Annotated in this window: 58 protein-coding genes (2 of these 58 only partly in view); 47 read left to right on the forward strand and 11 right to left on the reverse strand. The window is 35.7% G+C overall.

What is annotated here, in order from left to right:
* The 3 genes in view from FFM71_RS00725 to FFM71_RS00735 are tightly spaced (at most 52 nt apart) and all read left to right on the forward strand, a layout consistent with a single transcriptional unit that may run on beyond the window.
* On the forward strand, nt 1–458 hold the 3' portion of the coding sequence (locus FFM71_RS00725) for an Lreu_0056 family protein (protein ID WP_223876446.1). The gene continues 517 nt to the left of window position 1, outside the view; the window shows 458 of its 975 coding nt (coding positions 518–975); its start codon lies off the left edge, out of view; it ends in the stop codon at nt 456–458.
* 52 nt (nt 459–510) lie between these two features.
* A complete protein-coding gene (locus tag FFM71_RS00730; protein WP_137610260.1) occupies nt 511–1074 on the forward strand; it encodes an SLAP domain-containing protein in 564 nt (187 codons plus the stop codon).
* Between the two features lie 26 nt (nt 1075–1100).
* The gene (locus tag FFM71_RS00735; RefSeq protein WP_137610261.1) at nt 1101–2273 is read left to right on the forward strand and encodes a CAP domain-containing protein; all 1173 of its coding nucleotides are present in this window, start codon (nt 1101–1103) and stop codon (nt 2271–2273) included.
* A gap of 47 nt (nt 2274–2320) precedes the next feature.
* Here FFM71_RS00735 and FFM71_RS00740 read toward each other — a convergent pair whose 3' ends face one another.
* Nucleotides 2321–2620 carry a hypothetical protein gene (locus tag FFM71_RS00740; protein WP_137610262.1) on the reverse strand — a complete coding sequence of 100 codons (300 nt, stop codon included), beginning with the start codon at nt 2618–2620 and terminating at the stop codon, nt 2321–2323.
* Nucleotides 2621–2781: 161 nt separating this feature from the next.
* Between FFM71_RS00740 and FFM71_RS00745 the strand changes: the two genes are divergently transcribed.
* The 4 genes from FFM71_RS00745 (at nt 2782) to FFM71_RS00760 (ending at nt 6738) form a co-directional block, all read left to right on the forward strand.
* Nucleotides 2782–3606 carry an SDR family NAD(P)-dependent oxidoreductase gene (locus FFM71_RS00745; RefSeq protein WP_137610263.1) on the forward strand — a complete coding sequence of 275 codons (825 nt, stop codon included), beginning with the start codon at nt 2782–2784 and terminating at the stop codon, nt 3604–3606.
* A gap of 128 nt (nt 3607–3734) precedes the next feature.
* Nucleotides 3735–4010: a HigA family addiction module antitoxin gene (locus FFM71_RS00750; protein ID WP_137610264.1), complete on the forward strand. Its 276-nt coding sequence runs from the start codon at nt 3735–3737 to the stop codon at nt 4008–4010.
* 372 nt (nt 4011–4382) lie between these two features.
* Nucleotides 4383–5267 (forward strand): proline iminopeptidase, encoded by an 885-nt coding sequence (gene pepI, locus FFM71_RS00755; protein WP_137610265.1) that lies wholly within the window; start codon nt 4383–4385, stop codon nt 5265–5267.
* Nucleotides 5268–5901: 634 nt separating this feature from the next.
* Nucleotides 5902–6738: an SDR family oxidoreductase gene (locus tag FFM71_RS00760; protein WP_137610266.1), complete on the forward strand. Its 837-nt coding sequence runs from the start codon at nt 5902–5904 to the stop codon at nt 6736–6738.
* A 90-nt stretch (nt 6739–6828) separates the two neighbouring features.
* On the opposite strand, the gene FFM71_RS00765 is transcribed toward FFM71_RS00760, so the two are convergent.
* Nucleotides 6829–7389, reverse strand: coding sequence for a TetR/AcrR family transcriptional regulator (locus FFM71_RS00765; protein ID WP_171000425.1), 561 nt, complete (start codon nt 7387–7389; stop codon nt 6829–6831).
* Nucleotides 7390–7533: 144 nt separating this feature from the next.
* On the opposite strand from FFM71_RS00765, the gene FFM71_RS00770 reads away from it, so the two are divergent.
* The gene (locus tag FFM71_RS00770) at nt 7534–8193 is read left to right on the forward strand and encodes an HXXEE domain-containing protein (RefSeq protein ID WP_137610268.1); all 660 of its coding nucleotides are present in this window, start codon (nt 7534–7536) and stop codon (nt 8191–8193) included.
* A 211-nt stretch (nt 8194–8404) separates the two neighbouring features.
* On the opposite strand, the gene FFM71_RS00775 is transcribed toward FFM71_RS00770, so the two are convergent.
* Nucleotides 8405–8689, reverse strand: a complete 285-nt coding sequence (locus tag FFM71_RS00775; RefSeq protein WP_137610269.1) for an iron-sulfur cluster repair di-iron protein, ric — start codon at nt 8687–8689, stop codon at nt 8405–8407.
* Between the two features lie 323 nt (nt 8690–9012).
* On the opposite strand from FFM71_RS00775, the gene FFM71_RS00780 reads away from it, so the two are divergent.
* The 16 genes from FFM71_RS00780 to FFM71_RS00855 all read left to right on the forward strand — a co-directional run bounded on the left by FFM71_RS00780 (nt 9013) and on the right by FFM71_RS00855 (nt 26030).
* Nucleotides 9013–9903 carry an SDR family NAD(P)-dependent oxidoreductase gene (locus FFM71_RS00780; RefSeq protein WP_137610270.1) on the forward strand — a complete coding sequence of 297 codons (891 nt, stop codon included), beginning with the start codon at nt 9013–9015 and terminating at the stop codon, nt 9901–9903.
* Nucleotides 9904–9915: 12 nt separating this feature from the next.
* Nucleotides 9916–10479, forward strand: coding sequence for a TetR/AcrR family transcriptional regulator (locus tag FFM71_RS00785; protein ID WP_137610271.1), 564 nt, complete (start codon nt 9916–9918; stop codon nt 10477–10479).
* Between the two features lie 231 nt (nt 10480–10710).
* Entirely contained in the window at nt 10711–11601 is an 891-nt protein-coding gene (locus tag FFM71_RS00790; protein ID WP_223876447.1) for a serine hydrolase, read from the forward strand.
* A gap of 173 nt (nt 11602–11774) precedes the next feature.
* Complete coding sequence (locus FFM71_RS00795) at nt 11775–12716, forward strand: NAD(P)H-binding protein (protein ID WP_137610272.1); 942 nt, start codon at nt 11775–11777, stop codon at nt 12714–12716.
* A gap of 200 nt (nt 12717–12916) precedes the next feature.
* Nucleotides 12917–14782, forward strand: coding sequence for a BglG family transcription antiterminator (locus tag FFM71_RS00800; RefSeq protein WP_137610273.1), 1866 nt, complete (start codon nt 12917–12919; stop codon nt 14780–14782).
* Between the two features lies 1 nt (nt 14783).
* Complete coding sequence (locus FFM71_RS00805) at nt 14784–15656, forward strand: ketose-bisphosphate aldolase (RefSeq protein WP_137610274.1); 873 nt, start codon at nt 14784–14786, stop codon at nt 15654–15656.
* 29 nt (nt 15657–15685) lie between these two features.
* The gene (locus FFM71_RS00810) at nt 15686–17614 is read left to right on the forward strand and encodes a PTS fructose transporter subunit IIABC (RefSeq protein ID WP_137610275.1); all 1929 of its coding nucleotides are present in this window, start codon (nt 15686–15688) and stop codon (nt 17612–17614) included.
* 221 nt (nt 17615–17835) lie between these two features.
* Nucleotides 17836–18750: a GntR family transcriptional regulator YhfZ gene (gene yhfZ, locus FFM71_RS00815; RefSeq protein WP_137610276.1), complete on the forward strand. Its 915-nt coding sequence runs from the start codon at nt 17836–17838 to the stop codon at nt 18748–18750.
* Between the two features lie 12 nt (nt 18751–18762).
* Nucleotides 18763–19122: a PRD domain-containing protein gene (locus FFM71_RS00820; protein ID WP_137610277.1), complete on the forward strand. Its 360-nt coding sequence runs from the start codon at nt 18763–18765 to the stop codon at nt 19120–19122.
* Complete coding sequence (locus FFM71_RS00825) at nt 19115–19480, forward strand: DUF2620 domain-containing protein (RefSeq protein ID WP_137610278.1); 366 nt, start codon at nt 19115–19117, stop codon at nt 19478–19480. The genes FFM71_RS00820 and FFM71_RS00825 overlap by 8 nt, the downstream gene beginning before the upstream one ends.
* A 73-nt stretch (nt 19481–19553) precedes the next feature.
* Nucleotides 19554–20846, forward strand: coding sequence for a YhfT family protein (locus tag FFM71_RS00830; RefSeq protein ID WP_137610279.1), 1293 nt, complete (start codon nt 19554–19556; stop codon nt 20844–20846).
* 23 nt (nt 20847–20869) lie between these two features.
* The gene (locus FFM71_RS00835; RefSeq protein ID WP_137610280.1) at nt 20870–21754 is read left to right on the forward strand and encodes a phosphotriesterase family protein; all 885 of its coding nucleotides are present in this window, start codon (nt 20870–20872) and stop codon (nt 21752–21754) included.
* Nucleotides 21747–22844: an aminotransferase class V-fold PLP-dependent enzyme gene (locus FFM71_RS00840; RefSeq protein ID WP_137610281.1), complete on the forward strand. Its 1098-nt coding sequence runs from the start codon at nt 21747–21749 to the stop codon at nt 22842–22844. Before FFM71_RS00835 ends, FFM71_RS00840 begins: the two co-directional genes overlap by 8 nt.
* A gap of 2 nt (nt 22845–22846) precedes the next feature.
* Nucleotides 22847–24013 (forward strand): YhfX family PLP-dependent enzyme, encoded by a 1167-nt coding sequence (locus FFM71_RS00845; protein WP_137610282.1) that lies wholly within the window; start codon nt 22847–22849, stop codon nt 24011–24013.
* A gap of 1 nt (nt 24014) precedes the next feature.
* The gene (locus FFM71_RS00850) at nt 24015–25244 is read left to right on the forward strand and encodes a phosphopentomutase (RefSeq protein ID WP_137610283.1); all 1230 of its coding nucleotides are present in this window, start codon (nt 24015–24017) and stop codon (nt 25242–25244) included.
* 246 nt (nt 25245–25490) lie between these two features.
* Nucleotides 25491–26030 carry a dihydrofolate reductase family protein gene (locus FFM71_RS00855; RefSeq protein ID WP_137610284.1) on the forward strand — a complete coding sequence of 180 codons (540 nt, stop codon included), beginning with the start codon at nt 25491–25493 and terminating at the stop codon, nt 26028–26030.
* A 57-nt stretch (nt 26031–26087) separates the two neighbouring features.
* Here the strand turns inward: FFM71_RS00855 and FFM71_RS00860 are convergent, their stop codons facing one another.
* From FFM71_RS00860 to FFM71_RS00870, 3 genes are read right to left on the reverse strand one after another with little or no spacing between them, the layout of a single operon-like run.
* Nucleotides 26088–26708 (reverse strand): hypothetical protein, encoded by a 621-nt coding sequence (locus FFM71_RS00860; protein WP_137610285.1) that lies wholly within the window; start codon nt 26706–26708, stop codon nt 26088–26090.
* A 12-nt stretch (nt 26709–26720) separates the two neighbouring features.
* Nucleotides 26721–27131 (reverse strand): nucleoside 2-deoxyribosyltransferase, encoded by a 411-nt coding sequence (locus tag FFM71_RS00865; protein WP_137610286.1) that lies wholly within the window; start codon nt 27129–27131, stop codon nt 26721–26723.
* Nucleotides 27128–28015 (reverse strand): LysR family transcriptional regulator, encoded by an 888-nt coding sequence (locus FFM71_RS00870; protein ID WP_137610287.1) that lies wholly within the window; start codon nt 28013–28015, stop codon nt 27128–27130. The genes FFM71_RS00865 and FFM71_RS00870 overlap by 4 nt, the downstream gene beginning before the upstream one ends.
* A 107-nt stretch (nt 28016–28122) precedes the next feature.
* Between FFM71_RS00870 and FFM71_RS00875 the strand changes: the two genes are divergently transcribed.
* From FFM71_RS00875 to FFM71_RS00885, 3 genes are read left to right on the forward strand one after another with little or no spacing between them, the layout of a single operon-like run.
* Nucleotides 28123–28659 (forward strand): DapH/DapD/GlmU-related protein, encoded by a 537-nt coding sequence (locus FFM71_RS00875; RefSeq protein ID WP_137610288.1) that lies wholly within the window; start codon nt 28123–28125, stop codon nt 28657–28659.
* A gap of 4 nt (nt 28660–28663) precedes the next feature.
* The gene (locus FFM71_RS00880) at nt 28664–29413 is read left to right on the forward strand and encodes an SDR family oxidoreductase (protein ID WP_137610289.1); all 750 of its coding nucleotides are present in this window, start codon (nt 28664–28666) and stop codon (nt 29411–29413) included.
* Between the two features lie 24 nt (nt 29414–29437).
* Nucleotides 29438–30304 carry an aldo/keto reductase gene (locus FFM71_RS00885; protein WP_137610290.1) on the forward strand — a complete coding sequence of 289 codons (867 nt, stop codon included), beginning with the start codon at nt 29438–29440 and terminating at the stop codon, nt 30302–30304.
* A 402-nt stretch (nt 30305–30706) separates the two neighbouring features.
* Here FFM71_RS00885 and FFM71_RS00890 read toward each other — a convergent pair whose 3' ends face one another.
* On the reverse strand, nt 30707–31021 hold the full coding sequence (locus FFM71_RS00890) for a Rossmann-fold NAD(P)-binding domain-containing protein (protein ID WP_137610291.1): 315 nt from the start codon (nt 31019–31021) through the stop codon (nt 30707–30709).
* A 164-nt stretch (nt 31022–31185) separates the two neighbouring features.
* Here FFM71_RS00890 and FFM71_RS00895 point away from each other — a divergent pair, with 164 nt between their 5' ends.
* Both FFM71_RS00895 and FFM71_RS00900 read left to right on the forward strand, forming a co-directional pair.
* On the forward strand, nt 31186–31932 hold the full coding sequence (locus FFM71_RS00895; RefSeq protein WP_137610292.1) for an alpha/beta hydrolase: 747 nt from the start codon (nt 31186–31188) through the stop codon (nt 31930–31932).
* 157 nt (nt 31933–32089) lie between these two features.
* Nucleotides 32090–32338 (forward strand): hypothetical protein, encoded by a 249-nt coding sequence (locus tag FFM71_RS00900; protein ID WP_137610293.1) that lies wholly within the window; start codon nt 32090–32092, stop codon nt 32336–32338.
* 113 nt (nt 32339–32451) lie between these two features.
* Here FFM71_RS00900 and FFM71_RS00905 read toward each other — a convergent pair whose 3' ends face one another.
* From FFM71_RS00905 to FFM71_RS00915, 3 genes are all read right to left on the reverse strand, one after another.
* On the reverse strand, nt 32452–33000 hold the full coding sequence (locus FFM71_RS00905; protein WP_137610294.1) for a plasmid pRiA4b ORF-3 family protein: 549 nt from the start codon (nt 32998–33000) through the stop codon (nt 32452–32454).
* A 20-nt stretch (nt 33001–33020) separates the two neighbouring features.
* Nucleotides 33021–33488 carry an IS1096 element passenger TnpR family protein gene (locus tag FFM71_RS00910; RefSeq protein ID WP_137610295.1) on the reverse strand — a complete coding sequence of 156 codons (468 nt, stop codon included), beginning with the start codon at nt 33486–33488 and terminating at the stop codon, nt 33021–33023.
* 132 nt (nt 33489–33620) lie between these two features.
* Nucleotides 33621–34079: a nitroreductase family protein gene (locus tag FFM71_RS00915; protein ID WP_137610296.1), complete on the reverse strand. Its 459-nt coding sequence runs from the start codon at nt 34077–34079 to the stop codon at nt 33621–33623.
* A gap of 994 nt (nt 34080–35073) precedes the next feature.
* Between FFM71_RS00915 and FFM71_RS00920 the strand changes: the two genes are divergently transcribed.
* The 12 genes from FFM71_RS00920 to FFM71_RS00975 all read left to right on the forward strand — a co-directional run bounded on the left by FFM71_RS00920 (nt 35074) and on the right by FFM71_RS00975 (nt 50105).
* On the forward strand, nt 35074–35307 hold the full coding sequence (locus FFM71_RS00920; RefSeq protein WP_137610297.1) for a cytochrome b5 domain-containing protein: 234 nt from the start codon (nt 35074–35076) through the stop codon (nt 35305–35307).
* Between the two features lie 424 nt (nt 35308–35731).
* The gene (locus FFM71_RS00925) at nt 35732–36769 is read left to right on the forward strand and encodes a zinc-dependent alcohol dehydrogenase family protein (RefSeq protein WP_137610298.1); all 1038 of its coding nucleotides are present in this window, start codon (nt 35732–35734) and stop codon (nt 36767–36769) included.
* Between the two features lie 12 nt (nt 36770–36781).
* Nucleotides 36782–37375: an NAD(P)H-binding protein gene (locus FFM71_RS00930; protein WP_137610299.1), complete on the forward strand. Its 594-nt coding sequence runs from the start codon at nt 36782–36784 to the stop codon at nt 37373–37375.
* Nucleotides 37376–37847: 472 nt separating this feature from the next.
* Complete coding sequence (locus FFM71_RS00935) at nt 37848–38726, forward strand: LysR family transcriptional regulator (RefSeq protein WP_137610300.1); 879 nt, start codon at nt 37848–37850, stop codon at nt 38724–38726.
* A 96-nt stretch (nt 38727–38822) separates the two neighbouring features.
* Nucleotides 38823–39194 carry a nuclear transport factor 2 family protein gene (locus FFM71_RS00940; RefSeq protein WP_137610301.1) on the forward strand — a complete coding sequence of 124 codons (372 nt, stop codon included), beginning with the start codon at nt 38823–38825 and terminating at the stop codon, nt 39192–39194.
* A gap of 19 nt (nt 39195–39213) precedes the next feature.
* Nucleotides 39214–39714, forward strand: coding sequence for a GNAT family N-acetyltransferase (locus FFM71_RS00945; RefSeq protein ID WP_137610302.1), 501 nt, complete (start codon nt 39214–39216; stop codon nt 39712–39714).
* A gap of 819 nt (nt 39715–40533) precedes the next feature.
* Entirely contained in the window at nt 40534–43062 is a 2529-nt protein-coding gene (locus FFM71_RS00950; RefSeq protein WP_137610303.1) for a M1 family metallopeptidase, read from the forward strand.
* Nucleotides 43063–43525: 463 nt separating this feature from the next.
* Complete coding sequence (locus tag FFM71_RS00955; RefSeq protein WP_137610304.1) at nt 43526–45739, forward strand: hypothetical protein; 2214 nt, start codon at nt 43526–43528, stop codon at nt 45737–45739.
* A gap of 873 nt (nt 45740–46612) precedes the next feature.
* A complete protein-coding gene (locus FFM71_RS00960) occupies nt 46613–47353 on the forward strand; it encodes a metal ABC transporter ATP-binding protein (RefSeq protein WP_137610305.1) in 741 nt (246 codons plus the stop codon).
* Nucleotides 47353–48204 (forward strand): metal ABC transporter permease, encoded by an 852-nt coding sequence (locus tag FFM71_RS00965; RefSeq protein ID WP_137610306.1) that lies wholly within the window; start codon nt 47353–47355, stop codon nt 48202–48204. The genes FFM71_RS00960 and FFM71_RS00965 overlap by 1 nt, the downstream gene beginning before the upstream one ends.
* Complete coding sequence (locus FFM71_RS00970) at nt 48201–49136, forward strand: metal ABC transporter solute-binding protein, Zn/Mn family (protein WP_137610307.1); 936 nt, start codon at nt 48201–48203, stop codon at nt 49134–49136. Before FFM71_RS00965 ends, FFM71_RS00970 begins: the two co-directional genes overlap by 4 nt.
* 171 nt (nt 49137–49307) lie before the next feature.
* Complete coding sequence (locus FFM71_RS00975; protein ID WP_137610308.1) at nt 49308–50105, forward strand: hypothetical protein; 798 nt, start codon at nt 49308–49310, stop codon at nt 50103–50105.
* 155 nt (nt 50106–50260) lie between these two features.
* Here the strand turns inward: FFM71_RS00975 and FFM71_RS00980 are convergent, their stop codons facing one another.
* The gene (locus tag FFM71_RS00980; RefSeq protein ID WP_137610309.1) at nt 50261–50959 is read right to left on the reverse strand and encodes a Bax inhibitor-1/YccA family protein; all 699 of its coding nucleotides are present in this window, start codon (nt 50957–50959) and stop codon (nt 50261–50263) included.
* A 70-nt stretch (nt 50960–51029) separates the two neighbouring features.
* Here FFM71_RS00980 and FFM71_RS00985 point away from each other — a divergent pair, with 70 nt between their 5' ends.
* From FFM71_RS00985 to FFM71_RS01010, 6 genes are all read left to right on the forward strand, one after another.
* Entirely contained in the window at nt 51030–51479 is a 450-nt protein-coding gene (locus FFM71_RS00985) for a hypothetical protein (RefSeq protein WP_137610310.1), read from the forward strand.
* A gap of 561 nt (nt 51480–52040) precedes the next feature.
* A complete protein-coding gene (locus tag FFM71_RS00990) occupies nt 52041–52493 on the forward strand; it encodes a LytTR family DNA-binding domain-containing protein (RefSeq protein ID WP_137610311.1) in 453 nt (150 codons plus the stop codon).
* A gap of 2 nt (nt 52494–52495) precedes the next feature.
* Nucleotides 52496–53245: a LiaF transmembrane domain-containing protein gene (locus FFM71_RS00995; RefSeq protein WP_137610312.1), complete on the forward strand. Its 750-nt coding sequence runs from the start codon at nt 52496–52498 to the stop codon at nt 53243–53245.
* A gap of 759 nt (nt 53246–54004) precedes the next feature.
* The gene (locus tag FFM71_RS01000) at nt 54005–55279 is read left to right on the forward strand and encodes a Fic family protein (RefSeq protein WP_137610313.1); all 1275 of its coding nucleotides are present in this window, start codon (nt 54005–54007) and stop codon (nt 55277–55279) included.
* A gap of 24 nt (nt 55280–55303) precedes the next feature.
* Nucleotides 55304–55678: a hypothetical protein gene (locus FFM71_RS01005; protein ID WP_137610314.1), complete on the forward strand. Its 375-nt coding sequence runs from the start codon at nt 55304–55306 to the stop codon at nt 55676–55678.
* Between the two features lie 190 nt (nt 55679–55868).
* On the forward strand, nt 55869–57671 hold the 5' portion of the coding sequence (locus FFM71_RS01010; protein ID WP_137610315.1) for a type I restriction endonuclease subunit R. It continues 1284 nt past the right edge of the window; only the first 1803 of its 3087 coding nucleotides appear in the window; it begins with the start codon at nt 55869–55871; its stop codon lies off the right edge, out of view.

The following is a 57671-nucleotide window of genomic DNA, read 5'->3' on the forward strand; positions in this document are numbered from 1 at the left end:
CTAATTTGACAGAAACGGAAAATACCAAGGTTAAATCTGGCTTTGCAGATATTGTAGCCGGCAAGAAAGTATCCGTTGATAACGATACACAATCAGAGTCTGACAATAAGGAATCAGCACAATTGACTACTGATCCTAAGATGATTGGAATCATGGTTTATCAATTAACTGGTTCTGATATTACTAATATCACTGATTTGTTGGGGGTTTATATTTCTGGAGGAAAGTATTGGATTGGAACGGGTACCTCTGTGTCGAATATAGGTTTCACGATTGATGGACAGACAGTTACTTATTACACCAAGAAATATAATGACGAGACCGAAAAAGATGATTTGATACCAAACAATATTAGATTGAGTGATTTGGAGAATAAATATTATTCAACTAATGATCAAAAACAGACAATTCAATCAGTAGCCGGTAAAATGCCTGCAATTCAGTCGGATCAGAATTAGGCTTTACAAATAAAATAATATTAAAAAATAATTTAAAAGGGGATTATTTATCATGAAATTCACAAAATCAGCAGTACTAGCAGCCGCATTATTAATGGCAACAACAGGAGCAGTAACAAGTTTATCAGGCAATACTACAAAAGTTGACGCCGCCACAGTTGCAACTGTTAACTCGGGCGTTACAGCACAACTTTACAATTCAAATGGTGCATGGGTTACTGACCGTGCTTTAGCTCAAAATACAAAATGGCGTGTTGGTACCATCAGCAAAATCGCCGGTGTCACAATGTATCAAGTTGCTACAAACGAATATTTGAGGGCTTCAGATTCAACACTTTCAGGCCAAACACAACAAGCACCTTCAACAAGTCTAGTAGCTACATTAGGTAATAATGGTGCCCCATTGTACTTCTCAGCTACAAAAGGTGACCCAGCTCACTATCAAATACTTGGAGCAAACAGTGCTTGGAGAGTTAGCCATGTTATTTCAAATGGTAAGGATACATTCTATGAAGTTGGTCTAGGAACTTATGTCAATGCTAAGGATGCTCAATTGAACATGACGCCTTCAAAGGTTGAAACAGTTGGCTTCAATCCATACCTAGGTTTGAGATAATTAATTAGACGAGGATAGTAATTATTATGAAATTTATGACTAAATCAACAGCTTTAGTGGCTGCTTTGGCAATGGCAACAACAGGAGTACTAGTTTCTTCAACCAAAGCCGAGGCTTCAACCGTTGCGACAGTCCATTCTGGTATAGTTGCACGTTTGTATACGCCACAAGGAACTAAAATTAGTAACCGGGCTTTGGCACCAAATTCTGCATGGCAAGTTGGTAAAATTGCGACAATTAACGGTGAAAAGATGTATCAAGTTTCAACTAATGAATATCTTCGTGCCGCAGATTCTTCACTTAATGGTCAACAACAACAATCATCAACAAGATTAGCTGGTAAAGCTATGACTATGTTGGCACTTTATCGCGATGACACTAACAGCATGGCTAATCGTTCATTGGCACCCAATTCAGAATGGGCAATTGGTAAGTACGTCGTCAATAAAAATGGTCAACAATTTGTGCAGGTTTCAACTCACGAATACGCCGATGCATCTAAATTGATGTACACACAACCTATGACTAACCCAACATATATCGCTGACTTTGGTACAAATACTAAATTCTCAGACTTTGCGGTCGTTGGTTCAGGTAATTTAGGTACTAATGGTGATAGTTCATCAACAGGTGATACAAGCACTGATAATAACCAAGGCTCAACATCAACAAGTACTTCTACGGACCCTGATATTGACCCTAGTTTAAATGCTAACGTTGCAGTTGGTACGAATGGATTAACATATGAACAAATTCATAAAAGATATCCTAAAGTAGCTGATGTCCGTTCTGCCGTCGTTGAAACAATTAATGCTGAACGTCAATCGCGTGGCTTAGCAATCTTGTCAGAAGATTCTGGCCTGGATTCGATTGCGGGTAGACGCGCAGAAGAAATTTCAACAAACTTTACACACTATGACGCTGCAGGAAATTCTATTTTTGTTAATTACCTACATAAGGAAATTCCAGGCATGTTAAGCCAAGGAGAGAATATTTTTGGATCACCTTGGAAAGATTTACGTGATCAAACGGCTAAAGGATATGCCAATCTTGTATTGGACAATTATCGTGGTGAAGGTATTTCAACAACATGGAATCACTATTCGGCCATAATTAATCCTAAGGCAACTAAGATTGGTGTTGGAATTTACGAATCATCTGACGGTAGTATCTATACAGCAGAAGATTTTGGTAAATAAGTTTTAAAAATAAACCCCAACCAATTTTTATGGTTGAGGTTTTTTGATTATCCATTCAGATCGGCGGTATCCAATCTAAAGAAAGGTGATACTAAGTGAATAGCGATGATGTATGTGTTATTGGATAAGACGTTGTAGCACTCCCAAACACGTTCGCTAGGTTCAGTGTTACGAAGATATTCTTTGATATCAGCTAGGTAAGGCTTAATTTCCTTTTCTTTGAGAATCACGTGTTGCTTCATATTCAATTCCCGCTTTTGAGCACCAGTTAAAACCAATCCAGCTTGAATTTCCAAGTCCTCGGTTAATTCTGCAATAATCTTTGTAAATCTAATATCTAATGTCATTAGATACTACCTCCATTTTTTTATTTGTTACGAGAACTCAAAAAAGACGCCCGTGGCGTCTAATGGTTTTTATAAATTAGCTAGAAGTTAAAATGTTTGACTTAGAGTGACCTCTAACTTGTAGAATGCTTAACAATAATTAGAAAACAGAGGAAATATTAATGACAAAAACATGGATGATTACAGGAACTTCAAGTGGATTTGGTAAGGAATTGGCCCAGGTTGTCGCTAAACAAGCAGACACTAACTTGGTAGCAACTGCGCGTAAAGAGGCTGACTTGGCATATTTAGACGCATTTGATGCAACACGTGTGGCTAAGGTGATTATGGATGTGACGAATGAAGAACAAGTTCAAGCAGGAGTTACAGCGGCCAAGGATAAATTCGGTGGTATTGACGTATTGGTCAATAACGCTGGTTTAGGATATTTTGGAACGATTGAGGAAAGCAATGAAGAAGACGTTCGCCAAATGTTTGAGGTTAATGTCTTTGGATTGGGAAATGTGACAAAGTCAGTTTTGCCAATTATGAGAGCACAAAAGCAAGGTGTAATTGTTAACATTTCATCCGCATTGGGTGTTACTTCGTTGCCAACATTAGGTTGGTACAGTGCAACTAAATTTGCGGTGGAAGGTTATTCCAATGCTTTGCGTCAAGAAGTTGCTCCATTGGGTATTCAAGTTATGAACGTTGAACCTAGTGGTGCTAGAACTAAGTGGAATGCTGGAAAGACTGCACCAGTCGAAATTTCAGATTATAGTAAATTTGCTGGAATGGTCAATGGCGCTTCAAATGGTGTTACACAAGCACCTGGAAGTCCAGAATTGATTGCTCAAACAATTTTTGATATGGCTACAGATAATAAAACTGTACCAGATCACTTGCCATTGGGAACTTTTGCGACTGATGGGATGAAACAAGAACTTACTAATATTTTGAAGGATGTTGATAAATATCACGATATTTCAGTCGGTATTGATAAGTAGCTGATAAATTGGATTTAAACGAGGATTAATTTTCTTGTTTGAATCCTTTTTTTGGGGGTTATGAGGTTGGATTAATTAACTTTTATCAGCTAGAATGAATTTAAAAATTGAGGGAGGTATCACTGTTTATGACCAAAGTAGTCGAAAATGAAAGAGTCATTGCTTTTCACCCGGGGATATATGTGGAAGATTACATGGACGAATTTAATATGAATCCATCTCAACTTGCAAAGGACATTGGAGTATCGACTCAAACAGTATTAAAAATGATAAATGGTGAAAAGAGTTTTGATAATGATCTTGCCGAAAAGTTGGCAGAATTTACCGGTATTTCAAAACAAACTTGGTTAAATTTACAATCAAACTATGATTCCAAAATATTAGAAATTCAAACTAAAGGTTGAAAGTATAGGTAAGTATGCCGTTTCTAGAGCTGAGAGTATTCATTTGCTGTGCAGAACGGCCCGAGCCAGAAAGTGAACTCGTTCCTCGGTCGAAGCCTCGCAAAACCCGCGAGTTTTCAACACGCCCGGTGGTGTAAATGAATACTCTCAACTCTGCCAACTAGTTTATTTTTTCATGGCAGGAACAAATAAAATGAAAACTTCTGCTTATTTAAATAAATTTGTTTGTGCCTGTAACAACAATGGTTATATTAGTTTTTCACCTTTCAACCTTTAGATTCAAAATAAAAAATGAAATGGATGCCTTAACTATTAAATTAGTTGGGGCATTTTTTGCTATGATAATCGTATAAGTGAAAAGAGGCAGTCAAATTGAAAATCCAAACAGGCTACATGCCATTTCGTGAATATCAAACTTATTACCGAATTACCGGTGATTTAACGTCAAATAAAACACCGTTATTACTTTTACATGGCGGTCCCGGTTCAACACATAATTATTTTGAAATCTTTGATCAATTAGCAGAGAAAACTGGTCGACCAATAGTCATGTACGATCAACTGGGATGTGGAAAGTCGAGTATTTCTGACGATAAAAATCTTTGGCAAGCTGATACTTGGGTGGACGAACTAACAGCTTTGAGAGAATACTTGTGTTTGAAAAAAGTTCATCTGTTAGGTCAGTCTTGGGGCGGGATGTTGGCGATAATTTACATGTGCGACCATAATCCTCAAGGTGTAAAAAGTTTGATTCTATCCAGTACCTTATCATCCTCAAAGTTATGGGCTCAAGAACAACATCGGATGATTAAATTCATGACTCCTGAGGATCAAAAAGCAATTGCTCAAGCAGAGTCAACGGCAAATTATACTACACCAGGATATTTAAAAGCTAATGAACATTTTATGCTGCAACATGCTTCAGGCCCTATCACAGAGCAATCTCCTGAATTTTTACGTCGTCCAAAAATCAGTGGAACGACAGCTTACGTTACCGCTTGGGGTCCAAATGAATATTTTCCGACTGGTAATTTGAAAGATTATAATTACACAGATAAATTAAAAAATATCAGTACGCCGACTTTGGTAACAAGTGGAACTGACGATTTATGTACGCCGCTAGTTGCCAAAACAATGGTTGATCAATTGCCTAATGTTGAGTGGAAATTGTTTGCTCACAGTCGTCATATGGCATTTATTGATGAAACAGCAGTTTACATGAATTGCTTAATGAAATGGCTAGTAAAAAACGATTGATAACTTATAGTCTAGTTGATTACTTAAATAAAATAGCTCTAGGTTAAACAACGGTTCTTAACTTTTCACCTTTCAGTTAGAATCTAAAGGTTGAAAGTATAGGCAAGTATGCCGTATGCCGTTTCCAGAGCTGAGAGTATTCAATTGCTGCGCGGAACGGCCCGAGCCTGGGAAGCGGTCTCGGACCTCGGTTGAAGCCTCGCAAAAACCGCGAGTCTTCAACACGTCCGGTGGTGTAATTGCTGAAGCAATAACGCCACTTTCGCTGCAAATGAATACTCTCGGCTCTTCCAACTAGTTTATCTTTTTTATGGAAGGAATAATAAGGCATAATAAAGTAAAAACTCCTAATCATTTAAATAAATTAATTCCAGAACTGTAACAACAAAGGTTATATTAATTTTTATTCTTTCAACCTTTCGGAACTAACTAATAATTGATTATAAAATAGGCATCTAATATAAAAGCAATTGAATATTTCCCAGCTCTGTAGAGGGCATATTTAACTAACACTACACGTGAATGATAAGTTTAACTTATTAATTATTGAAATAATTGGAATTGGTCGATTTACGAATAATTTGTAATATATACCTCGAAAGTTAAAGCAGTTACGTAATGGAGGATATATATTTTGAACAATGAAGTAGTTGTATTATTTGGTGCCGGTTCTATCGGTGAAGCAATCGTTAGAAGAGTAGCAGCTGGGCGAAAGTTATTATTGGCTGATTATAATGAGGATAAATTGGCGGCCTTACAACAGCACTTAAGTGAAGCTGGCTTTTCAGTTAAAACTATCAAGGCGGATCTTTCCTCAAGAGCTTCGATTAAGGAAGTGGTCGCCAAAGCACAATCACTTGGTAAAATCATGGGATTGGTTGATGCGGCTGGGGTTTCACCATCACAAGCTAGTGCTGAACAAGTTTTAAAAGTTGATTTATATGGTACGTCAGTTTTGCTGGAAGAATTTGGAAAAGTTATGGCATCGGGTGGAGCTGGTATCGTGATTTCCTCACAATCAGGCCACCGTTTGCCAGCGTTATCGGTTGAGGATAACAAAGCTTTGGCAATGACACCAACAGAGGAATTATTGAATTTGCCAATTTTACAGTCAGACATAATTACGGATTCTTTGGCAGCGTATCAATATGCTAAACGGGCCAATGTTTTACGAGTGGCAGCAGAATCAGTCAAATGGCAAGAACGTGGCGCTAGAATCAATGCCATCAGCCCAGGTATTATCATGACACCATTGGCTTTGGATGAATTAAATGGACCTCGTGGAGCTGGTTATAAAAAGATGTTTGATTCAATGGTAACAAAACGACCCGGAACGCCGGATGAAATTGCTGGTCTAGCTGAATTATTAATGGATCGCCGCAGTGCCTTTATTACTGGAAGTGACTTTTTGGTAGATGGTGGAATTACAGCACAATATTGGTATGGTGACGTGTCAGAGGTTAGAAATTAACTTTTACATAATATAAATTTAATGATATTAAAATCCTCATTAAGATAAAATTCTCTTCGGAGAATTCATCTTGATGGGGATTTTTTCGTATTATTTAAGCAATGAGGCAGGGAGTATAGTGCTCAAAATTTTGGTCATTTTTTCAGGGGATTGTCGTGGATTATTTGTTAGCCAATGTTGAAGAACCCCAAAAATGGCATTTGAATAAAATTGAACAGTATATTCTTTCGTAATATCGTCAGCATCCTTGGAAATTTGTAGGTGATTTAACATTTTTTTCTGGAAAAAATTGGCCATCTGCTTACGTATTTGAATTTGAATTGAGAGAGTTCCGCGTTCTGAAAGTAGTTCTCCCAGCAGTGCAGCATTCTTATCCAGATAAATGGTTAGTCTTTCGAAATAAGTTAGCATATTTAAATCACTGTGCTCAAGCAATTGATAAATTTGTTTCATGGTAGTTTGTTGATAGGCATTCACGATGTCTTCTTTAGTCTGATAATGGTGATAAAAGGTAGCTCGACTAATGTGTGCTTCGTGGCAGATATCAGAAATGGTGACGGTATCAAAAGGTTTGTTTTTTAAAATTATGGTTAAAGCGGTGAAAATTTTAGCCCGAGTTTTTTGAATACGAGCGTCTTCGTAATCATTCATAATAATTTCTCCAATTTTATTGTACAGAATAATTGATTCTGTTTTATAACTTTCAAGTCTTTTAAAAACAATATTTTTTGCTGTTATACTCGAATTGTTAAAAGATATTGTACACATTGTACAATAGAAAACGAGGAAACTAAAATGAAATTTTTACGTAATCATTGGTACGACATAGGCGCAATTATTGGAGTTTTTGCAATTATTTTGACCATTATTTGTTGGGGTGATATGGATACTTTACGTCGTCTGGCGGTTTTGAATTTTATTGTGATTTTGTGGCACGAGTTTGAAGAGTACCGCTTTCCTGGTGGGGAAGCTGCCATTACAAATTTGGCTATGCAACCGAATGACATAGGTCCAGTTGACCGTTATCCATTGAATCAAAACAATGCAATGTGGATCAATGTCTTTGCCGCATATGTACTATATTTATTTCCAGTTATTTGGCCACAGTTAATTTGGTTGAGCTTTATGCCTGTTGTTTTTGGCCTTTCTCAGATGATAGTTCACGTCTTTATGACACCAATTAAATTACACACATTATATTCACCGGGAGAATTTGCGGTTGTTCTAGGACATTTACCAGTCGGAATTTATTGGTTCTATTACACAATCAGCAAGGGACTTTTAAATTGGATGAACGTGCTGTTTGGAGTTATCTATTTAATTGGTTTTATAATTATTGGTATGAAAATTATTGGTTATGGCGTTATGAAAAGTCCTAATTCACCTTATCCGTTTCCTGAAAAGGAGTTTGAGCGTAGCGGTTATGCCGAACGAATCCGAAAAATGAATAAATAATTTGTTAAAAAAGTCACTCGATTTTATAGTCGAGTGACTTTTTGATTCTAAACTAAAGGTTGAAAGTTTAGGTAAGTATGCCGTTTCCAGAGATGAGAGTATTTTAATAGCGGAAACAATAAAACAAAGATTTCCGAGTAATTAAAGAAATTAGCTCTAGGCCTGTAATAGCAATCGCTAGATTAATTTTTCACCTTTCAACCTTCAAATTCTAAGCCTGATTGTGGATGGAGTCAGCGGTTTTTAACATATGATAGGTTGCCTCAAAAACAGGACAGACATCTTCTGGAATTGCATAATTCTTGGTTGTTTGGCGTAATTTGGTGAAGTTTCCGTCGAGATTGCGGTCGTTTCCAGCGTCTAAGCACAACTTAACGTATTGTTGTCTGACGTCGAATACCTCCGGATGATTTTGACCGTGGGCATTGGTAATTGCTCGAGTATAGAAATCCAATTTATCGTGGTGCTCGTCTAAATAGTCTTTAACGGTTGTCATGTGAAAGGCCTCTTTTCATTTAATAACTTCAGTGTATATGGCTATGAGGTTGTACGAATTGATTTAAATCAATTTTGGAAACTTTCAATTTGACTATAACTGACTAATCAGTTAGTATTGAAAAATAATATAAATGCGTGTTAGTTAAATATCTCAGCTCTGTAGACTAATTAATCTTTATTAGTTGAATGTAACAATATTCAATTGCTTTTATATCCAACTTATTTTAAATCCAAAAATATAATTGATTTGAATATTTGTAATAAATTATCAACTGGCACCGTACGTATAATACATAAATAACTTTTGAAGGAAAACACAATATGAAGAAATTAATTATGATTACTGGAGCCACAGATGGAATCGGTAAAATCACCGCAACTGAATTGGCTCAAAAGGGCCATCATATCATTATTCATGGTCGAAATGAGGAAAAAGCCAAGCGTGTAGTCAGTGAAATTAAACAAGAAACTGGTAACCAAAATGTTGATTATTTGATTGCTGATTTATTTTCTATGCAGGCCATTGTGGAAATGGTTAAGCGATTTGATCAGAAATATGATTATTTAGATGTTTTGATCAACAATGCTGGTGCAGTTTTAGATGATAAACGTTTTGTAACGGAAGATGGATTTGAGGGGACTTTGGCTTTAAACGTGATGGCACCATTATTATTGACACAACTATTACTTCCGAAATTGCGTCAGTCTCAGGATGGTAGGATTATTAATATGTCCTCAGGGACCCATCGTTTGGCCAAACCAAATATGAACGATTTGAATTTAGAAAAAGTTGCATCTGGACAAGCTCGCTATGGAATTGCTAAACTATTCGTGATTTGGAATACGCAGCGCTTAGCAATGATGTTGCAGAAAACTGACATTGATAACGTAACAGTCAACGTATCCCATCCTGGTGCTGTTGCCACCAACTTTGGTCAAAACAGTGATAACGGCTGGTTCAATGATTTTATTTATAAAGCTTCGCTAAAACTGGCCAAGTTATTAAAACTTGATCCCAAAAAGGGGGCGGTTACCAATGTTTATTTAGCAGATTCGCAAGACGTGAAGGGTATTACGGGTAAGTTTTTCAATAATAAAAAACAACAGATAAAACCTGCTACTAAACAGTGGACCGCTGAAAAAGAACAAATTGTTTGGGACTATTACATGTTGAAACTAAAGCCATGGCTAAATGAAGATTCATTAATTTAATGGAGATATACGATGAGAACAAAAGATGAAAAGAAAGTAAAAGCAATTCGCGATGCTGTAATTGAACTTAGTCAGGCGGATGGCTTTACTAATTTAACAACGGCCAATGTTGCGAAAAAAGCAGGAGTTAGTCCGGCGACTATTTATTGGTATTATAAAGATAAAACTGATTTACTAAGTCGCTTATATGAAGAAGTAAAAAAAGAATTGCACTCAGGCTTAACAGAGGAGATGGAAAAAGTAGGAACTGATTTAACCTCACAGTTAACAGCAATGTTGCATTTCACAATTACTCAGGCTCAAAAATTTCCTAAAGAATCACATTTTGTGACCGCTTTGTGGACTAATCAAGAATTATTAGATGTGCAAGCCCAAGAGTTTGGTAAGCAAGAGACGGATGCACTATTGATATTATATAAAAAAATTCAAACAGATTCTGATTTTATTGATGCTTCACAGGCGGTATTGTCGACTTTTTGTAGTGTACCATCGGTGTTACTACAAACTATGAATGATGTAAATGAGGAAGAAATTAATCAAACAGTAGAACTGGTTGTTAAAACTTTGAGAAAATAAATTAGACCTAATCAATCCAAATAGAGGATGATTAAGTCTTTTTTTTATAAATTTAATTGGATTATATGCAAAATTAAGAAATATGTAACATAATTGTATAAAACATTTATGATTGTAGCTCGTATAATTGAGTTACTAAAGTATCTTATTAATAATTATATGAAAGCGTTGGAATGAGGTGATCACATAAGAGCTAAAAGAAGAAAAATCAAAAAATATTTAAGAATAATTTTGGTAGTTGCAATATTGGCCGGTGGTCTAAGCTATTATTTCAATAATTCGTATGCTTCAGGTAGTAACGATAATGCCAAGACTAATCAAATAATTAAGAAGAAGCAACGAATCATCAAGCAAAATTTGACGAGTTATTTGAACAGTGTGACCAAAGATGGCACGGCTAGTGTTAGTTTTTACAATCTTGGAGCAACTGCTGGTAGTGATGCGGCTGACGCTAAGTATGCTGATGTTTACAAAAAGGGCAGCTTGCAAGTTGAATCCAATGCTCATACTGCTCAAACGGCTGCCAGTACGTATAAACTTTATATTGCAGCATATCTGATGAATCAAAAGTTAAATGGCAATTTCAGCTGGACTGATGATAACGAAGATGGGTTCACTAGAATGATCGTTAACAGTGAAAATGATTTCTCAGAAGATCAAATCGAAAATTACGGTGCTGATGCATTGAACCAGTTCGCAGCTAGTCAAGGCTGGTATTCAGGAGTTTTCCAATCTGGAGAAGGAACGCTGACAACAAGTTATAGTTTGCAACTTTTGTTGGAAAATCTTGAATCTGGAACAGGTGCTTTCAAGAATAAGTCTGACCGCAATAAAATTTTGGGATTAATGGGCAGGCAGGTTTATCGTGATGGAATTCCTGCGGGAACCGCTGCAGCCGATGCGGGGACAACAGTTCAGGATAAAGTTGGTTTTCTCGATGATGTCAATAATGACGCGGCAATTGTTACAATGCCAGATGGTCAGAAATATATTCTGGTAGTCTTAACTAGTGGACATAATCAGAGTGAATTCAGTGGGTTCCCTAGAATTGCCAAGATTGCTAAGAATGTTCAGAAGATTGTTTATGGAGCTGATGCTGGTACTAAGATTGTGAATTACTAATTATTGAGATTTAAGGATGAACTCTGAATTTAATTCAGGGTTCATTTTTAATTCGGTTGACAAAAGTATTAAAATTTAACTATCATGAAAACGTAAACATTCAAGGTAATCAATTGTTAACGAGTCAATTCAAGATACTTGAGTGCATTAAATAATATTTGGGGGTATTTTAAATGCAAAAAATAGTTGTTAATGGTGTTGATGGTAATTTCGGGAAATTAGTAGCTGAATATGTTCAGAAACTAATTCCTAAAGAAAAATTAATTTTCACAGCACCAAGTGAAAGTAAATTAAAAACTTTTGCCGACAAAGGTATTCAAACAGCAGTTGCAGATTTTAATTCACCTGAAAGCTTGGCTAAAGTTTATGATCATGCTGATAAGGTTTTGTTGATTTCAATGCCATTTGTTGGGGAGAAGCGTCGCAAGGCTCATAAGAATTTTGTGGATGCCTGTGTTAAAGCTGATGTCAGACAAGTTATCTATACGTCAGTATTGTCTGCAGGGAATCCGTTTAATCCTAGTGTTGAGAATGCAGATCACGGTTATACAGAATCCATAATTCAAAATACGAATTTAGATTATATTTTTCTGCGTAATTCACTGTTTGCTGAAGCATTCATTTCGGATTATATGCGTGCCGTTAATAATCATGAACATACTATTGAGAAGAACATGGGTGATGGACGGGTCTGGTTTATTTCTCGCCGTGATGCGGCCTTAAGTGCGGCATGTGCATTAAACAATGATTTATTACATCGTGCAATTTTGAATATTAATGGTTCAGAACCATTCACCTATTCGGCATTTTTGAAGGTTGGTAATGAAGAAACGAGTAATAGTATCAAATATGTTAAGAAGACTGACCAAGAATTATATGATTATTTTGATGGAATTGGTGTTCCAAGGGATACAAATGGTGATTTTTCAAAGAGTCCAATTCAAGCAACTTCTGAAGGAATGGTTACATTTGGAACGACAGTTCGAGAAGGATATTTGGATATTCCAGTCAGTGATTTCAGTAAATTGACTGGCCATAAATCAATTACTGTGAAGTACATGTTTGAGCATAAGGATGATTTTTTGCTTGGAGACCGTCATTCGACAGAAGAATAATTTAAATAAAGAGGATGTAAGATATTTGATTATCTTACATCCTTTTTATTTTGCTTAAGGTATCAAAGCTATTGGGAGCATAGGAACTATTTCCTACCGGTAGGAAATAAGTATGACTTTGTTAGCGGTTACATCAGAAAATATAATAGGAACTGTTGAGAAGCAATGATAGTTCTTATTAATAAATTTGTTAGGAAAATATGATGAATAAGAATATTAACAAGATGTTGGATGTGTTGCTACAACAAAAAGACTTTATTACTAACAAACAGTTATCTGAATTAGTTGGGGTAACAGAGAGGAGTATTAGAAGTTATGTAGCTAAAGTTAATGAATCATTCAATGGTGAAAAACTAATTGTCTCCAATGAAAAAGGTTACAAAATTGATAAAGGCAAGTACGATTCCAAGAATATCAGCTCAAATGAGTCAGATAGTGATGATGAAATTTTATTTAGAATTGCATTGTTACTAATAAATAGTGTTGGATACACGCAAATTGATGTAATTGCCGATCAACTTTCATATTCAAGCGAAAGTATTCGTAGTAAAATCCAAAAATTGTTTTTAAAAATAAAGCAATTTGATATCGGAGTTTCATTTGAATCGAAAATCTTTACGGGAGTCAGATTGGTTGGAAATGAAGAATCTAAACGATTGATTTTAGAAGAACTAGTGCCGTTAAAAATATTTTCAAAAGAGAAATTAATTTATCAATTAGATAATTTCTTTAAAGATATGACTGATATTAAAGAAATAACTCAGAGTGTAAAAATGATAGATAACACTTTGACAGCCCATAACTGTACCGTTGAATATTGGACGTATGTAAAATTGATTATCCACATCATAATTATGAATTACCGGGTAAAGAATCATCATTATGTAACGGAATTAACTAATTATGAGGATGTGGTTTATGAATTCTCGGAATATAGGTTAGCAAGTAGTTTTATTGATGATTTTCAAATCGGAAGAACGAAAGAAGAATTATTAAGCCTGACATATTATCTTTTGGCACTGCCATTAGATATTACTAATCCAGAAATAATCTTGAATGATGAAACTACGATTTCGGCCATAAAGGAGACCTTATTCAAGGCAGAAAAGTATTTCAATATTCCAGTATATTCCAATGAAAATTATCAGAATCAAATTGTTAATCACATAGCCAGACTTCTAAATCCAATAAAAGAAAAAATTCCGATTTTCAATCCTTATTTTACCGAACTAAAACATGAATATTTGTTTGCATATTCTATTTCTAGTTTCATTTACGATGATTTAAAGAAACGACTTTCTTTATCTATTCCAGAATCGGAAATAGCATATTTATCAATACATATTCAATTGGTTTTGAATGAAGAAAAAGATGGAATATTAAAGACGCTTTTGATTGTTAACAATAAGCAAATAGAAACTAAATTGATCAAAAACAAAGTGGAAATGTTCTTTCAAAATATTCACATTACACAGATAGTTCATGATTTTGAAACGGTAGATTTTAATAATTTTGATTTAATTCTAACAACAATCGGCGAATATCCTAGTCCCAGATATTATAGAATCGACAAATTAATACATATTTCAAGAAATTTTAACAGTATGGATATTCAGAGTGTACAAAGATTTATTTCCACGATAGGAACCTCAAATTTAATAGATAATGCGGAATATTTTCATATCAATGAGACTTCAAGCATTGACGCTATAGAAAAGTTATTGGAATTATCAGGATATTCGAATCTTATTGATAATTTTAAGGATAGAGAAAAAATGTCAAGCACGGATGTCGGCAACTTTACTGCTTTACCGCATCCTTTTCTAACAAAGTTTTCGTATAATCCTAAGGTGATTATTGGAATCAGTGATTCTGATATTATCTGGGGAAACCAAAAAGTGAGATTGATTATCGCTTACATTCCTTCCGAACAACTGGAGGTTAATAAAGGCTTTTTCAGAGATGTATATGTACATACAAATAATTTGGAGACGGTACTGAAATTACTAAAGACAAAAAACAAACAGAATTTCATATATGTATGGAATAAAGAAAGAGGATATTAAAATGTTAATGAATATGGTTGATTTACTAGATGTAGCATACAAAAATAAGTTCGCGGTTGGATCATATAATGTTTCAAACAGTGAATTTGTAGAAGCAATTATCAATGCAGCTGAAAAAAAGAATGCTCCGGCAATTATTCAAATTCATCCAGATGAATTGAGTTTCATTAGTGAAGATTTTGTTGCTTATGTCAGACAGGCCGTAAATCGTACAAGAATTCCAATGGCTATTCACGTTGATCATGGTGGTACTTACCAAGATATTCTCAAGGGGATTAGAAACGGCTATAGCTCAGTAATGATTGATACATCGGCCAAACCTTGGGAAGAGAATATTGCGATTACTAAGAAGTGTGTTGAAGCAGCACATGCAGTTGGTGTTTCAGTAGAAGCCGAATTAGGAACCATTGGAAGTAATGAATTATCTGTAGATAGTAATGGTGTTAACAAGATTCTTTATACGGACCCTGAGGATGCCAAAAAGTTTGTTGAAGCAACAGGAGTAGATACACTAGCTGTTGCCATCGGAACACGTCATGGTCACTATGCACATGTTGAAAAACCAGAATTAAGAATTGATCTTTTGGAAAAGATTCACGAAGCGGTTGATATTCCATTGGTATTACATGGTGGTTCTGATAATAAAGATGAAGAAATCCGTAAGACATATGAGCATGGCGTTGCCAAGATTAATCTTTCAACAGATATGAAGACAGCATTCTTTAATCAATTACGCAAAACATTGGTTGAAAAACCTGATGATTATGAGCCAAACGTACTGATGCCAAGCGCACGTAGGGCAGCACAAGATGTCGTTGAATATAAGATGGATTTGTTTAATTCAACAGGGAAGGCCAGCTTATATTTCAAATAAATTAATGTTTGATTTAGAGGGAGAAAATTATGAATGTTAAAGATGTGATTGATAAAAAGAATATCATTATTTCTAATACATCCATGAGTAAACAAGAAGCCATTGAAAAAATGAGTTCATTACTCGGTAAAAATGGATATGTTTCTGATGTAACCTCGTTTCAAAATGCTGTTAATAAAAGAGAAAAGGAAATATCTACCGCTGTTGGATATGGAGTAGCAATACCTCATGGTAAATCTGACGGAGTAGATAGAGCAACAATCGTAATCCTAAAGAATTTGAGTGGAATTCAATGGGATAAAGAAGTCGTTAACTTGGTATTCATGATTGCTGCTCCGGCAAGTGCCAATGATGAGCATTTACGAATGTTATCAACCATTTCTACTTTTTTAATGGATGAGAATTTTCGTGCTAAATTGTTAACTGCTATGACCGAAGACGAAATCTATAATGATTTAATCAAGCAGGACGAAGCAAAAGCAAATGAAAAAGATTTGAAGAATGCAACTGAAGATAATGGAAAATACTTAATTGGTATTTCTGCATGTATGACCGGAATTGCTCATACTTATATGGCAGCCGAGGCACTTGAAAACGAAGCAAAAAAGCGTGGAATGAAGTATAAGATTCAAACTAATGGATCAACAGGTGTGGAACATCGGCTTACCGCAAAGGATATCGCCGAAGCTGATGCAATTGTTGTAGCGCATGATGTTAAGGTGGACACGGATGTTTTTGGAGAGAGAAAATTCTTAGACGTACCAGTGAAGAAGGCCATTGATAAACCACAACAGCTTGTAACTGATGCCTTAGCCTTAGGTTCTGGTGATACTAAATCCGAAACTATTTCAAAAGTTGAAGAAAGAAGCGAAGAGACCGAGGGAGAAAGTAAGGGCGGTAGTTTTGCTAGAGCATTTTATACGCATACCATGAGTGGTGTATCCTACATGATTCCATTTGTTGTAGTTGGTGGTATTTTTATAGCTATTTCCTTCATGTTCGGTATTTATGCTAGTGATCCAACAAGCAGTCAATATAACATTTGGGCAGCATTCTTTAATGAAATGGGTGGTAACGCTGCATTTAAGTTATATGTTCCAGTTTTGGCAGCTTATATTTCGTGGAGTATTGCTGATAAACCAGGATTAGCACCAGGTATGATTGGTGGTATGATGGCCATGAATGGTGGTTCTGGATTCCTGGGTGGTATGTTGGCTGGATTTTTAGGTGGTTACTTAACGAAATTTATTATTAAGAAAACTAAGAATGTTCCACATACATACCAAGGTTTGATTTCAGTATTATTGATTCCTTTATTGGCAACTTTTGTAGTTGGTTTCGTAATGTTCTTTATTTTGAACACACCTATGTCTCACTTTAATACGTTCCTAACGACATGGTTGAAATCAATGAATGGTTCTAGTGCTTTTGTTATGGGAGCCCTTTTGGCCGGTATGATGGCCTCAGATATGGGTGGACCAATTAATAAAACTGCATCAGCTTTTGGTTTAGCGATGTTTGCTTCAAAGATTTATGGACCTTCCGCCGCATTAATGGTTGGTGGTATGGTTCCACCGCTAGGGGTTGCTTTGGCTACAGTATTATTTAAGAATAAATTCTCAAATCAAGAAAGAGAAGCTGGGAAGGCTAACTGGATCTTAGGCGCCTGTTTCATCACTGAAGGTGCCATTCCATTTGCTGCGGCCGATCCTTTGAGAACAATTCCTGCTAATATTATCGGGGCAGCAGTTGGTGGTGCTTTAAGTATGATGTTTGGTATTACACTACAGGCACCTCACGGTGGTATCTTTGTAATTCCAGTTGCAGCTAATAAACCATTACTATACATCGGATGTATTTTAATAGGTACTGTCATAACTGCCTTAATTCTAGGATTTACTAAGAAGACCTTGAGTGAAAGCGAAATGAATAAACATATGGCAGCTGGTATTATTTAATAATTTTTTTAAAAATATAATCGGTAAAAAGATATTTAAGAGAATCGTACAAAGATTTGTATGATTCCTTTTTTGTATGTTCTAATAGATAGGACAGGAATATATATGAATATACAGATTTTGAACAGAAAAATTATATTGACATAAATTATGCAAGGGCTTACACTAATGTCGTTGAAAGCAATATATTAAAAACTGTATATTGGAAAAGAGATGTAATAATGCGGGAAATACAATATCAAAAAAAAGGTATTGCTTTGATCTATTTAGCAAAGAAGTTTTTTACACTTGGAATTGGTGATAAAATTCCGACAGTTGATGAACTATGTAGCGAAACCAATACTTCTAGAGGAACAATGCAAGGTGCATTAGAAACCTTGAAGGCTGATAAGGCAATTGTAACTGTATCTAAAGGCCATATGGGAACATATCTCGTAGACCAAGATCAAGATAAATTATTAAATTACCTTGATGACAGAAATATTGTTTGTGCAATGCCATTACCATATACAAAATATTATGAAGGCCTAAGTACCGGTTTTTATAAGTCGTTTGAGGACAAAAAGTTGAACTTAAATTTGGCCTACGTTAATGGTTCTATCAATCGTTTGAATGGATTAAAGAGTAATCGTTATGACTTTATAGTGACATCAGGATTAACCGCAGATTATTTAGTAAAGAATAATGACGTTGATTTAGTTTCACTACTTCCACAAAAAACTTATGTGTCAGAGCATGTCATTGTACATAAAAAGGATAGAAACGATTTTATATACGATGGTATGAGTATCGGTGTTGATTCATATTCAATTGATTACAAGCTTCTAACTCAGGAGATTGTTAAAAATCATGACGTTAAGATGATTGAAACACCATACAATCAAATTGTTCAAAGAATTGAGAACGGAAGTATTGATGCTGCCATTTGGAATAGGGATGAAGTTGAAGAAAAAAATTATCCTGTTTCATACAGTTCGATTGACAGTGATTTGATTAAAAAATCATCAAGCGCAGCCTTATTATGTAAAAAAGGTAATACTTTCATTAAAGAAATTGTACAAAGATATGCGGATATTGATAAGATTACGTCCGTTCAAAAAGCAGTGATTTCCGGTGAGATTTTACCTGAATATTAGGAGACGATAGGTATGAAAGAAACTACTGAGGAAAAATTAAAGGTATTAAATAGGCTAGGTAAATTAGATCAGGATTCCTTTGATTTTTTAACAGATGTTGATGACTATTTTTTGGAAAATTATTACAGCAATGATAATGAAATGTTACTGATTCATTTATCAGTAGCGATTAATAGAATGTTTGAGAACAAGAAAGTAGATAAAATGCCAGATGAGATGTGGGAACAGATTTCTGATAAACCAGAGTACAAAGTTGCCGAATCCGTCTGGAATGATTTAAAATCAAAGTCACCAGTTGAATTTACGGATGATGAAACACAGTATATTTTGTTGCATGTTTTAAACATATTAAGGAGGAATCAAAATGATTAAAATTGTAATCGGTGGTCAAATGGGAAAAGATGAAATTGAGGCTGATTTGAAAAGATTAGTTGGCGATAATGATGTTGAAATAACAGTTAAGAATGATCTCGATGCTGCCATGGCTATTCAAGCAGGTGAGGCAGATTATTATATTGGCGCTTGTGAAACTGGAGCTGGTGGCGCATTGGCAATGGCAACGGCACTTTTGGGATCAGATAAAACAGTGACTGTAGCATCGCCATCAAAGGTATTATCTGAAGAAGAAATTGCTGATCAAATAAATAATAAAGGTAAAATAGCATTTGGCTTTACTATTAATACTAAAGATACGGTCCTACCAATTTTAATGAAATACTTAGTGAAATAATTTGGACTCTGTTTATCTATCTTTCAATATACAATATACAGTATATTGAAAACAAATAAAGGAAGGTATAACAATGAACGTTACTACGCTGATTAATTACATATTAATTGCTGCTGTTGGTGGGGTCGGTTCTATTTTAGCCAATCGTGGTATTGCCGTATTTAATGATGGGTTAAGACCTATCATGCCTGAATATATTGAAGGTAAGATTACTAGAAAAGAATTAGCTGCTACCAGTTTTGCTGTCAGTTTTGGTTTAATCATTGGTTTTGGTATTCCGGTTTCCATTGGTTCAACTATTTTAGTTGCTCATAGTATTTTACTAGCAGCCGATGTTATTGGTACATGGACTCCAGACAATAAGTGGGGTACAGCCTTAGCCGGAGTCGTCGGTGCCATCTATGGCGCAGGTTTACTATTTGGACTTTCTTCAATTGTCGCAATGTTCAAAATGTTACCATTCAACTTCTTACCAGCACTTTCATTAATGAGTGGTCCGATTTTGTTAGCATTCTGTGCGTTTCCAGCACTTGCTGTTGCAAGTCAGCACAATCCTAAAAAGGGTTTCATCACATTTGGATTAACGTTTTTAGCTTACTTATTAGCTACAAAATTTGGTACTTTCAAAGTAAATGGTTACACGATAACTTTAAATGCCATTGGTATGGCTTTGTTGGTTGCAATGGTATGTATGATTTACTTTGCCGCTCAAATTAAGGGTGACGGTAATTCCAATGCAAGTTTAGTCAATGTATTCTCAAAACGTGTTGGTCGTATTAAAGGTAACTGGATCTGGTTATCAATTATGGGTGGTTTAATTACAGCCGCATCAAGTATGTTAATTATTGCTGTTGATGTACTTCCACAACAATTGTTAGTTAAAAATCAAGTTATGGAAGCAGCTATTGCTACATTTGCTCGTGCCATTGGGTTCATTCCATTAGTATTCTCAACAGCAATCGTAACCGGTGTTTACGGTATGGCCGGAACAACAATTATCTTTGCTATTGGTCTTTTATTGAAAGGCCAACCAGTTGTTGCATTTATTGCTGGTTTCGTTTGGATGTGGATTGAAGTTCAACTATTGGCAGCTACTGCTAAAGGGTTGGATAAGTTCCCTGGCTTGAGAGATATGGGCGAACATATTAGAACATCATTGCAAGATACAATTGCAATTGCTTTATTAATTGGTGCCGCTATTGCATGTAATAAAATGGCTGCTAATATCGGATTCTTCTGGGTTATTGGCTTCTGGTTATTGAACAAGAAATCAAAGAAACCATTAGTAGATATGGCAGTTGGTCCAATTGCAACAATTGCATTTGGTGTTTTATTAAATATTTTGAGAGTAATAATGATTTTTTAAATTATAGGAAAGAGGAATTTCACATGTTAGTACCTGGTATGGTTTATTCACACGAACATATTCCGATTGATTTATCAGAAGTTAAGCACAATGAGGATTGTCATCTTGATTCCCAAGAACTTGTAATCAAAGAGTTTAAAGATTTGTATTCTAAAGGTATTCGAAACGTTATTGATATGACAAATAGAGGCATGGGCAGAAATATTCCTTATGCACAGAAAGTAGCCGAAGAATCCGGAATCAATATTGTTCAATCCACTGGATTTTATCAAGATGCATTTCTACCAATAGAGGTATTCAGATTATCTGTTAATCAATTGGCAGAAGGAATGATTAAGGATATTCAAGTTGGAATAAAAGGAACAAATGTTAAGGCAGGCGTTATCGGAGAGATTGCTACTACTCAAGGAAAGTGGACTGAAGGTGAAGGCAAGGTATTTGATGCCGCCGTTATTGCCCAAAAAGAGACAGGATGTCCAATCAGTACACATACTTCAATTGGAACTTTAGGCCATGAGCAAGTTAATTATTTTGTTCGAAACCATGCGGATTTAAGCAAAATCGTTATCGGACACGTTGATTTATCGGCTAGTTCTGATTATGTGATTGATATGTTGAAGACAGGTATTAATGTTGAATTCGATACTATTGGTAAAAATAATTATTTAGCAGATTCCATCAGAGTACAAATGCTCAAGGATATTGAAAAAGCAGGATTTTCTGATCAGGTTGTAATGTCAATGGATATCACAAGAAAGTCACACTTAAAGGAAAATGGGGGTAATGGCTATTCATACCTATTGGATAGCTTCGTTCCTCAACTTCAAGAAGCTGGTATTTCTGAAGAATTCATCAATAAGATGTTGGATAGAAATCCACAAAGAATCTACGGTGATATCAATGCCTAAATTCAAAACTTATCCATTAGAGAGCATTTCGGTTGATGAAGCTCTAGACAAACAATTCAAACTAGTCGATACAATGACTCGTCATTTCGAGGGCAATGAATTACTGAGTCGAGGGGATTTGGGAGTCGTTCCCGGCCTTAATCAGCCCAGATATACTAAAAAGGTTGAAGAAGTTTTGGCTGATTTCTTTGGTACTGAAGCAGCAATGTTGGTCAGAGGATCAGGAACATCAGCTATTAGATTAGCGTTACATGCTGTATTGAAACCTGGCGAAACATTATTGGTACATCAAGCCCCAATTTATCCTACAACTAAGGTTTCGATTGACAGCATGGGTATTAAGACAGTGGCGATAGATTTTAATAAAATTGAGGCTCAAAAATTACCTGTAGGTGTTTCAGCCATCTTAATTCAATATACGCGTCAACAACCAGAGGATTCTTATTCTATGGATAAAGTTATTTCTTATCTTAAAGAGGAGTATCCAGAAATTCCAATAGTTACAGATGATAATTATGCCGTTATGAAGGTTCACAAAATTGGTGTTGAGTTGGGAGCATCACTTAGCTGCTTTTCGACCTTCAAATTACTAGGTCCTGAAGGAATTGGGTGTATTGTCGGCGATAAAAAGGAATTGGATCAGTTGCGCAAAGAAAATTATTCGGGAGGATCTCAAGTTCAAGGTCATGAGGCATTGGATGTTTTACGAGGCTTAACTTATGCACCCGTAGCCTTGGCAAATCAAGCTCGAGTTGTAAATGAATTGGTTGAAAGACTCAACAATAATGAAGTTTTGGGAATTTCATCAGCCTATGTAGCAAATGCTCAATCAAAGGTTTTATTAGTTGAATTTGAAAAACCAATTGCACAGGAGGTTTTGAAATATACCAATTCATTAGGGGCCGCTCCTAATCCAGTCGGCGCTGAGTCAAAGTATGAAATGGTACCAATGTTTTATCGAGTTTCTGGAACATTTAAAGAATATGATCCGGAATTGCTTAAAACGACAATTCGCATTAACCCATATAGATGTGGCGCAGATACAATAGTACGCATCCTAAAGAACAGTGTTGGTAAGGTGGTGGAATAATAATGTTTTTGAAACAACTTGAAAAGCAAAATCCTGAACTTATCGATTTTGCATTTAATCTACATAAAACGGGTCAAATTTTACCTGACACATACGTAATTGACCTGGATATGATTCATGAAAATACAGTCAAGATGGTAGATGAAGCTAAGAAATATGGAGTTGAATTGCTTTATATGACTAAGCAATTGGGTAGAAATCCAATTGTAGCTAAAGAAATTCAATCGGCGGGGATTGAAAATGCTGTAGTAGTAGATTTTCGTGAAGCTGAAGTATTTATGGAAAATAACTTAAATTTGGGCAATGTAGGACATTTAGTTCAAACTCCCAAGGCATTGTTAGAGAAAATCGTTTCTTACGGAACTAAATATTTCACAATGTATTCTCTTGAAAATGTAGTGGATTTGAATGAAGCTGCTAAGTCAGTTGGAAAAGTTCAAGCCATCATTTTAAAAATTCAAGCTACTGAAGACGATATTTACCCGGGACAAGTTGGAGGCTTCACATTAGAAGAGTTGGATGATCAATTAGATGAACTAAATAATTTATCTAATATCAAAGTTGTTGGATTAACGACATTTCCGGCAATTTTGTTTGATGAGAAGACATGCAGTTATCACTCAACATCTAATATGGAGACAGTAAAAAAATCTCAAGCATTATTTAGTAAGCACGGAGTTGAATGTTCTGTCGTTAGTTTACCTTCAGCAACTGCCACTAAATCAATTAAGTTAATTAAAGAACTTGGTGGAACAGAAGGCGAGCCAGGCCATTCTATTACTGGAACTACTCCTATGCATGCTGTAAAAGATTTACCAGAAAAGCCGGCTTACTGTTATGTTAGCGAGATTTCACACAGCTACGGAGAGCATAGCTACATTTATGGCGGTGGATATTATCGCAGAGGTCATTTAAAGAATGCCATTGTTAAAGATGGTGAAAGAATAGAATCGGCCGAAGTTCTTCCATTAGATAATTCAAGTATTGATTATTATTTAGAATTAAATAAAAAATTTAAATCAGGATTACCAGTAATAATGTCGACTCGAACGCAGATGTTTGTAACTAGAAGTACGGTAGCACTTGTTAGAGGATTACATACCGAAAATCCAAGATTGATTGGTTTGTACGATACACAGGGAAGAGAATTATCGAAAGGAGTTAAGTGATATGGGCAAGTTTGGAGTAATTGTATTGGATAGTTTTGGTGTTGGTGCAATGGATGATGTTCCGAGAGTACGTCCAGATGATATTGGAGCCAATACTGCTTTAAACATCATTAAAGCGGTTCCACAAATTAAAATACCAAATTTAATTAAACTAGGATTAATGAATGCTATTGGTGAGGAAAGAGGGAATTTTAAATTCTCTACTACGGCTAATTGGGGAACTTCGAACTTAATGCATCATGGTGCGGATTCGTATTTGGCTCATCAGGAAATAATGGGAACAAAGCCCAAAATGCCATTATTGCAACCATTTAATGAAGTGATAGATACAGTTGAGACACAGGTCAAAAAAGATGGGTTTAGTGTTAAAAGATATGGTGAACCTGGGTACCAAATGTTACTTGTAAATGATTGCGCAACAATTGGCGATAATCTTGAGGCCGATCCAGGACAAGTTTATAATGTCACAGCTGCGTTGGATGAAATGCCATTTAATGAAATCACGAGATTGGGAGAATCTGTTAGAAGCGTTGTTAAAGTCTCTCGTGTAATTGCTTTTGGTGGTCGTGAAGTTACTTTAAAAGATATATTAAAAGCTCTAAAGATTGAACATGAAAAATATGTTGGAGTTTCTGCTCCTGAATCAGGTGTTTATAATGTTGATTATCACGTTATTCACCTTGGATATGGAATAAACCCCAAAGTGCAATTACCTCAAATTCTTCATCGTTCTAATATTGATGTCGCATTAGTTGGTAAAACGTCAGATATTATTAATGTTGATACTAATAGAAGATTTCCTGGTGTAGATACAAATTATCTTTTTGATAAATTCATAGATCAATCTAAGGATATGAAAAACGGATTATTATTTATGAATATTCAAGAAACAGATTTAGCCGGTCATGCCGAAGACCCCGTTAGTTATGCTGATGTTTTGGAAAAAGCTGACAAAAAGTTAAAAGAGGTATTACCACTTTATACAGGCGATGATATTTTGATTGTTATGGCTGATCACGGTGATGATCCAACCATAGGCTTTACACTACATACACGCGAACGTACACCATTATTGATTTATAAAGAAGGTACACATAATAAATACGTAGGCGATCGAGCAACACTTTCGGATGTTGGAGCTACTGGCGCAGACTATTTTGGTGTAGAAGCTCCTGAGAATGGAAAGAGTTTTCTACATAGAATTATTGATGGTACCAACATCGGCGATTAAAAAAGTGCAAAAAAATAGACAGGTGACCACACCTGCCTATTTCCCGATACAAAGTGACCGAGATAGTCACTTATAAAAGCTGCATCGGTTTTAGTATAACAATAATTAGAAGTAATAGATAGCAGTATCTGTATAAATAAAATAAATGACAAAAAGTAAAATGAAAAAAATGCTTGATTTAATGTATTTTCCACCGATTGATTATATAATTGTCTCAACTAAATGAGCCAATTGGAGGACAGAATCATGGCACGCAAAGTTATCTTATTTATCGCTGAAACCTTAGATGGTTATATTGCTAAATCTGATGGTAATATTGACTTTTTGCTTGATAGTAACTTTACCTCTGGTGAAACGACTGATCATGAATATGAAAAATTGACTAAGCATATTGACACGGTGGTGATGGGACGAAAGACTTATGAACAAGTCGCCAATGAAATATCACCTAATAATTATCCGTATGATTCGTTTGAAAATTATATTCTGACGACACATCCAACTGAAAGTCTTGGAAATATTAATTTTGTTCGAGACAATGTGGTGGATCTGGTCGAGATGTTGAAGAGTCAACCATCAAAGAAAGATATTTGGATTATCGGAGGGAGCAGCATTATTGCACCGTTAGTAAATAGTGATTTGATCGATAGTTATCAAATCGGTATCATTCCAATCGTCTTAGGTAGCGGCATTCCATTGTTTTCTGACAAAACAAAATTTAAAGAATTCAATTTGGAGGCAGCTAAGAAAGTTAATGGAGTCGCATATCTAACTTATGAAAAATAACTAAAGAAGGAAAATCCTTGATTAGGATTTTCCTTTTATTTGTTTAGATTAGGTTATTTAGAAATTGAACCAACCATCTATGGTGTTATATGTTCCAATGGTCATTTGTGGGTCCCTTAATGAGTAATAGAAGAAATATTCGTCATACGTTGGTTCAGGAAGTATTTGATTAAATACCATGTGAACTGCGGGAACGTATGTATTTCTAGCAACTTCAACGTAGATTTCACCAAAAGTATTTACCATACATTTACCAATTTTCCATCTCGAACCTTCAGGTAAGTTAGGGTTATGTGAGATATAATTTGTGTTTTTATCAATAGTCACAGTGCCATCATGTTGTCTGGTCATTACGGTACCAATTAAAGGCTGTTGAACGGGATTTTGAATGTCAGATAAAGTAGCATCGCTGTATGACATATATTCATTGGTAGCGACTTGATAAAGAGTAAGTCCGTGGTCAGTAGTGATAATATTACCGACAGCCCATTCTGTATTTGGACTTAATGCCCGGTCGGTAATATCAGTTCCATCGGAAGTGTAAAGGGGAGCAGGTCCTCTTCTAGTGGTAGTTGTGGCAATCTTTGCAGCTTTAACGTCATTTTGTGAAGTTAATAATCCCCCAATTGTAGCCATTGCTAAAAATGCAATTAAACTTATTAATTTAGATGTTTTCATCTGTAGTTCCCCCTATAATTTGAGTACCCTTTTTAAAATCTCAATTGCCTCAGCAACTGTCGAATATTCAAAAATATCTTTAAAATAATCGGTTCCGTTGATCATTGCAGACAGCTGACTGTTCTTAGAATTATGTAGGATAATGACAGGCTTATGCAACCTCTCCGCGTAACCAAGCTCGTAACCAACGCCCAAGCTAGGATTGGAGGTCTCGGCAACCACTAGGTCAGCTTCTTTGAGCCAAGCAATATCACGATTTCGAATATATGAATCATCCTGTTTTTGCCCAGCTACTGATAAAGAATAATCCCAAATGTGTTCTGTCAAAACTTGATTGTCTTGTTTGAGAAAATCAATCAACTGTTTGTAAATTTTAACATCGTCACGTCCACCACGAATTGATGCTGCAAAGTAAATTTTCATTTTGATGGTTCTCCAATTTTTTCTTTAAGAGTCTTTAGGAATAACTGATCCACATCGGGTAAAGTCCGTTTCTTACTCCAAATCAGAGTATTCGGATCGGTCAGTTCCGGTGACAATGGTCGAAAAGTTAGGTCACTGTCGGCTGAGATATCAACTAGATTTTCATATGTTAGGGCTATACCGGCGCCAGTTTTGACTAATAAACTAGCATTGAAAATCAAATTGTAAGTACCTATGAAGTTGAACTGGTCGAATAGACCTTGGCTCCAATTTTTGAAGTCACGATGTTGTTTAATTTGATGAGAAACTAGTAAAGGTCGTCCAATCAGATCACTTGGTTGGATGAATTTTTGCGTGGACAATTGTTCATCTTTACGCATCAAAATGCCCCAACGATTTTTATCAGGTAACTCCAAGGTATTGTAATTGCCTAACTCGTGATGGCCCATAATGATGCCGAATTCCAAAATCCCACTATCAAGAGCGGATTCAATAATTGTGTAATCGCCACTGGTGAAGTTGACGTGAACCTCGGGATATTTATGGATAATGTCGTGAACGGTATCCATGACACACTGAATCGCAATACTTTCGCCAGCTCCAATATCTAAAGTTCCACTGACAACGTCTTGTTTTTGCAAATTGTAGGTAGTTTTATCCACTAAACCAACAATTTCCTGGGCACGTTCTAATAGGTAATAACCGTCTTGAGTCAATTGAATCTGACGCTTACCTCGAATAAATAATTGCGTACCGAGATTAGTTTCCAAATCAGCGATTTGTCGTGATAAAGCTGGCTGGGAAATATGTAATAAACGGGCCGCTCGAGAAATATTTTGTTCTTGAGCGATGGCGATAAAGTAACGTAAAACTCTCACATCCATTGATATGCTCCTATTATAATTAAAAGGTATGGCTATTGATTCATGATAAGTATTTAACATTATAATAATCTTTTTGTATACTGAATTCAATCAGAGAGGTACTTAAGATGAAATCAGAAATGGATGTAGGTACAGAGGCCTATGAACAAATTGAAAAGGTCAACCGTCGCAATCAAATTTTAGTGCAACAATTGAATGATTCGCCACATACGCAACCAGAAATTCGAGAATTTGTCAGTGAAATCACCAATGAAAAGATTGATGAGACTACAGAAATTAGATTGCCATTTTATACTGACTTTGGACAAAACCTTCATATTGGAAAGAATGTTTATATCAGTAATTGTTCAATGTTTGTTGATCTCGGTGGAATTTATATTGGCGACAATGTTTTGATAGGGCCCAATACTACGATTACATCTGTTAATCATCGTACTAATCCTGACGATAGACGCCATTTGAGCTTTAAACCGGTCTATATTCACGATAATGCTTGGCTAGGTGCTAATGTTACCGTCACGCCGGGAACGATTATTGGTGAAAATGCTATCGTAGCAGCGGGTGCAGTTGTGACAAAAAATGTTCCTGCCAATACCGTGGTTGGTGGAGTGCCAGCCCGTATCATTAAAACAATTAAGGAGTAATTTTATGAGTTTAAAAGATAAAGTAGTTGTAATTATGGGAGCATCAAGTGGAATTGGTGCTGCTACAGTACGTTTGTTAGCTAGTAAAGGTGCAAAATTAAGTATTGCAGCGCGTAGATTGGATCGTTTGGAAGAAATCCAAAAACAGAATCCTGACGCTGAAATTAAAGCCTTTAAAGCAGATGTAACTAAGTCTGATGAAGTTGAGAAGGTAATTGCCTACACTGTTGCAGCTTATGGACGTGTTGATGTGTTATTCAACAATGCCGGAATTATGCCAGTAAATAACTTGGATCAATTGGCACATAATGAATGGCAAAATATGTTGGATATTAATGTCAAAGGTGTTCTGAATGGAATTGCCGCAGCTTTACCTGTCATGAAGAAACAAAAGAGTGGTCATATCATTACCACTTCATCAGTTTTAGGATACGAAGTTTTACCTGGTTACGCAGCTTATTCAGGAACTAAGTATGCAGTCCGTGCGATTATGGAAGGCCTACGTCAAGAAGAGCATGCTAATAATATTAAGACGACGATTATTGCCCCCGGATCAGTTAACACTGAACTGTTCAAATCAATTAATAATAAGGAAGTTCGTGAGGGACTTGAGTCAGCTATGAAACAACCTGGTGCTGAAATGATGGCTTTACAACCGGAAGAGATCGCTCAAGCTGTAGCTTTTGTCATTGATACACCAGCAAATATGGCCGTTAATGAGATGGTTATTCGTCCTACTGGACAAGAAGTTTAAAATAAAAAAATTAGGAGAAATCATATGTCAATTTTTGATGAAACAATCACTTTAAATAATGGAGTAAAAATTCCCAAATTAGCTTTAGGAGTTTGGGAAATCCCTGATGATCAAGTTGCTGATTCAGTTAAGAGTGCACTTGATATTGGCTATCGTCATATCGATACTGCCCAAGCATACGGTAATGAACGTGGTGTCGGTGAAGGAGTTCGCGATAGCAGTGTCAGTCGAGATAAGATTTTTGTGAATTCTAAGGTCGCCGCTGAAATTAAAAATTACGATGAGGCTAAAAAATCAATCGATGAAACTTTGAGCGAGATGAGCTTAGATTATTTGGATATGATGATTATTCACAATCCACAACCATGGACGGAAGTTAACCAAGGAAATGACCGTCATTTTGAAGGAAATTTACAAACTTGGCGTGCAATGGAAGATGCTGTCAAAGCTGGTAAGTTGAAGACTATCGGGGTTTCAAGTTTTAATAAGGAAGATTTGGACAACTTGATTAAAAATAGTGACACTAAACCAGCTGTTAACCAAGTTCAGATTCATATCGGAGATACACCAATGGATATTATTAAATATTCTCAAGATAATGGCATTGCAGTGGAAGCATTCTCACCAGTTGCCCATGGTGCTGCCATGAATGATGAACAAATTAAAAAGATGGCTGCCAAATATAATGTCAGTGTGCCACAATTATGCATCCGTTATGATTGGCAATTGAATGTTATTGTTTTACCTAAGTCAGCTAATCCAGAACATATGAAGTCTAATGCTGAGATCGATTTTGAAATTTCAGCTGAAGATATGGATACTTTGATGAAAATAGACCAAATGAATTATGGAGCTGCCAGTGCTTATCCGGTATTTGGTGGAAAGATGTAGTTATTAACTAAAGGTTGAAAGTTTAGTTAAATATGCCGTTTCCAGAGCTGAGAGTATTCAATTGCTGCGCGGAACGGTACGGTCTCGGACCTCGGTTGAAGCCTCGCAAAAACCGCGAGTCTTCAACACGCCCGGTGGTGTAATTGCTGAAGCAATAACGCCACTTTCGCTTCAAATGAATACTCCCAGCTCTTCCAACTAGTTTTTTTTTATTAATAAAATGAATAATAAAACGAAAACTCCTAATTTTTTAAATAAATTAACTCTAGGCCTGTAACATCGGCGGTTATATTAATTTTTCGCCTTTCAACCATTAATTATTAAATGGATTTATTAATCAGAACAAATATATACATATAGTAGAAAGAAGGAGAAAACTAAATTGTTTTCTCCTTCTTTTCGTTATTTAAAATATTTTTGATTATCAAAAATATAATTCTGAATTGTTCGTGGCGCGTGTCCCAATACTTTGGCCGCGGTGTCGGTCACCTCTTTAGCATTACCGAGTTGAGTTATCAAATAGAGCATGACCATTACAGTAACGAAATCCTTTTTGATTCCACGTTCCAACATTGTCTTCCGAAATTTAAAAAGGCTGGGTTTGCTGTAAGTTATTTTAATTCCTAGAATTATAGTCATGATTTTAGCCATTTCTTGATATGAGAAAGCTGATGGACCGATGATGTTTAGCTTTTGATTGAGATATTTATTATTCAAAAGGGCGATACCGTCAATCTCACTAATAACACTGCATCAATGAAACTTGTCCTAGCATTGCCAGCAGGGATAAATAATTCGTTATTTTTTTGAATATCTTCCAAATAAGATTAAAATAATCATAATTTGTTAGCATTTAACTTATTAGAAGAAGGATGATAAAAATGGATGTCGAAATAGAGCGTGATGGCTTAACTTTAAGAGGAACTTTCAATAAACCGGCTGCTGCTAAGTTTAATTTGGTGATTCTGATGCACGGATTCACATCTAATCGTGGAGTTGATCCAGACCAGTTGTTATATCAGTTAGCCAAGCGTTTTGAGGAAAAAGGTTTGGCTACTCTACGCTTTGATTTTAATGGTCACGGTCAATCAGATGGGAAATTTGTTGATATGACTGTTTTAAATGAAATCAGCGATGGCAAGGCTATCTTGGATTACGCTAGACAAATTGCAGGCGTCGAAAAAATTTATTTGTTAGGACATTCTCAAGGTGGAGTTGTTGCCAGCATGCTAGCCGGTTATTACCCTGAAAAGATTGCCAAGTTGGCTTTGCTAGCACCTGCTGCAACGTTAAAGGATGATGCTTTGAAAGGCAGCACTCAAGGGTATACATACGATCCACACAATATTCCCGATACATTACCAATCAAGAAAGATTTAACCTTGGGTGGCTTTTATCTCAGAACGGCACAAACTTTGCCAATCTATGAAAGTGCTCAAGAATATCATGGTCCTGTTTGTTTAGTTCATGGTTTGAAAGATACAGTCGTAGATAAGATTGCGTCAACACGTTATGACGATGTTTATACGAATGACACTTTGCATTTGTTGGATGATGCTGACCATGGCTTCGAGATTGGAAATTCTCGAGCAGAAGTTTTGAATATTGCAACAAAATTTTTCCGGTAGGTTGAAATGGGATAATGAAGTCGATGTATATAAGCAAACCACAATTTTACTGAAAAGCTTGGTAGCAATACTTTCAGATGACAAAGTGCTGACAACTCAGCAATGTTGTTTCTCTGGATTGGTGCGAAAAAAGTAGAAGAATTAGGTTTTCTCGTTTATGACAGGGGTCTCCGAAATAATTATTGGTATTCCGCAGGTTGTTGATTATTTTTATGCTAAATATCTGGAAACTCCGGAGTATTGGTCTAAGAATACATGGCAAGAGTTTATTGATTTAACAGGACTGGATCTTTCTGCCAGAGAATTCAATCGTGTTGAAGTTCTGTTGAAAAACTTAATTACAATGCTTTCTGACAATCAGATTATCTTGGAGCAGACAAAACAGAATATTTTGCAAATCTTATAGATTAATGATGTAGAATCTCTGAATAAAAAAACTAAATAAACTCAATTGAAGCAAAATCAAAGAGTCCATTATAGGAAATCAGTATACGATTTCTTATAATGGACTCTTTAGTTTTACATATTAGGGAATAATCCCATATCAGCACCAGTAATCATCTGTTCACCAGCTTTTGACCATAAGGAAAGATTTTTGTTGATATTTTTACGGTTAAACCGACTTGTAGCGGCGTCAGGAGCATTACCGTCTTCGCCCAAGCTACCGCCAGCACCAGCAATACATGATGGAATAATTGCGTTATCCAAGTCTTCGAAAGTTAACAATTTTTTCAAAGTAATTAAGTGTTCCCAATCTTCACCAAAATCATACGTATAGAGAACAGTATCGTCACTTAAATCCTGGTATAAATATCCTTGATCAGCATAAACTTGCTTGATATTAAAAAAATCACCATAGTCATCAATATAATTTAAATATTCAATATCTTTATTCTTAGGTTTAAATGAGAAAAGGTGAGCATTTTGCCAGCCAAAGGACAATTGAATTAGAACATGTAATTGATCATAGCGAATACCAATTGGAACAATTAATTTTCTCCAAGTTGCGGGTTTTGTATCTAATAATTTAACGGTTATTTCCATAGCTACAGGGGATTGCTTATTCATATGTAGAGATTCTCCTTTTTTTAATCATTGAAAGGCCATTGGCCTGACCCGGGAACCATTCTTTCACCGGCTCGAGCCCATAAAGCGTAGTTTTTATTAACAGCACTGTAATTAAACTTGGGGACATTTTCTTCATTTTCATTATCTGAACCTTCGAGACAGCAGGGAAGTGGAAGCTTTTTAAGTGAACGAAATGACAAAGTTCTTTCTAATGCAATGTCGAATTGCCAATCTGAGCCAAGTTCAAGCATGATGGAATTATTGATTAGGTCGGGATAAGGATAGCCTTTATCAGCTAAAAATGAAACGCCATCAAAACCGGCATCCGGGTCCATGGGATAGTTCATATATTGAATTTGTTTTTCGTAAGGTGTGAATTCATATAAATCTGCTTCTTCTATACCAAATGCTAGTTGGATTAAAATCTCAAGCTGGTCGTAACGAATAGATATAGGAACACGAAGTCTCCTCCAAGTTTTTCTGGGGATTGCTAAACATTAATAATGTAACTTTTATGTTCATCGCCGCAACTGGTTCACCCATGATAAATCTCCTAATTGAGAACTTTATTCACTCTTAAAAAGATTATAGCAAATAAATCCTAGTTGTTGAGTATCTAATTATTTAACGATATTAGTTTGAATCCTTTTCAAAGAGATTTCGCGTGGTGTGAAAGTTTCATCTGTTTGGCCCAATGTCAAAGCAAAGAGTGGTTTAAAGCCATCTGGAATAACTCCATCAGGAATGAAACCCAGACTTGCCATGTTGTAATTAGCTCCTAGGCCTTGATTTTCAGCCTCAAGTTCCATGTTGTGCACGATTGTACCAGCTGAATTTCCGTCCATTAAACCATTATTCTTACCAGAAACGACTATAACTGTTGGGGCATCGTAAATACCTGTCATTTGTGATAAAATTTCTGGTTTTTGAATAGCAGTTAGACGATATTCGTCAAATTTACCCAGGCCAACTGATCCCGCATTAGCAGCCAACAAAATGTTGTTAAGTTGTTCGTCAGTAATTTGTCCAGAATATTTACGAACAGCCTTACGTGATTGAATCATTTCAAAAGTTTCCATTATATTAACCTCCAAAAATATTATTTAGTTCACTAAAGGTTGAAAGTTAAGTATGCCGTTTCCAGAGCTGAGAGTATTCAATTGCTGCGCGGAACGGCCCGAGCCTGGGAAGCGGTCTCGAACCTCGGTTGAAGCCTCGCAAAAACCGCGAGTCTCCAACACACGCCCGGTGGTGTAATTGCTGAAGCAATAACGCCACTTTCGCTGCAATTGAATACTCTCAGCTCTTCCAACTAGTTTGTTTTTTTAATAGCAGTAACAATAAAACAAAGTTTTTTTTGCCTGTTTCAATAAACTAGTTCTAATGCCGTAATAACAATGGTTAGATTAATTTTTCAACTTTCAACCTTTAGTTAGTTCAATGATAGACTTTTTGTGTGCGTTTGCACAAGCAGCTAGTAGCGATTGATTATTCCTCTCAATTCATTAATATATGCTTGTCTCAATTCATCAGGATAATTAATTTTTACATTTTTACCCAATGTAATTAGATATTCCACCATATAGTTAAATTCAGATTGATTGTAGCCACCAGATATTATAATTTTTGCCGTCGGAAGTCTTTAAATGCATGTTTTGGTAATTGTTCTTCTGAAATAATTCTTGTCCTAGTGGTGTTAATTCGCATTCGAAAGGAATATTGTGATAATTATTTTCGTAATTTTGTTGGAATTGTTTTAGTTCTAATCTTGAATAAGTGTCAGAGAATTTTCGATGCAATCACAACGATAGGTTCCCCGATTGCTATACGCCACTAGAATTTTCACGAATGTATTTAAAGGGCATCTTTGAAGAGTTGATGAGGTTCTATAAGTTTTTAATTTATTCAGGGATTACAGACTAATGGTGTTGATATAAAAGAGGCTATACGACGGGGAATGGACGGCCTAGAGATTGAATTTGATAAATTTTATGGGAGTTAAAGTTATCTTTATCTACTGATAAATGCCATACTATTTATAGATAATAATTTTTGAAAGTTGAGGTTAATTAGATGACAGACAAAAAATTTACACGTGAGGAATTAAAGAAATTTAATGGTGAAAATGGCAATCCAGCTTATGTAGCCATTGACGGAATTGTTTATGATATGACCGATGTAGAACCATGGAAGGGTGGCAAACACCACGGCAACGTTGCAGGCAATGATTTATCGGAAGCAATTATGAAATCTCCACATAAACATTCGGTTATCGCTAAGTTGAATGAAGTTGGAAAGCTAGTTTAGAGACACTGCATGTATATAGCCAAACGTATAGTTGCAAATAAGTTTGGTTTTTGGTTGTCTAGTAATAATATTTTTAGCGTAGTTTAATTACCGAATCAGAGATATTTTGAGCAATGCCGATGCTTTATTTATAAAGTAACTAAAAGTTGAAAATTTAGGCAAGTATGCAGTTTCTTGATCCAAGAGTATTCAATTGCTGCACCAAACGGCACAGTAAAGGTGGCATAGAGCTACTCCACGCCCGGTGGTGTAAATATAACAAGGAAATGACAATTCGGTCATTCCCTTGCTTTTTTGTATAAGTAGAACTTATTAATTACTTTAAAATTTGAAATTGGTCTAATAACGAAATGATTGTAATATATCACTTGTAAGTTAAATCAAGAAAATAATAAATAAATAAAATTTGAGGAGATATTCAAATATGAGAGCAGCAACCTTTGTAGAACCTGGAAAAATGGAAGTCAGAGAATACGCTAAACCAACTATCCAAAAACCAACTGATGCAATTATCAAAATCGTTCGTGCCTGTGTCTGCGGATCTGATCTTTGGTGGTATCGTGGTATTGCTAAACGTGAGGCAGGTTCAACTGTTGGTCACGAAGCAATTGGAATTATCGAATCAGTTGGTTCAGATGTTAAGGATGTTAAAGTTGGAGATTTTGTAATTGCACCTTTCACACATGGCTGTGGTCATTGTGCTGCTTGCCTAGCTGGTTTTGATGGTGATTGTTTGAATCAAGAAGCTGGTGGCAATGGCGGTTATCAAGGTGAATACTTAAGATTTACAAATGCTAATTGGGCTTTGATCAAGATTCCTGGTCAACCTGAAGATTATTCTGATGATATGCTTAACAATTTTCTAGCCTTGGCCGATGTTGCGGCAACTGGTTTCCATGCTGCCCGTAGTGCCGAAGTTAAAAAAGGCGATACAGTCGTTGTCATGGGTGACGGTGCGGTTGGTTTGAGTGGTGTTCTTTCTGCTAAATTACTTGGTGCTAAACGCATTATTGCTATGAGTCGTCATGAAGATCGTCAAAAATTGGCTAAAGAATTTGGTGCAACAGATATCATTGCAGAACGTGGTGATGAAGCCGTTGCTAAGGTTATGGAATTGACTGGTACCGGTGCTGATGCGGTTCTTGAGTGTGTTGGAACTGAACAGTCTGTAGATACAGCCGTTAAAGTTGGACGTCCTGGAGCCGTTGTTGGTCGCGTTGGTGTACCACAAAAAGCCGAAATGAATACGAATAATCTATTCTGGAAGAACATTGGTCTACGCGGTGGAATTGCTTCAGTAACGACAGATGACAAGACTATTTTATTGGATGCTGTTTTGAAGGGTGAGATTAATCCCGGCAAAGTCTTTACACAACGTTTTGATCTTGATCATATTCAAGATGCTTATGAAGCAATGGATAAGAGAACGGCTATTAAATCACTATTAATTATTGATAAATAAGAGGAATTTAAAATGACAAATGTATTAATTATTGGAGCTACAGGAACAATTGGTGGAGCAGTTCGCCAAACGCTTTTAAATGAAACAGACGACAAGCTAACTTTATTTGCTAGAAGTGCTGGTGGTTTGAATGTCAGTGACCGTGAAACTGCAATGTCAGGTGATGTAACATCTGATTCTGATTTAGATAAAGCCATGGAAAATCAAGATGCAGTTTTTGTTGCCTTAAGTGGTCCTTTGGGTCAATTTGCTAAAAAGATTATTGAAGCGATGGATCGAAACAATATTTCCCGTATGTTGTTTATTACGTCAATGGGAATTTATAACGAAATTCCTGCATCCGTTGGTAGTAATGGAAACTTGAGTAACAACGGAGTCCTTCGTCCTTATCGTGAGGCCGCTGATGCTATCGAAAGTTCCGATTTGAACTATACCGTTATTCGTCCCGGCTGGTTTACTAATGGACCAGTTAATTATGAAATTACTCGCAAAGGTGAACCTTTTGGTGGACATGACGTTTCAGTGAAATCAATTGCTGACTTTGTGAAAAATGCAATTGCAGATGATAGTTATTATTCACATGATAGTGTTGGATTAAATAGCTAAAGATTAGGAGTTTAGGTAAGTATGCCGTATGCCGTTTCCAGAGCTGAGAGTATTCAATTGCTGCGCGGAACGGCCCGAGCCAAAGAGCGAACTCGTTCCTCGGTTGAAGCCTCGCAAAACCCGCGAGTCTTCAACGCGCCCGGTGGTGTAAGGACTAAAGTCCTAACGCCACTTTCGCTGCAAATGAATACTCTCAGCTCTTCCAACTAGTTTATTTTTATGGCAGAAACAAATAAAATGAAATGAAAACTTCTGCTTATTTAAGTAAATTTTTTCTATGCCTGTAACAACAATGGTTATATTAGTTTTTCAAATTTTAACCTTTAGTTAAATAGCAAATAACCTCGAAAGAGGTTATTTTTTTGTGCCACCGAAGGCTTCGAGGAAGGAATTTTGTTGTGTGGGTCGGTTCGAGCCAAAGGTTGGCTCGAACTGGTATAATGGTGAAAAATACATATTTGAGGCGAAATTTATGTTTCAACAGATGCAATACTTTATCGCAATCGTTAAGAATCATAGTTTTACGCAAGCGGCAGTTGAATGCAATATTTCTCAATCGGCTATTTCTCAGCAAATGAAAGAGCTAGAAAGTAATCTGGGATTAAAACTCTTGGAACGTAAGGGGCGCAGTTTTGAAGTTACTGAGGCTGGACAATATTTTTATACGCACAGTCAGGATATTTTGGCTAATGTTGATCAATTAGTTGCGAATACGAAAAAAATTGTCAAAAAAGATGCTGTAAATTTAAATATTGGTTATTTGAGAAGCTTTGGTACGACTGAATTTCTCCAAACTGTTTCTAAATTTACGCAGGCATATCCGCAAGTGAAAATTCATATTACTAGTGGCAATCATGAAGAGCTATACGAATTGTTGCGAACTGGCAAGATTGATTTGAATTTTTCCGATCAAAGACGTGCTTTATCAAATGAATATCAAAATGAATTTTTGACCTCAAGTAAATTTATGGTAGCGGTTAGTCGATCATTACCTGTTGGAACTGAAAAAATTGATATTGCGGATTTAGCTGATATACCTTGTATTTTAATTTCTGATAGTGATAATCCGGCAACTGATGAGTCGTATTATCGTGAAATACTAGGTGTCAGAAGTGAGATCACTTTTGCGAGAAATTACGATGAAGCACAGATGTTGGTTGCCTCTAACCAAGGTTATTTGATTATTAATGCTCGTATGAAAAATCAGTTGAATCAGGATATTGTTAAAATGATTAAATTGGTTAAGGATAATCGTGAGTTGACGCAAAATTATTACGCTTATTGGCAGGCGGGAAATTCAGGCTTTTATATTGAGAGCTTTGCCGATTTATTGAAGGAAAGCTTTGTATAAGTATCACTTATCAATCATTACTGTAATTGAAATAGCTCTGAAACGATCAGCACGGTATTATGATTCTTGTAAATTAAATCAGAAGGCGTGAAAAAGATGACTGACAAAGAAGAAATTATGCAATTATATCGTGATGAAAATAAGGCTATGGTTGAAAAGAACCTTTCTAAATTGGACACTATTTTAGCATCATCAATGAAATTGACTCATATGACAGGTTATGTTCAACCAAAATTGGAGTGGATCGATCAGATTCAAAATGATGAGATGCAGTACTTGTCTTCTAAAGAAGATGCTATCAAAAATGTTGAAATTAAAGGTGATAAGGCAAGTCTGATTGGACAAAATCAAGTCCAAGCTAAAATATGGGGCGGAGGTATCAATACCTGGCCGCTACAAATGAAGATGTATTTTACTAAACAAAACGGGCAATGGATTATTTCTAATCAAGTTGCTAGCACTTACTAAAAATCATGGAGTTTTTAAAATGGAAATAACACATGTAATAATGGACGATTTACCTGATATTTTACGAATTGAACGCTTAGGTTTTACACCAGAAGAAGCGGGAACTGAGGAACAATATCGTGACCGCATAAACAAGTTGGCCGACACATTTTTAGTTGCCAAAATAGACAATAAAGTAGCAGGATTCGTTGTTGGGCCGGCTACCAAAGAACCATATGTTGAAGATTGGATGTATGAACAAACGCCGACAAATCTTAAAACAGGTGGGCATCAAATTATCTTTACAATTGCAGTTGATCCGAAATATCGCGGACGTAGTATAGGAAGTAAATTGTTAGATGCAGTGGTGGAAAATGCTTGTCAGGCTAAAAGAGAGAGTATTTCTTTAACTAGTTTGGATAAAAATGTACCATTTTATGAGAAAAATGGTTTTGAAAATAAGGGTGTGGCTGAATCAGAACATGCTGACGAAATTTGGTATAATTTGGTTAAAGAGTTGGACACGATTTGTGATGTTTAATGAAAATGTTGAGATAAAATATAATTTTTTTGCTTAACCTAAATAAGAGTGATAACCAAGAAACAGGGTTGTCACTCTTATTTAGGTTAGTGTTCGAAAGTGGATAATAATTTGTTCGACTCTGTTTAGGAATCTTATTGAAACGCCTATTTCACGATAATAACCAATCTCAATATATTTTACGGAAAGTCCATTTTCTTCAATTACAATTGAAGAAAACTAAAAATCATCAATTTCATCAATTATAATTGAAGTTTTAAAGGTGAAAAAGTGATATAAATATTGCTGTTACAGTCCTAAATTCAATTTATTTACCAATTTAGTTAAATGGCAAGAGATCACAGTCGGACATTCTTATTATAAAAAAACTAGTTGGAAGAGCTGAAAGTATTCATTTGCAGCGAAAGTGGCGTTATTGCTTCAGCAATTACACCACCGGGCGTGTTGAAGACTCGCGGATTTTGCGAGGCTCCAACCGAGATCCGAGACCGTCTTTTGGCTCGGATCGTACCGCGCAGCATATGAATACTTTCAGCTCTGGAAACGGCATAATGCATCAAACTTTCAACCTTTAGAATTATAATTGAAATTCATATTGAACTAGAAATCATTTAACTTGGGACATAAGTTTATTTTTGCTAAGCTATCTAGGTATTGATAACTTGTAGTAATAGTTAAATATGCCGTCTGCGGAGCCAAAAATTGTTGGCACCAGAGGCGACATATTAAATTACTATTCTTTTTATATTGAAACTAATATATATTAAAGATTATAATAAATTAGAAGTATATTAAAGAACGATTAAAAAAGGGGAACTTATGACTGAAATAACACGCTTTTATGACAAATTTCAACCTAGTCGCTATGATGTCTTTATTGATATCAACCGTGGCACAAAACAAATTTCTGGTAAGACTGTCATTGATGGTGAAGCTACAGTACCATCTATCGCAATTAATCAAAAATATTTGAATGTTGAAACTGTCCAAGCAGATGGCAAAGATGTTCCATTTACAACTGATGATGAAAATGATGCTTTAAACATTGATTTGCCACAAGCTGGTACAACAACTTTGACAATCACTTATAATGCTAAATTGACTGACTCCATGATGGGGATTTATCCTTCATACTACGAAGTTAATGGTGAGAAGAAACAAATTATTGGTACCCAATTTGAAACAACATTTGCTCGCCAAGCTTTCCCATGTATCGATGAACCTGAGGCCAAAGCTAAGTTTGATATGGCAATCAAGTATGATGAACAACCTGGCGAAACAATTCTGGCCAATATGCCTGAAATTAGAACGGAAAATGGGATTCACTACTTTGATACAACTGTTAAGATGTCAACTTACTTAATCGCTTTTGCCTTCGGCGATTTGCAAAGTAAAGTTGTGACAACTAAGAGTGGGGTTGAGGTCGGCGTCTTTGCTACTAAAGCTCACAAGGCTAAAGAATTAGATTTCGCGGTTGATATTGCCAAACGTGCTATCGAATTCTACGAAGATTTCTATCAAACTCCATATCCACTTCCACATTCATGGCAATTGGCTTTGCCTGATTTCTCTGCCGGTGCGATGGAGAACTGGGGTCTTGTAACATATCGTGAAGCTTACTTAATGGTTGATTCTGACAATACTTCACTTGATACCAAACAACTTGTTGCCACTGTCATTACACACGAATTAGCTCACCAATGGTTTGGTGATCTTGTAACTATGAAGTGGTGGGATGACTTATGGTTGAACGAAAGTTTTGCCAACATGATGGAATACGTTTCAGTTGATGCTATCGAACCTGATTGGCATGTCTGGGAAATGTTCCAAACATCTGATGTCCCGGCTGCTTTGCAACGTGATGCGACAGATGGTGTTCAATCAGTCCATGTTCAAGTTAATAATCCGGCTGAAATCGACGCCTTGTTTGATTCAGCTATCGTTTATGCTAAAGGTGCCAGAATGCTTGTTATGGTCCGGGCATTGTTAGGTGACGATAATTTACGTGCCGGTTTGAAGAAATACTTTGAAGCACATAGTTACGGCAATGCCAAAGGTGATGATCTTTGGAATGCTTTAGGTGATGCCTCTGGAATTGATGTCGGTTCAATCATGCACTCATGGCTTGAACAACCAGGTTATCCAGTTGTTTCAGCAAGTGTTATTGATGGCAAGATTACATTGTCACAGCAACAATTCTTTATCGGAGAAGGTAAGGATGAAGCTCGTCTATGGCAAATTCCTTTGAACAGTAACTACGGTGCTGCTCCTAAGATTATGGCTGATAAAACTGTTGTCGTTGGTGACTATGAAGATTTACACAAGGATGCTAATGAGCCATTCCGCTTGAATGTTGGTAATAATTCACACTTTATTGTTAAGTATGACGAAACATTGTTGAAAGATATTTTGGATAATATTGATTCAATCGACAATATTTCTCAATTAGGTATCCTACAAGACTTGCGTCTATTGGCTGATGCTCGTGAAATTTCATACGCTTCAATCGTGCCATTGCTAAGTAAGTTTTCTGAAAATCCTTCAACTGTTGTTAATGCAGCGTTGTATCGTGTTGCTAACAACTTGAAGAAATTTGTTAAACCAGGTTTCACTGAAGAAAAGAATCTACAAGCGTTATTTGACAAATTGAGTGCTAAACAAGTTGCTCGTTTAGGCTGGGAACCAAAAGCCGGCGAATCAAATGACGATCAATTGACACGTCCATATGTTTTGAACGCTGCCTTGTACGCTGAAAACAAAGGCGCTATTGCTAAGGCTCATGAAATTTTTACTGAGAATAAAGATAATTTGATTGGCCTATCAGCTGATATTCGTCTCTTTGTTTTGAGAAATGAAGTTAAGAACTACGGTTCTGCGGAATTATTCGATAACTTATTGAACGACTATGTTAAAACTGCTGATCCGAGTTACAAAGAGGATCTTTCAGTTGCTATCACAAGTACACCTGATGCCGCATTGATCCACAAGTTAATTACGAAATTTGAGGATGCCGATACTATTAAGCCACAAGATTTACGTTCATGGTATCGTGGTACTTTGGCCAATAAAGAAGCTCAACAAGATGCTTGGGACTGGATCAGAAATGACTGGCCATGGTTGGAAAAGACAGTTGGTGGCGATATGGAATTCTCAACATATATCACTGTTACATCGATGATTTTCCATACTCCAGAACGTTTGGCTGAATTTAAAAAGTTCTTTGAACCAAAAGTTAATACACCTGGATTGACTCGTGAAATTCAAATGGATATCAAGATTGTTGAAACTAACGTTAACTTGATTGAAGATGAAAAGGATGCTGTTAATAAGGCAATTTCTGAAAACTAAAAAGTTTGTAGTTAAGCATGCCGTTTCCAGAGTTGAGAGTATTCAATTGCTGTGCGGAACGGCCCAAGCCTGGGAAGCGGTCTCGAATCTTAGGTCGTGTAATTGCTGAAGCAATAACGCCACTTTCGCTGCAAATGAATACTCTCAGCTCTTCCAACTAGTTTATTTTTTTAATAGCGGAACAGTGAAATAAAGACTTCTGCTTGTTTAAATAAATTAGCCTAAGCCTGTAATAATAGTTAGATTAATTTCTCACCTTTCGATCTTCAACTGAGAATAATTCAAAAAAAAGAAAATCCATCAACTAGAGATGGGTTTTCTTTTTTTTGAATTATTTTCATGAAAATTATAAGCCAGAAGATGTATTTTAAAAATGATGTGTATATAATATATAAGGATTTATGAGGAAAATAAATTAAATATTTATGAAATTGAGGGATTACAAATAAAAAAGTTAAATATTGTGGGGTTGATTTGTGTCGCCTTTTTTATAAGTATTTTGAGTATTTCAAATAGTTCAACGGTTGTTAAAGCGGCAGATAGTACATCTGCTTTAGCGGAACAAAATGCAGGATTGTCAACAGCCCCAGATAATTTGGGATTGGATAGCACCTTATTTACTAAAGGAGATTTTAGTGGTTATACAAACGCTAACAATATGGCAGCACTGATGAGCGCAACTGGTTCACCATATGGTGATTTGCGGGCTATTAGAATGACATATAATACTGGTCAAGCAGCTGCCATTTGGTCGAATGTTGATGGTGGTAACTATATTGATATTACTAAGAAACAAACATTGTCAATGTGGCTTTACTTTGGCCCCAAATCACATTCGGCTGCGGGTGACTTTGGTGATGGAATGGCTTTTGTTCTCCAAAATTCCAGTGACGGTGTTAAGGCATTCTCGCATAAAGGAACAGTATTGGGAGCAGGTGAAACCCTTGGTGTTTGGGGACTAGATAATGATAAAACTGTTTCTGATACACAAACAATTGCAGATACAGCGATTGATAGAAGTTGGGCCTTGGAATTTGATACAAACACTAATAATTCAGGTGCCTTAGGTGGTGCCGATGGTTTCGATATGGGAATTTCTGGACAGCATATTGCGTACGGGTATCCACATGACAAAGCAACCTATAATCGAGCTGGTAGTGCACCAGTAACTGGATTTTTTGGAACCACTACTGGGGGATATTACTATACTCAGAATCACTTAGGAACAGTACCAGTGACACTTCACGATGGGCAATGGCATCACTTGACGGTGAAGTGGGATCCAATAAGTTTTCAAGCAACCTATTCTTTCAATGATAAGAATCCTGATGGATCAAAAGGAACTAACCCAATCAAAGTTACGACGGCGGCTATAGATCCTAAGGAGTTTGGAGTTGTTCCCAATAACCATTTGCGCTGGGGATTTACAGCGACAACTGGTCAGAATTATCAAGCCAATCTAATTGCTTTCGAATCAATTCCTTCTTCTGTTGAAGGTGATGCTACAGCAACAATTACCGATAAATCACAAAATAAAGATGTGACTAGTGGTGGGACAGTTAATTCAAATGACAATTTAGCAATAAATTATAATCTGACTTATGACAGTGGCCGTGATGATTGGGAAAATATTGTAGCTGATTTGAACTTGCCTGGAAATGTAACTTATACACCAGATGCAAGTGGTAATATTGGAACCGTTACCTATAGTGATGGATCCGTAGAACAAATTCCTGCAAACTATCTTAGTGGAACAACGATTAGTAAGTATCCATTAAGTAAAAGCTTAAGTAGTTCAGGTGAAACATCGGCGGTTGTCTCCATATATGGGGTGGCAAATTCCGTTGATGCCGATACAACTGTTGCTAGCACACGCTCTACAATTGACAGTGATACCTTGATTAAGGATGTTGATTCGCCCTCATTTATTATTAAGAAGAGTAAACCAATCAATTTAAGTTTGGATCAAAGTACTATATCAGTTGGTCCTAATAAAGATGCTAATATTACGGGAACTGTATCTTATACAGATGGAACGACTGTAACTAATCCGGATGTTTCAGTTTATGCCAAATTAAAGGGTACTGGAACCGATCCGGATACTGATTTAACAACGACTACTTTGAGTAGTACTGATGGTGCGGGGAAACTTAATTTCAATGTTCCCGCAGACAAATTGACTGAACAATCTAATACTTTGGAAGTTTATGTCATGGATAAAGATGGAAATCGTTCAAGTACATCAACAGTTATAATCACGAAAACTGGTTCACTTTCATTAACAGTTAATAATAGTTATGAATTTAAGACTGTGAATCAGTTGCCAGCATCACGCCTGATTTCTCGCGAAGGGAATTGGGATATTACAGTAAATGATGGCCGTGAAGTCAGCGCGGATAATACTTGGAAATTGTCAGCCTCAACAGACGGTCTGTATAACGGAAGCACACCATTTAATGGAGATATGGTATACCTTAGTTCCGGAGGTGTTGAAAACCAATTGACCAATAATGAAGTTAATATTGCTAATGGTGTGAAAACACAAGTTGGTGAACAAGATACTGATGTTTCTAAGAGCTGGACTAGCACTAGTGGTATTTTCTTAAGAAGTAAAAAATTGAATCAAGCTGGGAAATACAATGGCGTAGTTGATTGGACATTGGCTGACACACTATAATTTGGTTAAAGTTAGCCGTCTCCAGGACTGAGAATATTCACCTGCTATGCGGACCGATCCGAGCCTGATAAGCGGTCTCGAATCTCGGTTTGAAGACTTTCCATAGACCGGAAAGTCTTCAAACACGCCCGGTGGTGTAAGAACGGCAAAAAGCGCCGTTCTAACGCCACACCCACAGCAGGTAAATATTCTCATTCCTTCCGACTAGTTTGTCAGTTTTATGAGACAGAATAATTTCTAATGGATAAATTACATAAAAATGAGTTGTATCACACATAAAGAATCAAACAATTAGGTGTGATACAACTCATTTTTGCTAGTTTTAATATTTAATGATTGACATAAATGCTTTTAAAATAATCATTGAGATACTTCTATAATCAAATTTAAGAAAGAACCCTATTAAGGCTTTGCCATTTTTATTTCGATTAATGATGTATTTGAGGGATGCTAAAATTAATTAAACAGTACTATGATTATTATTTTGCATGTGTTGTGCTAGTTAATAATTTTTTGAAGATTAATTTAATAGATTTCTAGGAATAAAGGAAAGATTATAATTAAATGTCGCTTGAAGAGGATAATATAGACTTTTTACTAAAAATCAATTAGTCGGAAGAGCTGAGAAATATTTGTGGGCAGTGGAAGTGGTGTTAGAACTTTAGCTCTTACACCACCGGTCCGCACAGCCAGTGAATATTTCTCAGCTCTGGAGACGGCAAATAAAATAAACTCAACGAATCAAAAATAATAATTATTAATATAAGTACAAAATTAAATTTAAGTTTACCTAACTTTTTAATTGAAACGTCATGAAGTGTATGATACTCTAACAATAGAACGGAGAAATCCGTTAAAGAATGGAGGCTCTTTATGCTAAATGTTAAGAACCTCACTGTCGCTTACGATGACACACCAGTATTTTCTGATGTTGCCGTTAATTTTAACGCTGGTAAGATCACTGGAATCATTGGACCGAATGGTGCAGGTAAATCAACGCTGATTAAAGCTATTTTAAATTTGATCAAGGTACGCCAAGGAACTGTTGACTATGATGGACAGTCAATGAAATCAGTTCAAAAAAAAGTTGCCTATGTTGAGCAACGAAAGGATTTAGATTTAACTTTTCCAATCGATGTTTTTGATTTAGTTCTAACTGGAACTTATGGAAAATTAGGCTTGTTTAAGAGTCCAGGTAAGGCTGAGAGGCAAGCTAGTTTAGATGCTTTAGAACAGGTCTCATTGACCGAATTTGCTAAACGTCAAATTGGAAATCTTTCAGGAGGACAACTACAACGTGTTTTCGTGGCTCGTGCAATTGTTCAAAGGGCTGAAATCATCATTTTAGATGAGCCATTCGTGGGAATTGATTTGCAGAGTGAAACTGCAATTATGAAAATCCTTAAGCAATGGCGCGATGAGAACAAAACGATTATTGTTATTCATCATGATTTGAACAAAGTTACCAAATACTTTGATGATTTAGTTATTTTGAATCATGGTATCGTCGATTTTGGACCAGCTCGGGAAGTTTACAACCCTAAGAATATTGAAAGTGCCTTTAGTGCAGATCTTTCTTCGGTATTGTTTCAGGAAAAGGAAGGTGTGCAGTGATGACATCGATTATTGAATTTATTCATGCATTAGGAAAGTATGATTTCTTGCAAAGTGCTTTATTAACAGCAGTTATGGTCGGAATTATGTCCGGAATCATTGGTAGTTTTATCATCTTGCGAGGGATGTCTTTGATGGGGGATGCCATTTCTCATGCCGTCTTACCCGGAGTGGCCGTGGCCTACATGTTAGGAATCAATATTTTGATTGGTGCCTCAGTCTTTGGTGTCTTGGCTGCATTACTGATTGGGTTTGTAGCTTCACATAGTAAAATTAAAACTGATACCTCGATCGGTGTCGTTTTCAGTGCCTTTTATGCGTTGGGCTTCATTTTGATATCCATGGCTGAAAGTTCAACTAATTTACATCACATTCTGTTTGGAAATATTCTGGCAGTTAGTGATTCGGATATCATGACAACAGCAATTGTTCTCGGAATTGTGATTCTTTTCGTCGTAACTTTTTATAAGGAGCTATTAGTAACCTCATTTGATGAAACTTATGCCAAAACTTATGGTTTGAATGTTCAAGTGATTCACTATGCATTGATGTTGATTTTGACACTGGTGACTGTTTCAGCGTTACAAACAGTCGGAATTATCTTGGTGGTCGCCATGTTGATCACACCGGCAGCTACGGCGTTCCTATGGACTGATAAATTGGGTATCATGCTTGTACTATCGGCTGTTGTTGGCGTTGCATCATCAATGACAGGTCTGTATTTTAGTTACACATTCAACTGGGCCTCTGGTCCGGCAATCGTAATTGTCGCCGCATTATTATTTGCAATTTCATTTGTAGCATCACCAAAACAAAACTTCTTTAAGTTGAAAAGGAGTGTGGCCCGATGAAACGATTTTTTATAACGCTTGTCGGTGTTGTTGCAATGATCAGTGGGGTATATTTTTTCCTACATCACCGTGATAACGGTGCCAATTCAGTCGCTGATAATGAAAAAATACAAGTTGTTACGACTAATTCAATTTTGGAAGATATGGTTCATAATGTTGGAAAAGATCGAATTGAGCTTTACAGTATTGTTAAACGTGGGACTGATCCGCATGAGTATGAACCTCAACCAAGTGATGTTTCTGCGGCCACTGACGCCGATGTGATTTTTCATAATGGTTTGAATTTAGAAACGGGCGGCAATGGTTGGTTCACTAAGTTGGTTGAAACTTCGCATAAGAAGTTTGGTCGGGAAGTCTTCTCAGCTAGTGAGGATGTGGAAGCTAAGCATCTAACGACAAATAAAGATGAAGAAGATCCGCATGCTTGGTTGGATCTAGACAATGGAATCAAGTATGTCCGCACGATTACTAACGTTCTGAAGCAAAAAGATCCTAAGAATGCTAAATTTTATGAGGATAATGCTGATGAATATATTGCTAAATTAGAAAAATTACATCAACAGGCACAATCGAAGTATTTGGAAATCCCAGAAAAGCAGCGTTTATTGGTGACATCTGAAGGAGCTTTCAAGTATTTCTCTGAAGCCTACCACGTCACACCAGCATATATTTGGGAGATCAATACAGAAGCTCAAGGAACCCCCGAGCAGATGAAATCTGTATTGAGCAAAATTAATAATTCGGATGTAAAACATTTGTTTGTTGAATCGTCTGTTTCACCGAAATCTATGGATAAGGTTGCCAAGGAATCAGGCTTAGAGATTTATTCAAAAATCTTTACGGATTCATTAGCCAAAAAGGGAACCTCAGGAGATACGTATTATTCAATGATGAAGTGGAATATAGATCATATTTATAATGGATTGAAATAAAAAATTTCAACTCACGAAAAAACCGGAAGCATAGCAATTGAGGACTGATAGTTTCCGAATTCTCTCGTGAGCAGGTAATACTACTACCTTATTGCGTGTAGTGCAAGAATTTGGATTTTAGTATAATCATATATAAAAAGCTTTCATTTTTATTAAAGGAGAATAATTTGAATGGGGAAGTTGTACAAGATAAAGCATGGATCTAAAGTTGATGACTTTGAAGCAATGATACAAGCAATAGAATCTGAGGATACAGTTATATTTGAAAGTGGAGAATACTTCATTCCAGATAGCATGCAGTTTGAATTTGGTATTAACGTGGGATTTAAAGGAGAAACCGATAATCCCAAAGATGTTAGGTTAAATGCCAAATTTTTGATAAATGAGGATGCTAAATTTTATATGGAGAATATGACGATTGTTACGCCTAATGAAGATGCAGGGCTAACTTTAAAGAAGAAAGCAACATGCTTTTTTAAGAATTGTGTTTTTGAATCCGAAACTGAACGTCCAATATTTCATGCTTTAGGAGCAGATGTATATTTACAAAAATGCGTAATCAGAAATAATTCAAATCATAAAGGTACTTTATATGCTGAAAACAGTGCGACCATAACATCAGTTCAAACGTCCATAGATATGGCAGTTATAACTGATAGAAGCCAATTGAATCTCAACCAATCTTTAATAATAACGAGTTTAATTGTTAAAGAAGCCAGTTGTTTTGCAGAAGATTATACTGTCTTGCTCAATTATGATCCAGATACCTATGGAATCGTTTCAGAAGATATATCTTTGGTTGAATTTAAAAAAATTATTTGTCCTGAAGAGAATCTAAGAATTGTTGTAAAAGAGGGTGCATTAAAAATAGATGAATTGGAATTTACGAATGATAATAAGATATCCATGGAGATTGATACTAGATCCATTGTAGTTATTGAGGATAGATTGATTACTCCAGAAAAATAAAAAAAGTTTGATATAAAGTCATTATGGCCTTGGCTTGCGACAAAACATAACTTTTTTCTTTAAATAAATAGACGTAATAATTCCCAATTTGGGATTATTACGTCTATTTGTTTTAATGCACAAAAGTGGAACATGTTTCGTTCCGCTCCTTACTACTAGTTATTATTACCAAAAATTTGAATGATACTCATGAACAAGTTAACGAAATCAAGAACCAAGTTAATTGAAGCAACTAAGGCGATAGCACCTAAGCTCTCTGCGTCAGAGTAATTTTGGTAAATACGTTTGATATTTTGTGAATCGAAAGCGATGTAGAATAGGAATAAAATAATAACAGCGGCACTGACAATCATCATCATTGTTGAACTGTGGAAAATTAAAACATTTAGTAATTCCACTACAATAACGGCAATTAGGGCTGTGAATAAAGTTCTACTCCATGATGTTAAATCTTTCTTAGTAACGAAACCAATAACGGCTGAAACAACGAAGGCACCAGCTGTAACTGACAATGTTTGGACGATACTTCTTGCTGAATATAGGTAGAAGACTGGTACACCAATAACTGATAAGGTAACTATAAATCCAACGTAACTCAAGAATGTTAAGAAATACGACCTCGTGGCCAAGCGACTACATAAACTGATGAAACCAATTGGAATACCGATCATTAAAATCATGGAAATGATACGATGTTGTGCCATTCCTTGAAAAATCGCCATTGAAAGAGCTTTGCTATTAGCGATTACTTGTGCACTAATGGTCCATAGGGCGATACCCAATCCCGTGTAGAGATAAACTAGGGATGTGAATCTTGCTAGACCAGAAGTTCTTACTTTATCTACAGATTGCATAGAATTCCTCCTCAACTATTATAGTAATAATTGTACAATAGAATAACATTTTTAGCAGATTTTAGAAAGGATGTCGAACATGGGACAGAGCCACGATTTACGTTGCAGTAACTGCGGTTATGAGATTAATGCGCTGTTGGGTATCGGTATGTTATATTCAGCAGAAAATGTTTTTAAAGGTGAAAAGCCACTATTGACGGAATTAGTGGGCGATAAAGAAATCAGTGATTCGGTTTTAAAAGCGGTAGCCTCAGGAGCAGAAATTTCCGATAATTATGGGCATGAACTCTATGCTTGTCCGGAAGATTTCTATCTATTTGATAAGTTTTATTTTAAAGTCGGAGAAGTGGAACCAAAATACCATTGTCCATATTGTGATAACTACTTGCAGCGAGTGACGTTTGCGAAGGGAACTGCTGGTAAAACGCAGTTGAAATTTGTTGATCAAAATAAATTTTGGCAGTGTCCTCGGTGTGGAAATGCTGAAATGATTGAATTTAAATTTTGTAATTGGGATTAGAGATTGGGACAGAATATAGTTAACTTTCTATTATTAAACTGAAGGTTGAAAGTTTAGGTAGGTATGCCGTTTCCAGAGCTGAGAGTATTCATATGCTGAGCGGGACGGCCCGAGCCAGAAAGCGGTCTCGAACCTCGGTTGTTTGGAGCCTCGCAAAACCCGCGAGTCTTCAACACGCCCGGTGGTGTAATTGCTGAAGCAATAACGCCACTTTCGCTGCAAATGAATACTCTCAGCTCTTCCAACTAGTTTGTTCTTTTGTGGCAGGAATATTAAAACTAAGACTTGTGATTATTTAAATAAATTAGCTTTAGACCTTTAACAACAATGGTTATATTAATTTTCACCTTTCAACCTTTAGTTACTAAATTAAAGAGGTAATGTAATCTAATTTAAGATTACATTGCCTTTTTGTGTTTAGCTGGAAAAATAATAATAATATTTATGATCCAGGTTATTTTAATGCCACTTAGTTTCTAAAATGAACCTCTTAGGCGAATTCCCTATACACTCAAACCTTGATGTGGTGTAATACATGTAATGAAAGGGGGGTGAGTTGATGTGAAGATTAAACTAGATATTTCACCAGATTATCAGGAAAAGGAAATCGTGATCAAGGCCGCTCAAAAGGACGATGAAGTGCAACAGATTTTAGATGGTCTAAAAGATATTGAAGAAAGATTTAATCATCTTAATGGTTATCTTGATGAGACGGTTTATTCGTTGGCAATAAAGGATATTTTGTTTTTCGAAACCAATGATCGAAATGTTTATGCTCACACGACTAACAATGCCTTTCTAACCCATTATCGGTTATATGAACTTGAAGAAAATTTACCTGATAATTTTTTACGAGTTTCGAAATCAACAATTTTGAATGTTGATGAAATTCTGTCGTTATCACGTTCGGTTACGGGGAATTTAGTTCAATTTAAAAATACGTATAAGCAAATTTATGTTTCACGACGTTTTTTACATGATTTAAAAGATAAATTAAAGCAAAGGAAGTTTTAAAAATGAGAAATAGAAATGGAATTTTCTGGGGTATTTTTCTGGTGCTGAGTGCAGCTATTTTGGTTGTTAGTCAGATGCACTTGCTTACATACTCATTTGGATTTTGGACAGTGGTAGTTACTATATTTCTAGCGGCCGTTTTGATAAAGAGTTTAGTTTATTTCTCAATCCCGGGGACAGTCTTTTCACTGGCGTTTCTAGGAATAGTGTATGCTAAACCATTGGGAATTACGGCAATTGTCCCATGGACACTTTTGGGAGCAGCATTGTTGGTATCAATTGGTTTATCGATGATTTTTCGTCCATTATTGGCTAAGCATCGTCCTTGGATGAACTATCACAAAAATTTTTCTAAAGGTCATCATGGTCCATTTTATAGCTTTGACTATACATCAGAACCTGATGTTAAGACTGTTGATGACCCAGATGTGAATGTTTATGTAAAGATGGGCAGCAGTATTCGTTATGTGAAATCAGATGATTTTAGTTCCGCTAATATTGATGTGTCGATGGGTGATGCTAAAGTTTATTTTGATAATGTGAAAGTTAATGATACTGCCACGATCAGCGTTAATGTGTCTCTAGGTGGAGCAGAATTATTCGTACCACGTAATTGGAATATCATTAAAGGATTGGACAATAATATGGGGAATATCACCGAAGTTGGAAATGTTGAAAATGATATTGATAGTCCTGATATTACGATTGTTGGTCGAGTTTCACTTGGTAATTTAAAGATTAATTATGTTTAGAAATCAGTTTTCTGAATGACAGATTTTTTGAACTTTAATATTTGATTGACTAAAGGTTGAAAGTTTAGTTAAGTATGCCGTTTCCAGAGCCGAGAGTATTCAATTGCTGCGCGGAACGGTCCGAGCCAGAAAGCGGTCTCGAACCTCGGTTGAAGCCTCGCAAAACCCGCGAGTTTTCAACACGCCCGGTGGTGTAATTGCTGAAGCAATAACGCCACTTTCGCTGCAAATGAATACTCTCAGTTCTTCCAACTAGTTTATTTTTTTAATAACGGGAATAAAATGAGGATTTCTGATTATTTAAATAAATTAACTCTAAGTCTGTAATAGTAATGGCTAGATTGATTTTTCACCATTCAACCTTCAGGAGAGTAATAAGGAAATTGAAATGAAATACCATCGGTAAGGTCTATCGATGGTGTTTTTTTAGATATAAAATGATTGTTAATCAAATAAGATTGTAAGAGAAGCATTTCGTGTTTTAATTATTGGCCATAAAATAATAACGAATATAAGAGAAATGAAATTGAATTCAATATTTTAGGTAAATATTGAAATTGATTGAATAAAATGACAGTCAACTTTAATATTATGGCCAAATATTAAAGTTGACTGTTTAAAATGCCACTCAACTTCAATATTTTGACTAAATATTAAAGTTGAATAGAAAAATGACACATGAACTTTAATATAATGGTAAAATATCAAAATAGAAATCAAATGTTTGAACAGTAAATTAAAGTTCGAGGTAATTACATTATGGAATTGAAACCGTTATCTATTTTAAATTATATGAGTAGTACTGATGATTCTATTAATGTTCAAAAAGAGTATGAAAGTAGATTAAATGGTTATTCATCATTTAAAACAGGACTTTTTCCCATGTTAACAGATAAAAATAAGAAACAATACGATGACTATCCTATATTCTTTATTGAAACAAAGGATATGGTGCGTTTGAACGCCGATATTAGAAAAAAATCCAGTCAAATTAAAAAGCTAAGTTATTCTTTACCAGGAATTGCTCAGGAGAGTTACACAAATTCATTATTAACTAATGAAATACAATTTAGTAATGAAATTGAAGGAGTCAAAACCGAGAGAAAAGAAATCGGAACTGTTGTTGATGATTTGCAAACTAACAATAAAACCAATCAAAAAAGATTGGTTTCTACTGTAAAAAAGTATATTGATATTTTAAATGAGCCAGAAATTAGAATTAATGATTTTCAAAAATTAAGAGATATATATGACAAATTAACTGATGGCGAAATAGAGGAAGGAAAACTTCCGGATGTAGAATACTTTAGGGATAAACCAGTTAGAATTGGAACTGATCTAGAAACAGTTCACAGACCTCCAATAAATGAAAAAGCTATTAAAGATAAATTACTATCATTGATTGATTTTATGAATAATGAAAGTATTCCACCTATAGAGAAGGCTTTGGTTACTCATTTTATGTTTGAGAACACACACCCTTTTATGGATGGGAATGGTCGTATGGGAAGATATCTGTTGTCACAATATTTAAGCAAAAAAATTGATCCTTATACGGCATTATCAATATCCAGCTCAATACATAGTAATCAATCCAAGTACTATAAGATATTTAAGGATGCAGATTTATATGAGAATAGGGCCGAGCTAACTTTCTTTATTCAAAAAATGATGGAAATTATTTTAGAAGGTCAAAATTCAGTTTTAGATAAATTAAATGAGTCATTAGATATGCTTAAAAAGTATTTTGTAAAATTAAAAGAAATACTAAAAATTGATGATACGGAAAACAATATGGAATTTAATCTATTATTTGTTTTTATAGAATCAAAATTATTCAATATTGATAGTTCTTTGGGAGTGAAAGATACTGCATTGATAAATATGCTATATAAAACTAATACAAAAATGTATAAGAAGATTAAAGTCAAAGAAACTATTCAAAAGTATGAAGATTCTGGAATCTTAGTACAGATAAATAAAAGTCCACTGCAACATGAAATCAATTTGGATAAGCTTTTTGGCGATATATAGCAAACCCATTGAAGAGGTAGCATTATGAAAATTGCTAAAATAGAATTTGTAAGTGCTGGTTTTGAACCACCTTCAGATATATACTGGATAGATTTTGATAAAAAACTAATGTTTGTGACCAATAATTTCCCGAGGCTGTTAAAACCAGGAAAAAGTTTGGAAATTTCGCTTTCTGAAGCGGATATTTTGAAATTGGATCGTAAATTACAACGACTACATTTTGAAGATTGGCATCATAAATACAACAATAGTCATGTTATGGATGGCGAACAGTGGACGGTCGAAGTTTATTATCAAGATGGGACTAAAAATGAATATTATGGTTCGAATGCGTACCCCAGTAATTTTGATGATTTACGAAGAATATTTAAACCATTAAAAAATATTTATGAAAAATAAATAATAGGCAGGTTATTTCGTTGGGGAATAGCTTGTCTATTTAATTTCTTATACAGGAAAATTACGACAATTTGTTAGCTTTTTATCTGATAGAATAAGTAAAGAGTGTAAAAACAAATTTACATTGATTAAACGATAAATATATATAAATTTGTTTTTAGTCTAATTTACAGTTATTCGGGGGAATATCATGAGTTTGGAGACTAATGAATTGGCTTTCGAAAGTAATTTGATTGATTATTTAGTCAATCTAGGTGGAACAAAGCAATGGGATTATTTGCCAGAAGTTAAAACAACAGACGATTTATGGCAAAATTTTAAAGTCATCGTCGAGCAACATAATCAAGATCGATTAGACGGAAAATTATCCGATGTTGAATTTAAACAGATAAAGGTAATCATTGGGCAATTGGAGACTCCATATCAAGCGGGTCAATTTTTGTATGGGATGAATGGAATCTCGCAAGTAGAAGTTGATTTGGACAATGGTAAGCATGTCTATTTGAAGATTTTCGATCAGGATAATATTGGCGCTGGAGATACTATTTACCAGATTGTTAACCAAATTGAGCGTCCAGCCGTTATTCCAGGAAGAAAGGCACGTCGTTTTGACACCACATTATTAATTAATGGTTTGCCAATTATTCAGATTGAGGAAAAGGCCGATGGTCATGATGCTAAAGAGGCATTGAACCAGATGCATCAATATATTGAAGAAAATCAATACACTGATATTTTTTCGACATTGCAAATATTAGTGGCAATTACGCCACATGATAGTCGTTATATGGCTAATTCAACTGCTGATAAATTTAATACTGATTTTGCTTTCCGTTGGCAAAAAGCTGATGATAATAAACCTGTTTTTGATTGGAAAGAATTTGCTAATAATATGTTGTCGATTCCGATGTCGCATCAAATGGCAACCAATTATATGATTTTGGATGGTACTCCCAAACATCAGATGATTAAAGTCATGCGTCCTTATCAGGTTTATGCAACGCAAAGAGTCATCAGGAAAATCCGTCAGCATACCTTTGGAATTGATGATTCTGGTGCTGGATATGTCTGGCATACTACAGGATCTGGTAAAACAATTAGTTCTTTTAAAGCTGCGTGGTTGGCCTCAAGATTACCAAATGTTGATAAAGTAGTTTTCTTGGTTGATCGTGTTGCATTGACGAATCAGACGGTTGATGAATATAAAGCATATGATCCTGAAAATACGGAGGAAAGTAACGGCGGGGTTGTAACTGATACAGCTAACCGTTGGGCTCTTGAAAGAAAACTTAATAAAAAAGGCAACGGAATTATTGTTACATCTACCCAAAAGATGGATTCAATGGTTAGAAGTAGTAATTTTAATCAAGTTAACAAGAATATTGTATTTATTGTTGATGAGGCACACCGTTCGACTTCTGGTGACATGTTGAAACGAATTAAAGATGGCTTTAGAAAGTCAGCTTGGATTGGTTATACTGGTACGCCAGTTTTCGATACACATCCAACTACCAGAGAAGTTTTCGGTGATTTGATTCATGCTTATACAATTCGGGATGCAATTGCGGATGGGAACGTTTTAGGATTTAAAGTAGACTTTGAAACGACCTTATCAGATTCGGTTTTAAGAGAGCAATATTTACCCGCCTATTTTAAAGCACGTTATCCATCAATGTCTGAACAAGATATTGAGATGAGAATTGACGATATGGCTGATGAAGATATGGACGATACTGTAGAGCCATCAGTTTATGATAATAACCCTAAGCACATTGAGCTGGTAGTTAAAGATATCATCAAGAATTGGAGCAAACGCTCGCGTAATGGTGAATATAATGCATTATTCACAACACATGTTGGTGGAGGGAAAGCATCTACTCCTATGGCAATGAAGTATTATGAAGAATTTAAAAAGCAGAATGTTAATTTGGAAAAACCATTGCGTGTTGGTATCACTTTCAGTCAAGATACCTCTAATAGTGATAAACAATTG

The sequence above is a fragment of the Companilactobacillus huachuanensis genome (assembly GCF_005404815.1).
In the GTDB taxonomy this organism is placed as follows: Bacteria; Bacillota; Bacilli; order Lactobacillales; family Lactobacillaceae; genus Companilactobacillus; species Companilactobacillus huachuanensis.

Excerpts from the sequence above, each read along its gene's own strand:
- FFM71_RS00985 (WP_137610310.1), top strand. The coding sequence starts at position 51,030 with ATGTCGAACATGGGACAGAGCCACGATTTACGTTGCAGTAACTGCGGT.
- FFM71_RS01005 (WP_137610314.1), top strand. The coding sequence starts at position 55,304 with ATGAAAATTGCTAAAATAGAATTTGTAAGTGCTGGTTTTGAACCACCT.
- FFM71_RS00745 (WP_137610263.1), top strand. The coding sequence starts at position 2,782 with ATGACAAAAACATGGATGATTACAGGAACTTCAAGTGGATTTGGTAAG.
- FFM71_RS00805 (WP_137610274.1), top strand. The coding sequence starts at position 14,784 with ATGTTAATGAATATGGTTGATTTACTAGATGTAGCATACAAAAATAAG.
- FFM71_RS00735 (WP_137610261.1), top strand. The coding sequence starts at position 1,101 with ATGAAATTTATGACTAAATCAACAGCTTTAGTGGCTGCTTTGGCAATG.
- FFM71_RS00935 (WP_137610300.1), top strand. The coding sequence starts at position 37,848 with ATGTTTCAACAGATGCAATACTTTATCGCAATCGTTAAGAATCATAGT.
- FFM71_RS00905 (WP_137610294.1), bottom strand. The coding sequence starts at position 33,000 with ATGAATAAGCAATCCCCTGTAGCTATGGAAATAACCGTTAAATTATTA.
- FFM71_RS00750 (WP_137610264.1), top strand. The coding sequence starts at position 3,735 with ATGACCAAAGTAGTCGAAAATGAAAGAGTCATTGCTTTTCACCCGGGG.
- FFM71_RS00850 (WP_137610283.1), top strand. The coding sequence starts at position 24,015 with ATGGGCAAGTTTGGAGTAATTGTATTGGATAGTTTTGGTGTTGGTGCA.
- FFM71_RS00825 (WP_137610278.1), top strand. The coding sequence starts at position 19,115 with ATGATTAAAATTGTAATCGGTGGTCAAATGGGAAAAGATGAAATTGAG.
- FFM71_RS00885 (WP_137610290.1), top strand. The coding sequence starts at position 29,438 with ATGTCAATTTTTGATGAAACAATCACTTTAAATAATGGAGTAAAAATT.
- FFM71_RS00965 (WP_137610306.1), top strand. The coding sequence starts at position 47,353 with ATGACATCGATTATTGAATTTATTCATGCATTAGGAAAGTATGATTTC.
- FFM71_RS00925 (WP_137610298.1), top strand. The coding sequence starts at position 35,732 with ATGAGAGCAGCAACCTTTGTAGAACCTGGAAAAATGGAAGTCAGAGAA.
- FFM71_RS00800 (WP_137610273.1), top strand. The coding sequence starts at position 12,917 with ATGATGAATAAGAATATTAACAAGATGTTGGATGTGTTGCTACAACAA.
- FFM71_RS00730 (WP_137610260.1), top strand. The coding sequence starts at position 511 with ATGAAATTCACAAAATCAGCAGTACTAGCAGCCGCATTATTAATGGCA.
- FFM71_RS00785 (WP_137610271.1), top strand. The coding sequence starts at position 9,916 with ATGAGAACAAAAGATGAAAAGAAAGTAAAAGCAATTCGCGATGCTGTA.
- FFM71_RS00900 (WP_137610293.1), top strand. The coding sequence starts at position 32,090 with ATGACAGGGGTCTCCGAAATAATTATTGGTATTCCGCAGGTTGTTGAT.
- FFM71_RS00960 (WP_137610305.1), top strand. The coding sequence starts at position 46,613 with ATGCTAAATGTTAAGAACCTCACTGTCGCTTACGATGACACACCAGTA.
- FFM71_RS00870 (WP_137610287.1), bottom strand. The coding sequence starts at position 28,015 with ATGGATGTGAGAGTTTTACGTTACTTTATCGCCATCGCTCAAGAACAA.
- FFM71_RS00770 (WP_137610268.1), top strand. The coding sequence starts at position 7,534 with ATGAAATTTTTACGTAATCATTGGTACGACATAGGCGCAATTATTGGA.
- FFM71_RS01000 (WP_137610313.1), top strand. The coding sequence starts at position 54,005 with ATGGAATTGAAACCGTTATCTATTTTAAATTATATGAGTAGTACTGAT.
- FFM71_RS00945 (WP_137610302.1), top strand. The coding sequence starts at position 39,214 with ATGGAAATAACACATGTAATAATGGACGATTTACCTGATATTTTACGA.
- FFM71_RS00895 (WP_137610292.1), top strand. The coding sequence starts at position 31,186 with ATGGATGTCGAAATAGAGCGTGATGGCTTAACTTTAAGAGGAACTTTC.
- FFM71_RS00975 (WP_137610308.1), top strand. The coding sequence starts at position 49,308 with ATGGGGAAGTTGTACAAGATAAAGCATGGATCTAAAGTTGATGACTTT.
- FFM71_RS00780 (WP_137610270.1), top strand. The coding sequence starts at position 9,013 with ATGAAGAAATTAATTATGATTACTGGAGCCACAGATGGAATCGGTAAA.
- FFM71_RS00795 (WP_137610272.1), top strand. The coding sequence starts at position 11,775 with ATGCAAAAAATAGTTGTTAATGGTGTTGATGGTAATTTCGGGAAATTA.
- FFM71_RS00765 (WP_171000425.1), bottom strand. The coding sequence starts at position 7,389 with ATGAATGATTACGAAGACGCTCGTATTCAAAAAACTCGGGCTAAAATT.
- FFM71_RS00950 (WP_137610303.1), top strand. The coding sequence starts at position 40,534 with ATGACTGAAATAACACGCTTTTATGACAAATTTCAACCTAGTCGCTAT.
- FFM71_RS00875 (WP_137610288.1), top strand. The coding sequence starts at position 28,123 with ATGAAATCAGAAATGGATGTAGGTACAGAGGCCTATGAACAAATTGAA.
- FFM71_RS00880 (WP_137610289.1), top strand. The coding sequence starts at position 28,664 with ATGAGTTTAAAAGATAAAGTAGTTGTAATTATGGGAGCATCAAGTGGA.
- FFM71_RS00775 (WP_137610269.1), bottom strand. The coding sequence starts at position 8,689 with ATGACAACCGTTAAAGACTATTTAGACGAGCACCACGATAAATTGGAT.
- FFM71_RS00840 (WP_137610281.1), top strand. The coding sequence starts at position 21,747 with ATGCCTAAATTCAAAACTTATCCATTAGAGAGCATTTCGGTTGATGAA.
- FFM71_RS00930 (WP_137610299.1), top strand. The coding sequence starts at position 36,782 with ATGACAAATGTATTAATTATTGGAGCTACAGGAACAATTGGTGGAGCA.
- FFM71_RS00940 (WP_137610301.1), top strand. The coding sequence starts at position 38,823 with ATGACTGACAAAGAAGAAATTATGCAATTATATCGTGATGAAAATAAG.
- FFM71_RS00855 (WP_137610284.1), top strand. The coding sequence starts at position 25,491 with ATGGCACGCAAAGTTATCTTATTTATCGCTGAAACCTTAGATGGTTAT.
- FFM71_RS00810 (WP_137610275.1), top strand. The coding sequence starts at position 15,686 with ATGAATGTTAAAGATGTGATTGATAAAAAGAATATCATTATTTCTAAT.
- FFM71_RS00740 (WP_137610262.1), bottom strand. The coding sequence starts at position 2,620 with ATGACATTAGATATTAGATTTACAAAGATTATTGCAGAATTAACCGAG.
- FFM71_RS00920 (WP_137610297.1), top strand. The coding sequence starts at position 35,074 with ATGACAGACAAAAAATTTACACGTGAGGAATTAAAGAAATTTAATGGT.
- FFM71_RS00820 (WP_137610277.1), top strand. The coding sequence starts at position 18,763 with ATGAAAGAAACTACTGAGGAAAAATTAAAGGTATTAAATAGGCTAGGT.
- FFM71_RS00845 (WP_137610282.1), top strand. The coding sequence starts at position 22,847 with ATGTTTTTGAAACAACTTGAAAAGCAAAATCCTGAACTTATCGATTTT.
- FFM71_RS00865 (WP_137610286.1), bottom strand. The coding sequence starts at position 27,131 with ATGAAAATTTACTTTGCAGCATCAATTCGTGGTGGACGTGACGATGTT.
- FFM71_RS00860 (WP_137610285.1), bottom strand. The coding sequence starts at position 26,708 with ATGAAAACATCTAAATTAATAAGTTTAATTGCATTTTTAGCAATGGCT.
- FFM71_RS00980 (WP_137610309.1), bottom strand. The coding sequence starts at position 50,959 with ATGCAATCTGTAGATAAAGTAAGAACTTCTGGTCTAGCAAGATTCACA.
- FFM71_RS00995 (WP_137610312.1), top strand. The coding sequence starts at position 52,496 with ATGAGAAATAGAAATGGAATTTTCTGGGGTATTTTTCTGGTGCTGAGT.
- FFM71_RS00970 (WP_137610307.1), top strand. The coding sequence starts at position 48,201 with ATGAAACGATTTTTTATAACGCTTGTCGGTGTTGTTGCAATGATCAGT.
- FFM71_RS00830 (WP_137610279.1), top strand. The coding sequence starts at position 19,554 with ATGAACGTTACTACGCTGATTAATTACATATTAATTGCTGCTGTTGGT.
- FFM71_RS00835 (WP_137610280.1), top strand. The coding sequence starts at position 20,870 with ATGTTAGTACCTGGTATGGTTTATTCACACGAACATATTCCGATTGAT.
- yhfZ (WP_137610276.1), top strand. The coding sequence starts at position 17,836 with ATGCGGGAAATACAATATCAAAAAAAAGGTATTGCTTTGATCTATTTA.
- FFM71_RS00915 (WP_137610296.1), bottom strand. The coding sequence starts at position 34,079 with ATGGAAACTTTTGAAATGATTCAATCACGTAAGGCTGTTCGTAAATAT.